Origin of the sequence: Janthinobacterium aestuarii (assembly GCF_051380835.1) — a bacterium.
Lineage (GTDB): Bacteria > Pseudomonadota > Gammaproteobacteria > Burkholderiales > Burkholderiaceae_D > Janthinobacterium > Janthinobacterium aestuarii.
Genome location: NZ_JBNYXU010000007.1, coordinates 56,617 through 110,949, shown reverse-complemented (window position 1 = coordinate 110,949; position 54,333 = coordinate 56,617). Strand labels below are relative to the sequence as shown.

Below are 54,333 nucleotides of genomic sequence, written 5' to 3'. Positions count from 1 at the left end.
CGCCATCGCGCGCAGCACGATCTCGCACTCGTTGACACCGAGTCCCACGGCTTTCACCTGGCCGCTGGCGCGCAGTTCATCGAGGGCGCGAAAACCGCCACCGGTCGTCAGCTGGCGCCAGTATTGCTGATCGTGTTCGCCATGCGTCGCCTTGCCGATATCGTGCACGAACAGAATATCTATCCGGTCGAGCCCCAGCCGCTGCAGGCTGTCCTCGTGGGAACGCAGTACGCCGTCATACGTATAGTCGTAATGGGGACGGAACGGCAGCGGCGCGGCAAAGCCGTCGTCGCCGGGGCGCACGGAGGCGTCGGGCCGCATCAGCCGTCCCACCTTGGTGCTGACCACAAATTCATGGCGGGGCCGCTCGCGCAGCGCCGCACCGAGACGGCGTTCGGACTGGGTATAGCCATAGAACGGCGCCGTGTCGAAGAAACGCACGCCAGCATCCCAGGCGCCATCCAAGGTGGCGCGCGCCTGCGCGTCGCTGACGGGCTGGTACAAGCCGCCTATCGGCGCGCAGCCCATGCCGATGCAGGGCAGCGACAGGCCTCCGCGCGGCAAGGTACGCAATTGTGTGACATCCATGGGCTCGGCCCTCAAGCGGCGCGCAGCGGGAAACAGCCTGGCCCCACCGCGTCGAATTGTTTATAGGTCAGCACGAATTCCTGGTGGCCCAGGTCTTCCGAGCGGCTCAGTTCTCCGTTGGCGACGTTCAGCACGGCGGCGACGATCTCCGCGCCCACTTCTTCCAGGGTGGCTTCGCCCGTGAGGATCTTGCCGGCATTGATATCCATGTCGTCGGCCAGGCGCTCGAAGGTTTGCGGATTGGCGCACACCTTGATGACGGGCGAGATCGCCGAGCCGACCACCGAGCCGCGGCCCGTGGTAAACAAGGTGATGTGGGCGCCGCAGGAAATGAGTTCGACGATTTCCGCGTTGTCCGACACGTTCGGGAAACCGAAGCGCGGTTCGCCGTCCGGCACCACGTCGAGCAGGTACAGGCCGCCTCCGGCCGGCTGGTCGCCCGGTTTCAGAATGCCGACGATGGGCGAGGAACCGCTCTTGGCGTAGGCGCCCAGCGACTTTTCTTCCTGCGTGGTCAGGCCGCCATCGGCGTTCCCCGGCGAGAAGCTGCCGTGGCCCATGATGGTGTAGTAGCGCGCGGCCTTGGCCACGGTTTCGACGATGGCGTTGCCCAGGTCCGGGCTGACGGCGCGCCGCTGCATGTGGTATTCGCAGCCCACCAGTTCGCCCGTCTCTTCGAAGATGCAGGGGCTGCCGGCCGCGATCAGGGTGTCAAACGCGACGCCGACGGCCGGGTTGGCGCTGATGCCGCTGGTGCTGTCGGAGCCGCCGCAGATGGTGGCGACGACCAGTTCATCGATCCCCATCGGCACGCGCTCCTGTTGTGCCAGGTGTTCCAGCGCCCAGCTGATCCACTCGACGCCGCTGCTCACGCTGGGGCGCGTGCCGCTATTTTCCTGGATCGTGATCGTGTGCACGGGGCGGTCGCTGTCGGCCACGGCGCTGGAGAGGCCATATTTGTTGAAGCCTTCGCAGCCCAGGGACACCAGCAGCACGGCGCCCACGTTCGGGTGCGTCAGCAAACGGCGCATCACCTGGTCCGCGTATTCATTGGGGAAGCAGCCCGTAAAGCCGATCAGGTGCACGGGCTGGCCGGGAAAGGCGTTGACCATCAGGCGCGCCACATGGTGCGCGCATTCGACCATATAGGCCACGACCACGATATTGCGGATGCCCTTGCGGCCATCGGCGCGCAGGTAGCCCGACAGGGCGGGTGTCGTTACGGGAGCGTTCATGCTTGGTCGTCCTTGTCCAGGAAATGGTGGCCGTCCTGGCCCAGGGTAAACGTGGGAATGTAATCGCTTGCCAGGTTGTGCGTGTGGATATGCTCGCCGATGGCGACGGGAGCCGTGATGCTGCCGATCAGGGCGCCGTAGCGCAGCACCTTGTCGCCCACGGCCAGCGCGCGGCGCGCCACCTTGTGGCCGATGTGGATATTTTGCGCCAGGGTGACGGGCACGCCGTCGATGGCGACGACGTCGCCGCAGGCCAGGGCTGTCCTGGCGATCAGGCAGTTATCCTCGGGCGACATCAGCAGCAGGCTGCTAGGCTGGGAAGCGAGGCTCATGGCGCACCCTCCCCGGCAAAGACGGCTAGGCGGCCGGCTGGCTCAGTTTTTCCCGCGTGCCGATCGACGACAGCATGGTGCTGCGCGAGGAATCGAGGTGCGAGCGCATGGCCTCGAGCGCCTTCGGCACGTCGTGCTCGGCCAGCGCACGCAGGATGGCCAGGTGTTCCTGCACCGCGTATTTGTTGCGGCCCTTTTCCTCGCCCTTGTCCCACTGGTAGTGATAGTGAAATACGAACGAGACGATATCGTAGAAGCCCTGCGCGAAGCGGTTGTTCAAGAGGCCGATCAAGAAGGTGTGGAACTCGCGGTCCAGCGCCGGAAACGCATTGTGGCGCGTGTCGATCCTGGCCGCCAGCTTCTCGTGCTGTTTGATCAGCCGTGCCAGTTCCGCATACGCCGGATCTCCATGCGGCAGGTGCGCAAACTGCTCCACGGCCGCCATCTCGAACATGCGCCGCATGTCCGCCAGTTCGGTGGCGAACGAGCGGTCGAACGCGCACAGGCGCCAGCCGCCGCGCGGCTTCTTTTCGATCAGGCCGAAACGCGAAAAGCCGATCAGGAATTCGCGCACGCTGACGGTACTGGCGCCCGCCTCGCGCGCCAGCTCCGCTTCCGAGAATTCCGCGCCGGGCGGCATGTCGCGCTGGTACACGCGCTCCATCAGCACTTGCTGGATGCGCTCCGCCCCCGACTGCAATTCGGAGATATCGAAGTAGTCGCCCGGTATGGGTTTGCGCAGCAAGCACCGGTCCGCCGGGCTGGCGATCAGGCGCCGCGTCGACAGATACGCGATCGCGCTGCGGATGGCCGTGCGGCTGCCCTGACAGATCGTGGTCAGGAACTGCTCCGTCGGCAGCATCTCGCCCACTGCGACATTCTCGGCGAGAAATTGCAACAGCAGATTGGTACTGCGCTTGAAGACGGTGGCGGGTTTGGACATGGATGAATGAACGCGCTATGCCAGCGAAAGGGAAAGTGGATGAGTGGGCCATTTTAGTCGATATCGGATTGGATCGGCATGCTAAAAAAGAAACAACTGTGCTGAGCGGGGCGTTCATGGCTGCGCTCCCGGCGCCAGCATGGCGCGCAGGCGAGGCTGCGCCAGGGCGGGACACAGCTGCCGCGCCAGCGCCGCCACGGGCGCCATGCGCCGCGCGATTTTGCCGGCGTGGTGCTGCGCGATGTCGGCCAGGCAGTGCGCGAGGAAGGGATTGCCGAAGCGTTCCCTGACCTGCGCCACATAGGCCAGCGCGGCGTCGCCGTGCCGCGCGCCCATGGCGGCAAACACGGGCAGCACTTCCTCGTGCCACAGGGCTTCCAGCGCGGCGCGCATGGCGCCATCGTCCATCGCCTCGCGCACCGTCATGCCGGCCGGGCTGCCCCGTTCCATCCACAACTGCGCCAGATACGTGTGACCCATATTAAGCAGGAACAGCTTGCGCTGCTCATACTCGCGCAGGCTGTCGGTCACCACCAGCTGCGGATGGCGGCACGGCAGCAGCATGCCTTCCTGTGCCTCGATGGCCCACAGCGCATAGGGTTCGGCCACCGCGCCTATCGGTTCGATCGGTTCGGAAACGATGCGGTCGACGAGGGAATTGATCCACAGGCAGCCCGTTTGCAGATACCCGATGAACGCGGCATCGCAGCGCCACCGCTGCGCCAATGTCACGATCACCTGGCGCAATACATGACCGTTGTCGGCCACCAGTTCGCACGGAAAAATCGAGATGGGCGCGGCGCCGGCCAGGAAGCGGTCATGCAGCAGCACCAGCAGCTTGGCGGGAAAGCTGGCGGGAACGGTCGCGCCATCGAGCATGCCGGCGTGGTCGCCGTCATCGAGCTGGTAGCCCGTGTCGCCCGTATTCGAAACGATCACGCGCGCGGCCACGGCCGCATCGCGCACTTGCCGCCAGTCGCTGCCGGCCTGCCACGCCTGCGTGACGGCATCGGCGCGGCGCTCTTCATCGACTTGCGCGCCGTCCTGCCAGCCGCGGATGCGCACCGGGTAGCCGCCGGCCTGGCGAAACGCGGCCACCCGCGCCGCGCCCTGCGCGCTGCCGGTCGTTTGCACGATGGTGATATGGCCCAGCGCCTCGCCTGCCTTCGCCGCTTCGCTGACGAACAGGTCGGCGTGCGCTTGCAGGAAGCGACTGGTGCCAAATTGCAGTATGGGGTTGAGATCGCTCATCTCAGACCTCGACGATGGCCTTGATGACACCCGCTTCTGGCTGCATCCAGCGATCGAGCACGCCCGTAAATTCATCGAGCGTGGTGCGGTGGGTATTGAGCAGCGCGGTGGGGACTTTCCCCGCCTTCATGGCCGCCACCACTTCCTCGAAATCGTCGACGGTGGCGTTGCGGCTGCCCAGCAGGGTCGTTTCGCGCTTGTGGAATTCCGGGTCGGAAAAGGACAGGCGGTCGCGCACGATGGACACCAGCACATAGGAGCCGCCGTGGGCGACAAAGTCCAGGCCCCGCTCCATGGCGGCGATATTGCCGGTGGCGTCAAACACCACGTCGAAGAATTCGCCGCCGGTGGCGTCCGACAGCTGCTCCTTGTCGCCGTCGCCCAGCTGCACCGTGCGGGTGATACCGAGCGCGTCGCGGCAGAACTGCAAACGGTCGGCGCGGCCGTCGAGCACCGTCACGTCGGCGCCTTTCAAGGATGCGAACAGCATCACGGCCATGCCGATCGGGCCGGCGCCCACCACCAGCACGCGCTTGCCGGCATCGACCGCGCCGCGCTTGACGGCGTGCGCGCCGATGGCGAGAAATTCGATCATGGCCGCGTCGTCGAGCGAGATGCCTTCCGTCTTGAAGACGAAGCGCTCGGGCAGCGCCAGGTATTCCGTCATGCCGCCGTCGCGGTGCACGCCCAGCACTTCGATGCGGGTGCAGCAGTTGGTCTTGCCCTGGCGGCAGGCCACGCAAGTACCGCATGACAGGTAGGGCATCACGTAGACCTGGTCGCCCACGGCCAGGCGCGAGCCGGCTGGCGCGCTGTCGATATGGCCGGACAATTCATGGCCCATCACGCGCGGATAGCTGAGGAAAGGCTGGGTGCCGCGGAAGATATGCATGTCGGTGCCGCAGATGCCGACGCGGCGTATGCGCAGCAGCACTTCACCCTCGCCGGGAACGGGCACGGGGCGCTGTTCCATGCGCAAACTGCCGGGCGTATCGCAAACGATACTTTTCATCATGGTCGTCTCTCTCGCCGCCGGATCTTGCCGTTGGCATATTATATTTAACGTACAAACCAACTGTGAAAAAAATCCGTCTGTGCGGATTGTCTCTCCAGCCTTGTCAATGGCGCGTCTTGCTGCGCCGCACAACGATTATTCCGTCATTCCATGTGGCTCGAACGCGCTAATCATGCTGCAGGCGTCGTTCGGTTTTATAAATATACCGTACAAAAAAATGAAGGTCAACGGATTCTTTTACGGGTTTTTTCGAGGCCTCTGCTACATTCCTGCTTGAGCCTGACGTTACGTCAGGCGCCATCGTGGTGACACGCACTGAAGACAAGGAGAAGACGATGCTGTTGAAAATCGGTGAACTGGCCAGGCTCACGGGCTTGACCATCCGCACCCTGCACCACTACGACAGCATCGGCCTGCTCTCGCCTTCGGCGCGCACGCAAGCTGGCTACCGCCTGTACCAGCACGGCGACATGGACCGGCTGCACCGGATCATGGCGCTGCGCAAGTTCGGGATGTCGCTGGCCGATATCGCCAACGCCCTCGCCGGCCCGGAGCTGCCGCTCTCCTCCATCGTGGCGCGGCAAATCGCCATGCTGGAGCGCCAGATCGCACAGGCTTCCACCCTGCGTGAACGCCTGCGCACCCTGCAAACGCAACTGACGCAGGGGCAGGCGCCGGAACTGGCCGAGTGGCTCACCACTATGGAGTTGATGACCATGTACGACAAATACTTTAGTCACGAAGAACTGCAACAACTGCCGCTGCTGTCCGATGCGGCCGTGGAACAGGAATGGAAAGCACTGGTAATGAGAGTGCGCGCCGTCAAGGACGCGGGCGCGGGCCCCGGCGATGCGCCAGCGCAGGCGCTGGCTACGGAATGGATGGTCAAACTGGTGCGCGACACGGGTGCCCACCCGGGCCTGTTCGCGCGCCTGAACGACATGCATGCGCAGGAGCCATCGATGCAGGCGACGACCAGCATCGACGCGGACCTGATGCAGTTCATCCTCGCCGCCTTCAATGCCTCGCGCATGGCGCTGTACCGGCCCTTTCTCGACGAGCACGAATACGCGCATCTGGTGGCCAACTACGGCAAGCGTTCGGGCGAGTGGCCGGCCCTGATCGCCGCCGTGCGCGCCGCCATCGATGCGCGCACGCCGCCCACCGATCCGGCCGTGCTGCAACTGGCGCGGCAGTGGCTGGAACTGTTCCGCTCCTACGCGGGCACAGACCCGGCCACGCAGCTGAAGTTCCGCCAGGCGCACCAGCAGGAACCGCGCTTGATGGAAGGCAGCTTCGTCGACGCAGCCATGCTGCAATACCTGGGCGCGGCGATGGCTGTCGTGGCGCAGGAGCGCCCCGGCGCATAGGTTCAGGTGTGGCATCTCGTGGGCGCGGCCATGTAGAATCGGCCTTCGCCCACGAGAGGATTAACCGATGCGCCGCTTTCTGTTTGCTTGCCTGACCTTGCCCGCCCTGAATGCCGCCATGGCCGCCGAGCCGCCCGTGCAAGGGGTGTGGCAGGGCACCGTGGGCAAGGCCAATATCGTCGCCTGCTTCAACCAGCCCAGCACTACGCAAGGCGCGGACCGCAGCGGCAATTATTACTATACGCGCTACAAGACGCCGATCATGCTGGCAAAGCCGAACGGCAAGACGCTGTGGCAGGAACTCGACGCCAAGGGCAATACGACGGGCACGTGGTCGCTGAACGCGCCGCAGGGCGAGAAGCTCGTCGGCACCTGGGCGGATCCGAAAAGCGGCAAGACCCTGCCCCTGGCCTTGACCCTGCTGGAAGCGGCGGGCGACCGCGAACATCCGTCCTGCGCCAGCGACGCCTACAATCTGGCGCTGGAAGATTTTCCCGGCACCAAGGTAAGCAAACCCGTCATCTTTGAAGGCAAGCAATACCGCAACCTGCAAGTGGGCGACACCATCACCGTGGAACTGATGGCGCCCGGCGATGGCATCGCGAAAATCAACGCGCAGCTGCGCGGCGTACTGGCGAAGAACAAGAAGGACCTGGAAGACTTCTATGCCACGCGCCGCGAATACCTGGGCCGCAACGGTTTCACGACGGAAGACGAAGTGTATGCGGAGCCGACCTACTGGTCGCCGCGCTGGGTGACGGTGAAGTTCTACCGCTGGGCGGCCGGCTATGGCGCCAGCGGCATCTCCATCAAGTTCCGCACCTGGGACGTGAAAACGGGCCAGGAAACGGACGTGTGGAACTGGTTTGGCGCCAGCGCCAGCGATGGCGACGACAAGGCCGAATTGCCGGACCGCCTGCGCCAGGCCCTGTTCAAGGATGTGAAAATCGACGCCGAATGCAAGGGCACGGATTACGACGGCCGCGGCCGCTTCCACTTGTCATTGAAGCAGGAAGGCGTATCGTTCTGGCAAGACCCGAACGGCAGCGGCTGCGAGAACGACTTCCTGCTGCCCTACAGCAAGGTCGGCCCCTTCCTCACCGTCAAGGGTCGCGCCGCGCTCAGCGACTTGCTGCCGAAGAACTAACCATCACCAATCATCGCGGCCACCATCTCCGCCGTGGCGGCCGCCAGGGTCCAACCCAGGTGGCCGTGGCCCGTGTTGTAGTACACGCCAGATGCTTTGCCCGGCCCCACTTTCGGCAGCATGTCGGGCAGCATGGGACGCAAGCCGGCCCAGGGCACGACCTTGCGCGTATTCACGCCAGGAAAGCACTCTTCGACCCATTGCAGCAGCGGGCGGATGCGGTCGGCGCGGATGTCGTGATTGATACCGTTGAATTCCGCCGTGCCCGCCACCCTGAGCCGGTCTTCGCCGAGGCGGCTGCTGACCAGCTTGGTCGCGTCGTCGAGCAGGCTGACGGACGGTGCGGCCGCGCGGCTGGCGGCGGCGTCGAGCTTCACGGTGATCGAATACCCTTTCACGGGATACACGTTGACATGGTCGCCCAGCATTGCCGCCATGGCGCGGCTGGCCGTGCCCGCGCAGATGACGACGGCATCGAACAGGGTGCTGTCTTCGCCGAGGCTGACCCGCACCTTGCCGTGTTCACGCGCCAGCGCCGTGACTTCCACACCATAACGGCAGGCGACGCCCAGACGCACGCAGGCATCGGCCAGGCCGCTGGTGAATTTGTGGATGTCGCCCGTGGAATCGCTGTCCGTGTAGTAGCCGCCGTAGAAGTCGCCCTGCAAGGCCGGTTCGATGGCGCGCATTTCCTGCGGCGTGACGGCGCGCCGCTGCAAGCCGCCCTGCGCCAGCAAACGCGAAACGCCGCCCGCCCGCTCGAAGCCGGCCTTGTCACGGTAGACGTGCAGGATGCCGGCGCGGCGGTGATCGAAAGCGATGTTTTCCGCTTGCGCCCACGCAAACAAATGTTCGCGCGCGGCGATCGCCATGCGGGCCGTGGCGATGGTGTTGCGCTCGTAAGCCGGCATGGCGGCGAGAAACTCGGCAAACCAGCTCAGCTTGTGCCAGCTGGGCCAGGGATGGAGCAGCAAGGGCGCATCGCGCCGCGCCATCCATTTCAGGGCATTTAGTATCGTTGCCTTGTGGTTCCACACTTCCGCGTGCGAGGCCGACAATTGCCCGCCGTTCGCATACGACGTTTCCATGGCAGCGTAACGGTGGCGTTCGATCAGGGTCACGTGCACGCCCCGCTTGGCCAGCGCATACGCCGTCGTCACGCCCGTGATGCCTGCGCCCAGCACGGCCACGCGCTTCATGCCTCAGGTTCCATTTTCTGCTCCACCTTGTGCACGACCGTGTCGCCCGCCTGCAACACGCGGCCGTCCGGCGCCAACACGTCCATCCTGCGCACGGGCGCGTGCGTATCACGTTGCAGCAAGGTCGAATGCGCCTCGCCCGCTTCGAACAATTGCGCCTCGCTCCACTGCCGCAAACCGACGACGACGGGAAACAGCGCCAGCCCCTTTTGCGTCAGCACGTATTCCTGGTAGGCCGTGCCGTCCGAGGCGGGCGCGACCGTAAAGATGCCCTCTTCCACTAGCGTGTGCAGGCGGTCGGCCAGGATGTTCTTCGCCACGCCCAGGCTTTTCTGGAACTCGCCAAAGCGGCGCATGCCGTCGAAGGCGTCGCGCACGATCAGGAGCGACCAGCGCTCGCCGATCACGTCGAGCGCGCGCGCCACGGGACAGGGGTCGGTTTTCAGGCTCTTGCGCTTGGCCACGGGCATTCTCCAGGATTGAGTGGTTGCATTTTAAAACTTCTCGGCGTAGACTCCAAGTGGTTTTAATTTGAAACCACAAACAAGACCATGCGCGATACAACGACTCCCATCACGACAGCACTTCCCCCCACCCTCGTCTGGCTGTTTGCCACGGCGGCCGGCCTCAGCGTGGCCAATGTGTATTACGCCCAACCTTTACTCGCCACCTTGGCGCACGAGTTCGGCATGACGGAGGCGGCCAGCGGCATGGTCATCACGGCCACGCAGATCGGCTGCGCGCTGGCCCTGCTGCTGCTCGTGCCCTTGGGCGACATGCTGAACCGGCGCCGGCTGACCCTTTTCCAGCTGGGCATGCTGGCCATCACCCTGGTGGCGCTGGGCTGCGCCCGGTCCACGGCAGCCTTGCTGGGCGGCATGCTGATGGTCGGCTTGCTGGGCACGGCCATGACGCAGGGTTTGATCGCCTACGCGGCCAGCGCGGCGGCCAGCCATGAGCGGGGAAGAGTCGTCGGCATGGCGCAGGGCGGCGTGGTGATCGGCTTGCTGCTGGCGCGCACCCTGTCCGGCGTGGTGGCCGATGTGGCGGACTGGCGCGCCGTATATTTTGTTTCGGCCGCCATCGCTTGCGCCCTGTTGCTGCTGCTGTGGCGCATGCTACCGCCGGCCAAGTCGCAAGGCCAGAAGCTCGCGTATGGCGCCCTGCTCGCCTCGATGCTGGACATGCTGCTGCACAACAAGGTGCTGCGCGTACGGGGCATGCTGGCCCTGCTGATGTTTGCTGTCTTCAATATTTTCTGGAGCGCGCTGGTACTGCCCCTGACGGCGCAAGGCTATAGCCATGCGGCCATCGGCGCGTTTGGCCTGGTCGGCGTAATCGGTGCGCTGGGCGCGGCGCGCGCGGGCGCCATGGCGGACAAGGGCCGCGCGCAATGGACGACGGGCGCCGCCCTGCTGCTGCTGCTGGCCGCGTGGCTGCCGCTCGGCTTTGCGGGCGCTGCCCTGTGGCCGTTAATCGTCGGCATCATCGCGCTGGACCTGGCGGGCCAGGCCATCCACGTGACGAACCAAAGCCTGATTTTCAAGCAGGACAGCGACGCGCACAGCCGCCTGGTGGCGTGCTACATGCTGTTTTATGCGGTGGGAAGCGGACTCGGTGCGATTGCCGCCACCAGCGTGTATGCGCTGGCGGGCTGGCATGGGGTATGCACGCTGGGCGCGGCGGTCAGCTTGCTCGCCCTGCTGTTCTGGCGGCTGACCTTGCCTGCTGAAAAAGCTGAGTGATAAACGCTTAATTCAGCATGGCCGTGGCGGAACCATGGCGATAGGTTTTCAAGGCATCGGGCTGGATCTGGATCAGCGAACCGCTGACTTTAATCAGGTGCAAGTCCGTCAGCTGATGCAGCACGCGCGACAGGGTGGCGGGCGCCAGGTTCAGGAACGATGCCAATAAACTTTTCTTCAGGTCCAGCTTGACCTCGTTCGAGCGCTGCTGGTCCGATGCCTGCAGCAAATACTCGACCACGCGCTGGGTCGCGTTCTGCACGGAGCAGCGCTCCACGTTGCGGATGAAACCCATCAGGTGGTGCGACAGGCTGTTCATCATCTGGCGCGCGATGCGGGGCGACTGGTCCAGCAGGCGCAGCAGCGCGTGCGGCGGGATGCGCAGCAGCAGGCAGTGCTCGAGCGCCTCGGCGCAGAACGGATATGGTTCATCGAGGAAAATCATGGCTTCGCCGAAGCTCTGGCCCGGACGGATCAGTTCCAGTACCTTGTCGGTCCCTTCCATGGAAAACACGCTCAGCTTGACGAGGCCGAAGACCACCACGTAGGCGCCTTCCGCCACTTCGCCCTTGCGGAACAGCACTTTGCCTTTTTCCACTTCGACACGCACGACATCCTGGCGCAATTGCTCTAATTGCGAAGGGGAAATATGGCGGAACAGAGCCTGGCTCGACAGCAAGCCATCGACGTTGACCTTATGCATGACACTCTCTTATTAGATTAGCGAATGACTAAGAGTGTAATGCGCAGGCACGGTCAAGGCCATACGTCAAAGGAACTAGGGTTGTCTAGGCCGGAACGCCATGCAGATCAAACAATCGCGGATTCCTTGCCCACTATTTGCGCTTTGTTTGATCTCTATTTGCTTAACTCACGCTCGACGGCGTAGACGGCGATCTGCACGCGGCTGCTGAGCTTAAGCTTTTTGAGAATGTTTTGCACGTGGATTTTCACCGTGCTTTCGGCCACGTCGAGCTGGCGCGCGATTTCCTTGTTGCTCAGTCCTTGCGCCAGGCAGGCCATGGCTTCGCGTTCGCGCGGCGTCAGTTTGTCATAGTCTTCCTGGGGCGCGTTTTGCCCCGCGCGGAACTGCGATACGAGCTTGGCCGTCATGGCGTCGGCGATCACGGATTCGCCGGCGGCGGCGCGGCAAATGGCTTGGCCCAGCTGTTCGGCTTCGATATTTTTCAGCAAATAACCGCGTGCGCCCGCGCGCAGGGCCGCGCCGAGGTCGGCCGCGTTTTCCGACACGGTCAGCATCAGCACCACCATCTGCGGCATGTCCTGCAAGATCAGCTGCAGCGCCTCGACGCCAGTCACGCCGGGCATGTTCAAGTCCATCAGCACCACGTCGGGATGCAGTTCGGCCGCCAGGCGCACGCCGTCCAGCCCGTTCGATGCCTCGCCCACCACCTGGAATTGAGGATTGCGCTGCAGCAGCAGCTTGACGCCACTGCGCAGCAAGGTGTGGTCGTCGACCAGCAGGATTTTGATTGGTGCGTTCACGTGTTTGTTGCCTGATAAAGATGATTCATTTTGTTACGCGGTCTGGCGCCGGGCTGCCGGCAAGGCCAGCGAGATCGTCGTGCCGCCGCCGGGCGTGCTGTCGATGGCAAATTGCGCACCGAGCCGCTCGGCTCTTTCCTGCATGATACGCAAGCCGATCTGCAATTCCGTTTTCTTGTCGCGCAGGTTGGCGGCGAAGCCTTCGCCATCGTCGCGCACCTGCAGCGCAAAATCGCGCCCGTTGTCCACGCGCAGCGCCACGTTGCTCGCTTGCGCGTGCTTGCGGATATTCGACAGCGCTTCCTGCACGATGAACAGGATCTGCAACTGCTGCTCGGGCGCCAGCGGCGCGCCGTTGCCGCTCATTTCCAGCGTGCCGATCACGCCCGTCTGCAGCTCGAACTTGGCCAGCACTTCCGACAGCTTGCTTTCGAGGTCGCTGCCATGCCAGCGCGTGCGGAAATTGACGAGCAATTCGCGCACGTCCTGGTAGCTTTGCTCGACGCCCATGCGCATCAGCGGCAACACTTCGGCCGCTTCGTCGAGCTGGCCCCGGCGCACGGAGTCGTCGAGCATCTGCACTTGCAGGCTGATGAAGTTCAGGCTTTGCGCGATGCTGTCATGCAAGCCTTCGGCCAGCAGGCTGCGTTCGCGCGCGACGGCAAATTCCTTTTCGCGCGCGATCAGGCGCTGGTTTTCAATGGCGATGCCCAGGCTCTGGCCCAGGGTTTCCAGCCAGCCCTGCTGCTGCGCCTGCACGGCTTGGGGGCGCGCAAAGTGCAGCGAAAAACTGCCGACCACCTGCTCTCGCGCAAGGATGGGGAAGACGGCGATGGCAATGAAACCTTCGTCCTGGCAACGGTAGCGCTGCAAGGCTTCGACCTGGCGGAAATCGCGGATCTGGATCACGCCCTGCGCCACGGCCGCGCCGCACAGGCAATCGTTGTTGCGGATGCAGTGTTCCTCTTCCACCATGGCGTCGGAAATGCCTTCGTGCACGATGATATGCACGGTGTCCTGATGCGGATCGAGGATGCGCACGGTGCCGCCTTCGGCCTGCGCGAACTCCATCACGTGGCGCAGGAAGCCACGGCACAGCGCATCGATGGCGTGCTGTCCCGCCAGCAAGGTGGAAATCTCGTGCAGGGTGGCCAGCTGGCGTTCCTGCGCGGCGCTCAGGCCCGATGCGGCTTGCGCCAGGCGGCGCTGGCGCCAGCGCGAGGCTGGATGTTGTTTGCGGGAAGGTTGACTGCGCGGCGCATGCATGAAGAACTCGAATCTGAAAAGTGGGGCGTCCGGCAGGCGCTGCGGCCTGCCGGACAAACAAAGGTTACAAATGAATCTCGGTACCGAGCAGCTTGACGAACTGCGCCAGCCAGGCCGGATGCGCGGGCCAGGCGGGCGCCGTGACGAACTGGCCATCCGTGACGGCGTCCGTGACGGCGATGTCGGCATACGTGCCGCCCGCCAGTTTCACTTCCGGTGCGCAGGCTGGATAGGCGGAAATGCGCTTGCCACGGATGACGTCGGCGGCAGCCAGCAGTTGCGCGCCATGGCAAACGGCCGCGACAGGCTTGCCCGCCCCGGCGAAATGGCGCACGGCGGCGATGACTTTCTCGTTCAGGCGCAGGTATTCCGGTGCACGGCCGCCGGCGATCATCACGGCATCATAATCGGCCGGATCGATCTCGTCGAAGCTGGCGTTCAGGGTGAACAAATGGCCCGGCTTTTCCGTGTAGGTCTGGTCGCCCTCGAAATCGTGGATGGCCGTCTTGATCGTCTCGCCGCTTTTCTTGCCGGGACAGACGGCATGCACGGTATGCCCGAGCATCAGCAGAGCCTGGAACGGCACCATCGTTTCATAATCTTCTGCAAAATCGCCGGTCAAAAACAGAATTTTTTTCGCTGCCATTTGGTTCTCCTATGAAAGATTGATCCCGCAAGACGTATCTTAGCGCGACTTGGCAGCCATACTGGATATTTATCAAACTTTTGCGCCTTGATCGAGGATTTTACAGGCTGAGGCGGAATTATTTACAGCCTCGCAGGTCAAATCAAGCACACCTCGTTGAAAGGCAGGGCCATGGACAGCAGCACACTGATACGTATCTTCGACCATTTAGCCGATGCAGAGCGCGCCCGCAACCGGCTGCTGGCCGAAGGTTTCCCTTCTCACGCCGTGCAGCTGGACGCGGGCGACGACGAGGCTGGCCCCGTGCAGGGCAATTTCACGGTCGGCAATTGCGACACCTTCACCAGCCGGCTGGAACGGGCGATCAATGCCCTGTTCGGCGGCGACAACCATATGTACCGGCGCAACTACGGCAAGACGGCGTTCCGCGGCATGGTCCGCCTGGTGGTGGCCACGCGTCACGCCGATGAACAGCAGCGCGCGCACGCCATCGTGCAAGCGTGTGGCGGCAGCGATATCGAACAGCGCACGGCCCGCTGCGACCAGGACAGGCACGGCGGCATGGCGGCCCTGTCGCGCTAGCCGGCGCGCACAGCAAGGAGAACAAGCATGGACGTCACATGGGGGGTAGTGGCCGACAGCAGCCGGGCCCGGCTGTTTGCGCTGGGACAGCAAAATCAGCTGGGCGAACTGCAAGATTTCGTCAATCCGGCGGGCCGCGAAAACGAGAACGCCTTGAACAGCGATGCCAGCGGACGCTTCGGCAGCGGCATGCGCGCCGGTACGCAAGCGGGCACGCAGGCGCACACGACCGAGCCGCGGGTGACGCCAGTCGAGCATGCGAACGCACAGTTTGCCCGGCATATCGCGCAAGTACTGCAGCAGGGCTTGCAGCAACAGCGCTACAACAAGCTGTGCCTGGTAGCCGCGCCCAAATTCCTGGGGCAGTTGCGTCTAAGCCTCGATACCCAGGTGGAAAAACGGCTCAGTCATGCCCTGGCCAGGGATGTCGCCAGCATGAACGTGCCCCAACTGGAAGCCTATTTGCAGCAAGCGCTGGACAGGAGCGGCGACGACAGCTGAACGGCAGCGGCCCCATCGCCATCCGCAAGCGGGCACAATCTGTGGCAAGATCTGCGTTCTTTCTTTCAAAACCGGAACTTGTCATGATTTTTGAAATTGCCCACATCCAGATCAAATCGGCCACGCACGCTGCCTTCGAAGCGGCCGTGACGAAAGCCGTCCCCTTGTTCCAGCGCGCACGCGGCTGCGAGTCGATGCGCCTGGAGCGCTCGATCGAAAACGGCGATGCCTACCGCCTGGTGGTGGGCTGGACAACCCTGGAAGACCATACCGTGCATTTCCGCGGCAGCGAGGACTTCCAGGCATGGCGCGGCCTGGTCGGTGAATTTTTCGCCGCCCCGCCGCAGGTGGAGCACATGGATACGGTGGTGACGGGTTTCTAGACAGGCAATTAAGCGCCTGACAGAAGCGTAGCGAGCGGCAGCAAGTTGTGGCCGAGAAGCGCAACTGTGCCGGGCACGGGGCCGCCGAGGCAGTGAGCATCGGAGGCCGCAAATTGCGACGCGCAGTAGCTTATGTCAAGCGCTTACACGGCGGGATGGTGGAACACCTGTCGCAGGTAGGCGAGGAAGGTCTCATCCTTGCACAGGGTCTTGCCCGGCGAGTCCGACAGTTTCGCCACGGACTGGCCATTGCAGCGCACCAGTTTCATGACGATGTTAAGCGGCGTCAAGCCAACGTCGTTGGTGAGATTGGTGCCAATGCCAAAGCCCGTCATGATGCGGTCGGCGAAATGCTGGTACAGGGCAAAGGCCTTGTCCAGGTCCAGGCCGTCGGAAAACACGAGGCGCTTGGTATTGGCGTCGATGCGCAGGGCAGCGTAGTGGGCCAGCGCCTTCTCGCCCCACTCGACGGGGTCGCCCGAATCGTGGCGCAAGCCGTCGAACAGCTTGGCGAAATACAGGTCGAAGTCGGCCAAAAACGCATCCATGCCGACCACGTCGGTCAGGGCGATGCCCAGGTCGCCCCGGTATTCCTGTACCCAGTCTTCCAGTGCCGCCTTTTGAAAGTCGCGCAGGCGCACGCCGAACGACTGGAACGATTGCATGTATTCATGCGCCATGGTGCCGATCGGCACGATGCCGAGCTTTTTCGCCAGGTACACATTCGACGTGCCCTTGAAATACTCGGGCACGTCGCGCGCCAGGCGCTGCACCACTTCGTCGTGCCAGGCGCCGGAAAAACGCCGGCGCACGCCGAAATCGGAAAATTCAAATGGATGCTTGCGCCGCGGCAGCTTGCCGAATTCCTTGACGGCGTCCACTTTCAAGCCCAGGCGGTGGCGCCCTTCGCGCATGGCGGCATCGAGGTCGAAGCGGCGGAAATACAGTTCGTTGATGATGTACAGCACGAAAATCTCGAAGCCCATCACATGCACCTGCGGCCCGGCCGCGTGCACGAGCAAGGTGTCGCCGTCCGTGCTCACGTCGATGAACTTGCGCTGGAAACGGAACACCGTCAGGAAGTCGACGAAGTCGCTCTTCATGAAGCGCAAGGTGCGCAGATAAGCCAGCTCGTCGTCCGCAAACGACATCGAGCACAGGTGGTCGAGCTGCTCTTCCAGCTCGCCCTTCAGTTCGGCCAGGGGAAAGGCGGTGGCGTTGCGGCAGACAAATTCGTATTCGGTATGGGTATTCGGATGACCGTGCAGCAATGCTTGCCACATTGTAAATTTATACAGATCGGTTTCCAGCAAACTGCGCACTATCGGGGTCATGTGTGTTTTCTCCAACTTCCTGAAGCCAGAATAGTACGCCACCGCAAGCATTTCAGCAGGGTTCGCTTGCAGGAAAGTATTAATCGCTTGCGTTTGCCAACAACTCGGGCAAGACGTCGGCGGATGTCGCCAGCCGCGCGCCGCGCTCGTGCATGGCTGCAAGGAAGTCGCGCTGCTGTGCTTCAAAGCCCGTGACGGGGCTCATACAGTCCGTCAGCAGCACCAGCCGCGACAGGGCCGTCTTGCCTTGCTGCGCTTCCAGGTAATCGGCGATGTGCTCGGTGCTGGCTTTCACGCAATGGCTGCCCGCTTCGCCGGTGACATAAATCTGCTGCGCCGGCAGCAAGGTGGCGAGGAAATCCAGGTTGAGCTGGGTGGCCGCATCCTGCGCGTCGGGCACTTCCGCCATGACGGCCGAGTAATGCTCGGTCCACGGATTGGAACCCTTGCTCAGCTTGGCGACCACTTGCAGGTGTTCCACTTCCCATGCGTTGTAGGCGGCGCGCACGGCCGCGTGGATATTCTGGCCCAAGCTGCCGATCTCGCAGTGCACGGGCCACACCATCAGCTGATAGCGCCCCGCTTGCTGCAAGGCATCGAGGTAGGCCAGCGCGCGCGGCAAGGCATCGCTGGCGGCGGGCAGGAACAAGCGGTCGCGCACCTGCTGGGCCGTGATCTGCGTGAACGGCGGCACGGCGCCGCCATCGCCCGTGCGCCAGAAGGCGGGGTGGGCAATGTCGTAGCGGTGGTGGACGTCGAGCGTCACGCTGATCTGCGTCAAGCCATTGCCCCCTTCACGGATCAGCTGCGCCACGCGCAGCATGTCGGCGTGGGCGCCGGGCACGGCCAGTGCCGGTGCGGCGCCGGCAGGCAGCCATTCGGCGGGCAGGTCGCAAAAATCGTTTTGCGGATCGATGACGAGCAGATGCAGCTGGCGTTTCATGGCGGTCCTCGTGCGTGGCGGGAACTTGCATGATAGGGCAACATCGCCATCGCGCCAATGCAGAGTCCGCCATGCACCTTGCAAATCGTAATAACTTGCGTGTAGACAAGTGAGATCAGGGGTGGAAAACATAACGGCGCTGGCGCCGCTCGACCAGCTTCAATGCCACCTCGGCCGCTTCGCTGACGGCTTCGGCTTCCGTCGAAAACGGATGGTCGGCCAGCACGCGGTGCTTTTTGACGATATTGTTCCTGTGCATGGGATTGTTCGAGGGGGTGTACAGGGACACATAGGCGCCCCACAGTTTGCAACCGCGTAAGGGTTCCGCCGTGTAATTTATTTCATACGTATCAACGTACTTTATCGGCACGATGTTTGCTCCAAAAATGACATCCCCGGGTAGCCTGTCTCAACGGCCCTACCCGGCGTAGGGTTGGAATACATGCAATCGCGCTTGCTCAGGATACTGACTCACTTATCTGCTTTTTATTACGCGGCACAGGGGAAAACTTGAACGCCTGCCTCACCTTGAGGCACGGCGGCACGCCCACTGAAAGTATAGACGATGCGAAAAAATTATGAGAAGGCAACTCTGTACTGAACGCCGCTGGCACCTGCCCTACTTCGCCGCCTCGGCTGCGGGATGCATGGACCAGACGACGCTGAGGATTTTCCATTGACCATCGCGCTTGACCATCTGCCACGCTTCGACGCCATAGTTGGACAATTTGTCGCCGACGAGGAATTCATAGTCGAAATTGACCCACGCGACATGGCGGTCCTGGGTGATCTTGACGTTGTAGAATTTTTCTTCCGTGCGCAGGGGTTCGCGCTTGATGTAGTTGGCGAAACCGACGTAGCCGGCCGCCGCGACGCCGTCGAAGTGGACGTCCGTCGTGTCGCGCATTTTCTGGATGAAAGCGTCATCGGCCGGCGAGGCGAACAGGATGTTCGTGTGCAGCATCAGCGACGACAGCAGCTTGACATCCTTGGCGATCAGCGCCGCCTGGAAGTCGGCGACGACTTTTTCAATGGCGCGGATATCCTCGGGCGTGGAGGCATGGCGGCCCACGTGGGGCGGCGCAACGGGCGCAGTCTGCGCCAGCGCAATGCCAGCTGAAAACAAGGAAGATCCGAACAGTACTGCGCTTGCCAACTTGTGCATGAGGGACTTTCATGGCGAACGGCTCGCCGGCCTGGCACGGGGCGTGCCGCCGGCAAGCTTATGTCAACCATAACAGATTGGCAATCCCTCTTTGGAACTAGATGGCGGCAAACTCAGGCAGCCAGGGCTTCGATCGAGGCGCGGCCCTTGGCGATCGCGCTGGTGACGGCATCCTCGCCCATGGCCACGCCTTCGGCTTGCACAAATTCGATGTCCGTGATGCCGATGAAGCCCAGCGCCGTGCGCAGATAGGTGCTCAAGTAGTCATACGCGGCGCCCGGACCTTCGCTGTAGACGCCGCCGCTGGCCGTGAAAATATAGGCTTTCTTGCCCGTGGCCAGGCCAACGGGGCCATTGGCAGTGTATTGGAAAGTGCGGCCCGCGCGCGCCACATGGTCGATCCACGCCTTCAAGGTCGAGGGCACGGAAAAGTTGTACATGGGCGCGGCCAGCACCAGCACGTCGGCGGCCAGCAATTCATCGACCAGGGTATCGGACAATTGCACGGCCACGGCCGCCTGCGCGCTGCGCTGCTCGGCTGGCGTGAAGAACGCGCCCATCACCTCTTCCGTCAGGTGCGGCACCGGTTGCGCGGCCAGGTCGCGCACGACGATGGTGTCGCCTTGCGCGGCCAGTTTGGCGACGAACTCGCCCGACAATTGACGCGACAGGGAACCGCTGTTGCGCACGCTGCTATTGATGTGTAGTACGTTTGCCATGATGCACTCCTTCAAGAACGATAGATGGGGGTGCGGCGTTTGCTGCACTTGCACACATCATAGTTCGGGTCTACTATCGATGAAACAGGGTAAATATAAATGATTAGCATCGAATTTTTAGATATGGATCCAGCATGAGAGAACCGGGCCAGCCTTCGCTCGACCAGTTGCGCGTCTTCGTCGCCGTCATCGACGCGGGCGGTTTCGCCCACGCGGCACGCCAGCTGCACCGCACGCAATCGGTGATCAGCTACACCATCGCCAACCTGGAAGAACAGCTGAACGTGGTGCTGCTCGATCGCGGCAAGCGCAAGCCCACCCTGACGGACGCAGGCAAGGCCCTGCTGGCCGATGCGCGCACCGTGGCGCTGAAGGTCGATGGCATGCGCGCGCGGGCCAAGGCGCTGGCCGGCGGGCTGGAGGCGGAAGTGTCGGTGGTGGTCGACGTGATGTTTCCCACCTGCGTGCTGGTGCGCGTGCTCGAAGCGTTCCAGGCGCAGTTCCCCACCGTCGCCCTGCGCCTGCGCATCGAAGCGATGGGCGCCGTGGCGCAGCTGGTGATGGATGGCAGCTGCCACATCGGCCTCGGCGGCTGGATGACGGCCACGGCCAGCGTCTTCGAGCGTATGGCCGTCGGCCACGTGCGCCTGATTCCCGTGGCCGCGCCCAGCCACGCGCTGGCGCAGCTGGGCGGGCCGATCGCGTCCAGCGTGGCGCGCGAACACGTGCAGCTGGTGCTCAGCGACCGCAGCGCGCTGACGGAGGGCCAGGATTTCGGCGTGCTGGGATTGCGCAACTGGCGCCTGGGCGACCTCGGTTCCAAGCACGCGCTGCTGCGCGCGGGACTTGGCTGGGGCAATATGCCCGAAGCGATGGTGCGCGAGGACCTGGCCGAAGGCCGTTTGGTGCACCTGCCGCTGGCCGTCGACAATGGCGAGAATTATCCGATTTATTTGATACAGCGCGCCGACACGCCGCCGGGGCAGGCGGGCAAGTGGCTTACTGAACGTTTTGCGGAACAATTGCCGTTGCTGGTGCAGGGGTTTTAGATGCGCGCGGGGACAGGTATCATGCCTCAGCAAACCCCAAACAAGTGCTGGGGTCAGTCCCTGCGGGATCGCAACCCGTCCCATTGGGACTGGTTGCCCCGACGGGTCTGACCCCGAATTCAGATACAACCTTGAAGAGACTCACCATGGCCGGCATCGACGACTTCGTCAACAAACAAAAACCAGGCGCGCGTTTCGTCATCACGGCGCAGATGTTGCGCATGACGCCGCAGCAGTTCGATTCGCTGGCGCAGGAATGGATGGAAGACGGCGGCCCCGGCTTCGACGTGGCGGGCATACCGCACCGCGTCGTCGTCGATGGGCAGTTTTATATCGGCAGGATCACCGTGCAGCGGCACGGCGACCCCGCCTGAGGCTTACTCGACGCCCAGCACATGCAGGCGCCGGCGCAGACGCGCCACTTCTTCCGACAGGTCGACCACCAGCGCGGCCAGTTCGGCGTTCGCGTCGAACACGGATTCGATTTCATGCAGGCGGCGCGCACGCACCAGGTCCAGACTCGTGAAGCGCCAGGCCGTCAGTTGTCCCGCCGGCGGACCGTCCTGCAGCAGCACACCCGTCTGCACGTGCTGCACCACCCAGTCCGGCTCCACGGCGCAGGCGCGCGCCAGTTCTTCCAGGCTCAGGGCACGGTCTTCCAGCAGTTCGCCAATTACCTTGTTTGTCATGATCTAGCCTCCCAGCTTCTGGCGTGGATTGAAAGCCATCTCGCGCGCCATGGTTGCATACAGTTCGCGCGCCTTGTCGTCGTTCGCCGGCGGCAGCACCACTTCCAGCAGCAGATACAGATCGCCCGGCTGGGCGGCGGGAATGCCGCGCCCCTTCAGGCGCAGCTTGCGTCCCGTCTGCGAATTGGGCGGCACGGTGACGGTCACCGTGCCCGATGGCGTGGGCACGTCGATGTCGCCGCCCAACGCCGCTTCCCATGGCGTGACGGGCACCGTCTCGAAGACGTCGCGCCCTTCCACCTTGTAGCGCGCATCGGGCCGGAAGCGGATTTCCAGGTATAAATCGCCGGCGGGCGCGCCGCCGCTGCCGGGATTGCCCTGCCCCTTCATGCGCAGCTGCTGCCCTTCCGTGACGCCTTTCGGTATCGTCACTTCCAGGGTGCGCTCGCGCGTCACCACGTGGCCTTGCGCATCCGCTTCGGGCACGCGCATGACGATGTGGCGCTTGGCGCCCTGGTAGCTGTCCTGCAGGTCGATGGTGATGGCGGCGTGGCTGTCCTCGCCCTGCATCTGGAAGGTGCTGTTGGCGCGGCGCCGTCCGCCCACGTGGGCGAACAGGTCGGCAAAGAAATCGCTGTCGTCGGCGCCCGACGACTCGTAGCCCGCCCCCCAGTCCGGCGGCGGCCGGAATGGCTGGCCTTGCGCGCCCGGGTTGCGGCCCAGTTCATCGTAGGCGGCGCGCTTTTCCGCGTCGCCCAGCACGCCATAGGCCTCGTTCAGGGCCTTGGTGCGCTTGTCGGCGTCCGGCTCCTTGCTGACATCGGGATGGTATTTGCGCACCAACTTGCGGTACGCTTTCTTGATATCGGCCTCGGACGCCGTCTTCTCGACGCCAAGTTCCTTGTAGTAGTCCTTGTATTCCACCGTGCCTGCTCCCCATGGTTGAAGTGCCTATGGGAAGAGTACACGAATTGGTCAAAGGACAGCGTGCGCACAATACAGCGCCGCCCGGCGGCGGGATCAGCGCACGCGGCGCACCGAAGAAATGCGGCGGTCGAGGCCACCGTGCAGGCGGCCGTAGCTGCCTGGTCCCATCACCACGCAGCGGCCGCGGAAGTTGGCATCGACGCAGAATTCCCAGCGGCCGTAATTGACCACGACCGATTCGGCGCGGTCATTGAAGCCATAGCGGCTCAAGTCGTGCACTTCGCGGTCCAGGCGCACGGGGCGTCCGCGCATGCCTGCATCGGGGAACAGCAGCACGGCGCCATTCGCGTCGGGACGGTGGCCGCCGCCGTGGCCATGACCGGGATAACCGGGATACGGGCGATCCGGCTCCGGACGCGGCGGGCGTGGCGGATACGGTCGGTGATCGCCGCCGCCATGACCCGGGCGGCCCACTTCGCGCACGGAGGAAACGGCGTCGTTCATGCCCGGCATGCTGCCGTAGCGGCCAGGTCCGAAAGTACGGCAGTTGCCACGGTAATTGGCGTCCTTGCACACTTCCCACGTGCCCGAGCGCACGATGATGCTCGAGGTCTTGTCGTTAAAGCCCATGCGCGACAGGTCGCCCGTGTCGTAACGCAGGGTCACGGGGCGGCCACGGAAACCGGCGTCCTCGAACAAGGTGATTTCGCCCGCAGATGCGGCAAGGGGGGCGAGCAAGGTGGCGGCGCACAACAGCGCGGGCCGGAAAGATAAAACCATGACAACTCCAATACTGATGACATTTTCGCCAGTGTAGACCAGGCGGCAGGCGGCGAGTGTAACAAAGGGCAAGCAAATGTCAGCGCACGGCAGCGAATGTAAAAACCGCCTGGCGGGATCAACCCGGCAGGCGGCCTGTCTGCATGGTGGCAGAAAAAATCAGCGTACGCGGCGCAGCGAGGAAATCTGGTTTTCCATGGCGTTCAGGCGGCCGTATTCGCCCGGCCCGATCACTTCGCAGCGGCCATGGAAGTTCGAATCGCTGCACACTTCCCACTGGCCCTCGTTGACGACGATGGACGAGGCGCGGTCGTTGAAGTTGTAGCGCACCAGGTCGTCCGCATTGCGGTCCAGCGCCAGCGGTTCGCCGCGCATGCCCGCTTCGGGGAACAGCAGCACGGCGCCGCGCTGCTGGTACTGCGGCTGCTGGTATTGCGGATACTGCGGCTGATCGTACTGCGGCCGCTGGTACTGGTTATCGTACTGCTGCTGGCGGCGCGCTTCGCGCTCGTCGACCATGCGCGCCGACGAGACGCGCCCATCGAGGCCGCGTCCCAGGTCATCGTGGCGGCCAGGGCCGAAGATGCGGCACACGCCGTTGTAGTTCGAATCGCTGCACAGCTGCCAGTAACCGTTATAGATGACGATGCTGCTGGTGCGGTCGTTGAAACCGATACTGACAAAATCGTCCGTGTCGCGGTTCAGGCGCGCCGAGCCGCCATTCTGGCCTGCGCCTGAATACACTTCCAGGGTGCCGCCACGGCCATAGCCGCCGCCATGGCCGCGGTCGGGATCGCGTCCGGGACGTCCCGGATTGTAGCCATCGCCGCGCCCCGACTCGCGCACCGAACTGATGGCGTCGTTCATGCCCGGCATCGAGCGGTATTCGCCCGGCCCCAGGGTGCGGCAATTGCCGCGGAAACCGGCATCCGTACACACGTCCCAGGTACCCGAGCGCACCAGGATACTCGACACCTTGTCGTTGAAGCCCATGCGCGACAGATCATCCGTCGTCTCGCGCAGGTTCACTGCGCGGCCACGCAGATCAACGTCTTCGAACAAGGTGATATCGCCCGCATGGGCGGCCGCATGGGCCCCCAGCGAGAGCAGCAAGGCGGCCGCGCATGCCAGCGTGTGTTTGAAAGGGCCCGTCATGATTAACTCCATTCTTCATTCTTTGGTGATGATTTGCCTAGCAAAACGCCAGGATGCCATTGTAACAAGTGCCAGCCCGCGGGGAAGGTCCGATCCGCGTTCAGTACAGGCGGCGCAGCGAGGAAATGCGCTTGTCGAGCGCCGTGTCCAGCACTTCATACTTGCCCGGCCCCATGCGCTCGCAGCTGCCGTTGAACTGCGAGTTCGTGCAAACTTCCCAGGTGCCTTCGTTGATGGCGATGGATTCGGCCTGGTCGTTGAAGTTCAGGAGCACCAGGTCGCTGACGTCGCGGTTCACCTGCAGCCCCCGCCCCTTGAGGAACGCGCGGCCATACAGCACCACCAGGCCCTCGTCATTTTGCGGGCGGTTTTCCTCGCGCGGATCGACCAGGCGCGCCGACGACACGCGCCCGCTCAGGCTGCCCAGGTCATCGTGGCTGCCAGGCCCGAATACGCGGCAGCTGCCATGGTAGTGGGAATCGCTGCACAACTGCCAGTAGCCGTACTCGACGCGCGCGCTGCTGGCGCGGTCGTTGAAGCCGATGTCGACCAGGTCGTCTCGGTCCGAATTCACGCCGGCCGACGCGCCGCGCTGGCCGCCGTCGGCGTACAGCTCCAGCGCCGCGCGGCGTCCACTACCGCCGCCGCTGCCCTGCCCGCTGCCGATTTCGCGCACGGATGAAATTTTATCGTTCATGCCCGGCATCGAGCGGTAGTCGCCCTGTTCCAGCGTCTTGCAATCGCCCTTGAAATCGCCATGCGTGCACACTTCCCAGCTGCCCGAATCGACCTGGATGCTCGAGACGGTGTCATTGAAATTGACGCGCGACAGGTCGTCCGTCGTATCGCGCAAGACCACTACGCGCCCCTTGAAATTGTCATCGGTGTACAGGCGTATCTCGCCGGCCTGCGCCGCGAGGTGGACAAACAGCGAACTGGCGCACAGCAGAGCAAAGGCGAACGGGCGATTCATGGGAAGGTCTCCGGTGGCGGCAAAGGCAAGTGATCGACATGACAACTGATGTCAGTGTAGCCATCCGTAGAAAAAACGGTGTAACAAAGTATGGGAAAAGCACAAGAAATTGTTACCAAAAGCAATAACAGGACCTGCGCGAACCGGTTATTGCAATTTGAGGTACTAGCTGACCCGCATCAGCGCACTTCGCGCACAGACGAGATGCGGTTGCTCATGCGCTCCAGGCTCGCGTACTCGCCCGGTTCCAGGGTGCGGCAGCGGCCACGGAAGCCCACGTCCTCGCACACTTCCCAATAGCCGGAGCGCACGCGCACGCTTTGCACCGTGTCGTTGAAGTCGCGCTCGCGCAGGTCGGCTGAAGCGTTGCGCACGCTCAAGCTGCGGCCGGCGAAATCGTCGCGCGTGTAGAAGGTCAGTTCGCCGCCCAGCGAGCGCCCTGGCAAATGGCCGTGCTCCCGGTCGCGTTCCCAGCGGCCGTCCCGGTCTCGCCCACGGTCACGATCGCGGCCCGGATGCCCATCCCAGCCACCGCGCACTTCGCGCAGCGAGGTGATTTTGTTGGCGCGGTCGTCGAGCGACGGATACTCGCCCGCCTCGAGCAGGAAGCAATCGCCACGGAAATCGGCTTCCTCGCACGCTTCCCAGCGGCCCGAACGCACGCGGATGCTTTGCGTCGTGTCGTTGAAACGGACATCTTCAAGGTCGGCGACGGCATCGCGCACGGTCTGCGAGCGGCCGTGATAATCGTCGCGCGAATACAGGGTCAGTTCGCCGGCGCCGGCCAGTTCGGCCGTCATGGCGGCGCCCAGCAACAGGGCGCAGTTCAAGGATTTCTTCAACATGGTCTTACTCCATAGTCAGGGTACTGCGGTTGACTATTTGGTCATTTTGCCAAATAGAGCGCGCAGTCTATCCGCGACTGGCCCACTTAGCTGTAACAAATGATTACCGTGCCCGAGTGCCCGGGGCGCCACGGCGGACAAGCACGGCGAATGCCGGTAGAATCTTGTGTTTAGTCAAGCTTGCCGCCCATGCCACACACTACCTCGTTCACCCTGCCCGCCATCCGCACTGAAGTCTCGTCGCTGTGGAAGCTGGCCTGGCCCATCCTGATCGGCCAGCTGGCCACCGTCGGCATGGGCGCGGCCGACGTGGCGATGACAGGGCATACGAACCCCGAGGAACTGGCCGCCGTGTCGCTGGGTGCGGCCATCTGGTCCATCGTGCTCGTCACGGTGAGCGGCATCATGATGGCGATCAATACCCTGGTGGCGCATGAAATCGGCGCCGCGCGCCACGACCGGGTGCCGCACATCGTGCGCCAGTCGCTGTGGAAGGCGCTGCTCGTGGGGCTGGTCGCCTGTCTGCTGACGAACATGGCGGCGCTCGTGTTCGACCATCTGATGCTGGAACCCGCAGTGGCATCGAAGGCAAAGCTGTTCGTGCACATCATCAGCTGCGCGCTGCCGCCGTTCGCCGCCTACCGCGCGCTGTACGGCTACAGCACCAGCATCAACCAGACCAAGCCCGTGATGGTGATCGCGCTGGCCGCGCTGGCGCTTAATATTTTCGTCAACTACCTGCTGATCTACGGCCACTGGGGCATGCCGAAGCTCGGTGGCGTGGGCTGCGCCGTGGCCACTACCTGCTGCGTGTGGATGATGCTGCTGGCCATGCTGGCCTGGATCAGGATCGCGCCCGCCTACCGCGCCACGTATCCGTTCACGCACTGGGAATGGCCCGAGCTGTCGTCCATCGGCCCCATGCTGCGCCTGGGCCTGCCCATCGGCGTCACCTACTTTGCCGAAGTGAGCGCCTTTGGCGTCATCAGCCTGCTGGTGGCGCGCTTCGGCGTGATCCAGGTGTCGGCGCACCAGATTGCCCTGAATTTCTCGTCCGTCGTCTTCATGGTGCCGCTCACGTTCGGCATCGCGCTGGTCACGCGCGTGGGCCATGCCGTGGGCGAAGCCAATTTGCGCAAGGCGCGCTTCATTTCATGGGTGGGCGTGGCCATGTCGCTGACGGCGGCCATCGTCTCGGCCGCCGTCATCACCATCTTCCGCCACCAGATCGCGCAAGCCTACACGTCCGACCCGCAGGTGCAGGCGCTGTGCGCGCAGCTGCTGCTGTTCGCCGCCCTGTTCCAGCTGTCCGACGCGACGCAGGTGGCCACGTCCTGCGCCATCCGCGGCTACAAGGTGACGCGCCAGCCGATGCTGATCCAGCTGCTGGCCTTCTGGGGCTTCTCGCTGCCGATCGGCTATGTGCTGGGCCTCGCGCCGCAGGGCTTCATCTGGTCGCCGGCCGAGCCGATGGCCGCCGCCGGTTTCTGGATCGGCCTCGTCACGGGCTTGACGGTGGCCGCCGTGCTGCTGACCTGGTATCTGAACCGGCTGTCGCTGCAGCGCCTGCGCGCCGCCTGAACTTCTTAAAAGGAATCCGCCATGCCCCAGCCGCGCCCCTTCAAGCAGGTCGATGTCTTCAGCAGCGTGCCGTTTCTCGGCAATCCGCTGGCCGTCGTGCTCGAAGCCGATGGCCTCGATGACGCGCAGATGCAGGCCATCGCGCGCTGGACGGGCCTGTCGGAAACCACCTTCGTGCTGGCGCCGCGCGACCCCGCTGCCGACTACCGCGTGCGGATTTTTTCGCCCGAGATGGAATTCCCGTTCGCTGGCCACCCGACCCTGGGCACGGCGCACGCCCTGCTCGATGCGGGCATGCAGCCCAAGGGCCCGCGCATCGTGCAGGAATGCGGCGTCGGCCTGGTGCACATCGAACGGCAGGCGGGCGGCGTGCTGGCGTTCCAGGCGCCGCCGTGCACGGCGCGCGCGCTCGACCCGGCGCTGCTGCCGCTGCTGCAAACCGCGCTGGCCGGCGCGCCAGCCGCTGCCGGCACCGTCGTCGACATGGGCATACGCTGGCTGTGCGTGCCGCTGGCAAGCGCCGCCGCCTGCCTGGCCGTGCGCGCCGACATCGCATCGCTGACGGCCTTGCTGGCCGCAGCCGGAGCGGACGGTCTGGCGCTGTACGGCCCGCACGCTGCGAGCGGGCCAGCCGATTACGAAGTGCGCGCGCTGCTCAGCGAGCATGGCGCACTGGTGGAAGACCCCGTCACGGGCAGCGCCAACGCCTGCATCGCGCACCTGCTGGCAGGCGGCGACTACACTGTCCGCCAGGGTACCCGCCTGCAGCGCGACGGCCGCGTAGCAGTCAGCTTCCGCGATGGCCAAGCCTGGATAGGCGGCGCCTGCCTGACCATCGTCACGGGGTCGATATTGGCCTGAACCGCGAAAAGCGCCATGGAATGGGTGGTGCCTGGATATTTTTCACGAAGGAAATACGGCCAGCACGTCCATATTCCGTGGCCAGGGCTATCGCATAAAGAGGCACGCTCTGGTATCGTCTTACGCTTAGGCAACGCTCAAGTTCGCCTATGCATGCAGTGCCCTTCATCCTTCCAACTACCGAGACATCCATGCGTTTTATTCTTTGTTTTCTGGCCGCGATGGCCAGCGTTCCCGCATCGGCTGAAAAGCTGACCCTGGAACGCATCCACGCCGATCCGGCGCTGGCCGGCCCCGGCGTGCGCAACCTGAAGGTCTCGCCCGATGGCGAGCGAGTCACGTTCCTGCGCGGCCGCGCGGACAACCAGTTCCAGCTCGACCTGTGGGAATTCAAGCTGAAGGACAAGAGCACGCACCGCCTGGTCGACTCGAAGGCGCTGGTGCCGAATGAAACGATTTCACCCGAAGAGCAGGCGCGCCGCGAACGCGAGCGCACGGCCAGCCTGAACGGCATTCTCAGCTACAGCTGGTCGCCCGATGGCAAGCAGCTGCTGGTGCCGCTGGCCGGCAATCTGTACCTGGTCGACGCGGCCCATCCGGACAAGGCGCGCCTGGTCGCCAAGGGCAATGTGCTCGATCCGAAAATCTCGCCGAAAGGCCGCTACGTCTCGTTCGTGCGCGACCAGAACATCTATGTGATCGACCTGAAGTCGGGCCAGGAACGCCAGCTGACCACCGATGGCAAGGGCGCCATTCACAACGGCGAAGCCGAATTCGTGGCGCAGGAAGAAATGGGCCAGCGCACCGGCTACTACTGGGCCCCGGACGATTCCGCCATCGCCTACAAACGCTATGACGAAGCGCCGGTGCCCGTCGTGCGCCGCTTTGAAATCTTCGCCGACCGCACGGACGTCGTCGAGCAGCGCTACCCTGCCGCCGGCGACCCGAACGTGCTGGTGCAGCTGCTGATCGTCTCGCCGGAAACGGGCGTGCAGCGCCAGGTGGATCTGGGTACGAACCCGGACATCTACCTGGTGCGCGCCGACTGGAGCGCGGACAGCAAGTCGCTCGTGTACCAGCGCCAGTCGCGCGACCAGAAGACCCTCGATCTGGTCGCCGTCGATGCAAGCACGCTGGCGCAGCGCACCCTGCTGACGGAAACCTCGACAACCTGGGTCAGCATCCATGACGACCTGCGCTTCCTGTCGAACGGCACCTTCCTGTGGTCGTCCGAGCGCACGGGCCGCAATCACCTGTATTTGTACGACATGAGCGGCAAGCTGCTGCATCCGGTCACTTCCGGCGAGTGGGGCATCGACAGCGTGCTGGCCGTGAACCAGAAAACCGGCAAGGTGTTCGTCGCGTCGAACCGCGACGCCGTGATCGACAAGCAGACCTACGCGCTGGCGCTCGACGGCAGCACGGCCGACAAGCCGCAGCGCGTGACGAAAGCCGATGGCTGGCACGACACGACGTTCTCGCGCAATGGCGAAGTCTTCGTCGACACGTATTCGGACCCGGCCACGCCGCCGCAGGTGAGCATCCGCCGTCCTGACGGGGCCATGGTGGGCTGGCTGGAAGAAAACGCGCTGAACGCGAGCCACCCGTACGCCAAATACAAGGCGGACCACCTGCCGACGGAGTACGGCACCCTGAAGGCCAACGGTGGCCAGACGCTCTACTATTCGATCGTCAAGCCGTCGAACTTCGACGCAAGCAAACGCTATCCCGTCTACCTGTCGACGTATGGCGGCCCGCACTCGCAGCACGTGGCTCGCCGCTGGGGCAACAATTTCGACCAGTACATGGCGCAGCAGGGCTTTGTCGTCTTCCGCCTCGATAACCGCGGTTCGTCGCGCCGCGAGCGCGCGTTCACGGACGCCATCTATCACAACCTGGGCGCGGCCGAAGTGGCCGACCAACTGGTGGGCATCGACTGGCTGGGCAAGCAAAGCTTCGTCGATGCCAAACGCATCGGCGTGTTCGGCTGGAGCTACGGCGGCTTCATGACCCTGCGTTTGCTCTCGGCAGCGTCCGACAAGATCGCCATGGGCGTCTCGGTGGCACCCGTCACCGACTGGTCGCTGTACGACACCCACTACACGGAGCAATTCCTCGGCATGCCGAAGGAAAACGTCGATGGCTACAAGGCCAGCACCGTGTTCGCCCACCTCGACGGCCTGAAGTCGCCGCTGCTGCTGGTGCACGGCATGGCCGACGACAACGTGCTGTTCTCGAACAGCACGCGCCTGATCGACGCGCTCGTGAACCGCGGCGTGCAGTTCGACCTGATGACGTACCCGGGCGCCAAGCACGGCATCTCGTCGCGCGCGGGCCAGCGCCACGTATACAAGAAGATCGAGATGTTCTTCAAGCAGAACCTGGGCGTGGCGAAGTAAAGCGCGCCCACACATGAAAACCGCCGCCTGTCTCGCGACAGGCGGCGGTTTTTTTATGCGTGCGTCAGATTACGGTTTGCGCGTAACGGTCTCGACCGCATCCTTGACGTCGCCAACTTTCTTTTGCACTTTGCCTTCGACCTGGTTTGCCAGGCCCTTCGCTTGCTGTTCTTCGCTGCCGACGACTTTGCCAGCGGCTTCCTGGATTTTACCGCCGACTTCCTTCAGTTTACCTTCGACTTGATCTTTGTTCATGATGGATCCTCACTGTAGTTGGTACATCTGTTGTCCGGCGCCAGAAGGGCCGGTACTGCGGCTCACACGCCGTTGCAAACTGCTTGCTGCGTGTCGATGTGTCCATACTACGCTTGAGGTTGCAAAAACTATGTACGGTCCCTAACACATGCCAAAAATCAGCTAATGACGCGAAATCAGCCCGCTTTGCGCCATACCGTCGCCAGCCACGGCTGCTGTTCGCGCGGCAAGCCGGGCGGACGGTAGTACTGCTCCACCAGGCTGAATCCGGCCGCCTGCACATACGCGGCCCATGTATCTTCGTCGTGGTAGCTGCCGTAGCGTGCGCCGTTCCAGCCTTCCTGGTTGTGCCCGCGCGGATTCGAGCTGAACAGCACGCCGCCTTCCTTCAGGCACGCGTGCAAAGCGCGCAGCACGCCGGGCAGAACGGCGCTGGGCACGTGGAACAGCACGGCATTCGCGAACACGCCGTCGAAGTGCGCGGCAGGCAAGTCGAGGTCGACGAAATCCTGCTGCCACACGGTGCAGCCGCTGTAGGCGCGCGCCATCTCGACGAAGCGGGCACTGCCATCGACACCGGTGGCGTGGTGGCCCATGGCCGTGAACGCCTTCAGATCGCGGCCCGGGCCGCAACCGAGGTCGAGAATCTCCACAGGCGCCGGGCGGCCGATGGCGTTCAGCAGCGCACTGATGTTCTGGCTGACGTCGTGGTCGCGCGTGCCTTCGAAAAACTGCTCGGCGCTGGCGTCGTAATGGGCCAGGGTGCGCCCGGTGATGGCGTGGATGGGGTCTTGCTGATCTGGCGGTGGGGTCGGCTTCATGGCGGTCCTGTCGATATGTTCCGCCATTTTACGGTGCCGGCGCGCTGTGCGCCGGCACCGTCACCATTTGCTACCAGACGCGCACGCGCTGCTCCGGCGCCAGGTACAGCTGCTGCCCCGGCTTGACGTCGAAGGCCGGGTACCAGGCGTCGAGGTTGCGCACGGTGGCGGCGCGGTATTGCGCCGGCGCATGGCCATCCGTGAGGATTTGCTGGCGCGCCGCCGCCTCGCGCGCCTTGCTGCGCCAGCTGACGCCGTAGCCGGTGAAGAAATCGCGGTCCGCGCCCGGCTGCATCGGCTTGCCCTGCTGCGACAGGGTGAACGCGTCATGCGCGGCCGCCACGCCGGCCAGGTCGGCCAGGTTTTCGCTCAGGGTCAGCTGGCCATTCACGGCCAGGTCGGGGAACGGCTTGTAGGCCGCGAACTGCGCCACCAATTGCTTCGAGGCCGACTGGAAATGCGCCAGGTCGGCTGGCGTCCACCAATCGCGCAGCTTGCCCTGGGCGTCGAACTGGGCGCCCTGATCGTCAAAACTGTGGCTGATCTCGTGGCCGATGGTGGCGCCGATGCCGCCATAGTTGGCCGCATCGGACGCCTGCGGGTCGAAGAACGGCGGCTGCAGGATGGCGGCCGGGAAGTTCAGCGCATTTTGCAGCGGCAGATTGACGGCGTTGACCAGCTGCGCCGGCATGGCCCAGGCCTTGCGGTCGGGCGACTGGCCCAGCTTGGCCAGCTCCTGCAGGTAATGGAACTGCTCCGCCCGCTGCACATTGCCCAGCGCATCGCCGCGTACCACGCGCAAGCCCGCATAATTTTCCCAGCGTTCCGGATAGCCGACGCCCACGTACAGGGTCTTGAGTTTTTCCTGCGCCTGCGCCTTGGTGGCCGGCGCCATCCAGTCCAGCTTGTCGATGCGGCGCGAGAAGGCGGCGACGATATTCGTCACCATGTCCTGCACCCGCGCTTTCGATTCAGGTGGGAAATAGCGTTCCACGTACAGCTTGCCGACGGCGTCGCTGAGGGCCGCGTTCGTCGCGGCCAGCGCACGCTTGCTGCGCGGCGACTGCCGCGGCGTGCCGCTCAGGGCGCTGCCATAGAAGGCAAAGCGCTGGTCGGCGGCCGCCTTCGGCAAGGTCGTGCTGAAATGGTTGATCGCGTGGAAGGCCAGAAAATCCTTCCACGTGGCCAGCGGCACGCTCGCCACCAGCGCCGCGCTGCCCGTCATGGCCGTCGGATGCCAGACGATGAAATCCGTCTGCTTGCCCAGGCCGGCTGCCTGGAAGAAGGCTTTCCAGTCCAGCCCAGGCGCCTTGCTGGCGAAGTCGGCGGCGCGCCACGCGTTATTGCCCTTGGCAACATCGGCCGAATCCTCGCGGCTGGCGTGGCTGGCGGCAATTTGCTGCTCCAGCGCAAACACGCGCGCGGCGCGGGCCGACGCATCGCTGTAGCCGGCCTGCTTGAGCATGGTGGCGATATGCGCCTGGTAGCCCGTGCGCAAGCCCTGCATGCGGGCGCTGTCGCTCTGGTAAAACGCGCGGTCGGGCAAGCCCAGCCCGCCCTGCAGCAGATAGGCCACATTGCGCGTGGTGTCGTTCAAGTCTTGCGCCACCCACAGGCCGAACAGGTTTTCCGTATAAAAATTGGTGGCGTTGAGCGGGTCGACATCGGCGCGCAGGCTTTCGCCCAGCGCGCGGGCCAATCCTGCCTGGTCGCGTATGCCATCGATCTTCTTCAGCAGCGGCTTGATCGGCGCCCAGCCTTTCGCCTCGATAGCCGCTTCATCGATCCAGGAACGGTAAAAATCGCTGACCTGGCGCGCCGAGGCATCGGCCTGTGGCGCCGCCGCCAGGCCTTCGACGAGAGCGATGATGCGCTCGTTGGTGGCGTTGGCGAGGATGGCGAACGAACCCCAGCTGCTGCGGTCGGCGGGAATCTCCGTGCTGCGCAGCCAGTCGCCATTCACGTAGTCATAGAAATCATCGCCGGGCAAGACAGCCGTGGGCGCCGCCATCGCGGCGGCGGGACTGGCGGCCGCCTCCTGTGCATGCGCGTGGACGGCGCCCCCGGCCAGCGCGATGCCGGACAGGGCCAGCACCATGGCGCGCTTGCGCCAGGGAGCAGGGAAAGAGGAAGCGGCAGCAGTGACAACGCGCATGGTAATCCTTTCAGGCAAAGTAACGACAGTAGTGTGCAAAATCATAACGCGTTTTGAAGCGCCGCAACACACTCCCCTGCCACCACGACGCCAGCAGGCATGCGGCTTGACGGGCGACTCCGGCAGCAGCCAAGCAATCATCTAAATTATTGGCTATGTCACCATTAGATGTGGGAATGCGCCCAGCGTTGCCTTCAATAACGTTTCAGGGGAGCGGATACGCCCGGCGTCGAGTATCCAGCGCCATCCCAGATAGTTCGGCAGGTAGCGCGTCGCCACGCCGTGAAACGGGCCCAGCCATTGCCGCAAGCGGCTGTGATAGGCGTTGACGTTCTGCACGTGGGCGGCACCCTGTACACGGATGCCTGCGCGCAAGTTGACGGCCTGATGGCTGATACAAGCTTCCCGAGCAAAAGCCCGGTAGGCGGTATGGCCGTCGGTGACCAGCAGCACGTCCCTGTCGATGACAGGCAACAAACAGTGATGCAACTGCGCCTTCGTCAACGCCCCTTTGCCCGTGACGAAATCGAGGGTCTGGCCCGTGCGGTCGCGTGCCACCAGGATGCAGACCTGTTCATTCGATATGCCGCGCTTGTGGGCATGGCCGCCACGGCGGCGCGCCGGACGCTTCATCTGCCGCGCTCCCTTTTCCGATTCCAGCAGATATAACTCGTCGGCCTCGGCGATGCCGTGCAGGCCATGCGGCCGGTCCGTTTTTGCCAGCGATAAAAACCGGTGGCGCCAGCGAAACGTGGTGTTGCGGTGCACTCCTAACTGACTGGCCGCCTTGCGCACGGAATCCGATGCCAGCAGGCAATCGGCGTAGTCGAGCCATAAGGTCTTGTGACGCAGGCGCGCCAGCGGCGTGCCCGTCAAGGCATTAAAGGTGCGGCCGCAGGGCACGCAGCGGTAGCGCTGCAGGCCGTGCGCATGGCCGTGCCGGTGCAGGTGCGCCGAGTGGCAGGCGGGACAGGCCAATCGCGGCTGCGCCACACTTTCCAGCAGCGCGACGGTCGCGTCGTGTGGCGCGTTGCCATGCAGCAGGGCAATGCCTGCCTGCCGCTGGCGTTGGCTCAACTGCGAAAGTTGCGCGATAAATCTCTTCCATTCGGCTGGCCGCATGATCTGCTCCCTGCGTGATTGATATGCAGAGTCAGACAGCACGGCCAAGGAAAAATTCCGGCATTCCCCTACTTGCCGATGACAGAGCCAAATTATTTTCACTTTTTTTCAAAAATACCCTCAAGTTCCCCTTGGACCTGCCGTTAATCTGGACAAGCGGTAATCCATTCACTAGTTACGGGTGTGCTCATGACCTCCAACGACGTTCTCTCGATGTATGAAAATATTGCAGGAATGACCAATAAAATGGTCGTGGCCGCACGTTCGAGCGACTGGGATGGCCTTGATACCCTGGAAAACCAGTGCGCCAGCGCCGCCAGCGCAACCATGACGGGCAAGGTGCCTGCCCTGGCCGGTGCCTCGCGTCTGCGCAAGATCGACTTGCTCAAGCAAATCCTGGCCAACGACCGCGAAATCCGCGCCATCACGGAACCATGGATGACGCAGCTGCCGAACGCCATGCAGGGTTCGCGCGCGCGCATGTAAATGCAAGTCAAGGTCTTCGCGCCAGAAACGACAAAAGCACCCGAGGGTGCTTTTTTTACGTCTGCCGCCATGCCAGGGAGCGCACCATCTGCGGCGCCCGGGAAGCAAGGAGGGGAATTGGGAAGGCGAGCCCCAGGTATCTCCTGGCGTCGCCTCGCTGCCGGTTGCATCCGGCGTTCGCGAGCACATCGTCGGCATCGCGAACCGCTTCCAGACCCAGGCGTTTATGCAACGCTACACCTGTTTGCCGCGCCACACTATCGTTGGTGACTGCGCCAGGCTGGGGCTGTTTTGTCGTAGAGCAAGTCCACTGAATTCATCATAGCACCATCTTCGAAAAACAGGCAACGTGATTGGCCGGCGTTTCCATGTATTTTTTCAATATCTTTTTTTACATCAAATTTCGACACCGTCTTGCCATGTCTTTAACGCGAGAACGGCTCCGGTTCCGGCTCGGCCGCCCCATCTTCCACGGCTTCCGTCAGCACGGGCACATCCTTTTTCCTGCGGCTAAACGGCTTGCGCAGCAAGACCCAGTATTTCGACGGCGCGCGCGGCCCCGCCGCCTGCCTGCGCTTGCGCACGACATACACGATGACGGCCGTCAGCAGCAGAAAGAGCAAGGTGCCAATGCCGAGCCACAACAGGCCGTTGCCGCCCGCCTTTTTGTCCTTGTCAGCGGCGGGCGCCGCGTGCAGGGGCTTGGGCTTGGCATGAGGTACCTCCGCCACGGCCGGCGCGGCGGCAGGCGCAACAGCGGCGGTGGCCGGCAGTGCCAGCGCCTTTTGCAAGGCGCCGATCTTGCCCTCCAATTCGCCGAGCTTTGCATTGAGAGCCGTGTTTTTCTCATCCAGTGCCACGCACGCTTGCGCCTGCTCCATATTGGCTTGCGGCGCGCAAGCGGCCACGGGCGCCGTGGCGCGGCGCGGCGGACGCAATACAGGAGCAGCCGGTGCGGGCGCGGCGGGCGACGGCACGAACACGCGCGGCGGGCGCACGAGACCCTCGGCCCGCGCGCGGGCCGCCAGCACGGCGGCGTCGGGCGACGGCGCGACGGGTACAGGACGTAGTAACGGCAACGGCGCTGGCACGGGCGCCTGAACGGCAGGCCGAACTGGCGCACTCACGGGGGCAGCAGCGGGCGGCGCCGGCGTCAGCCACAAGGTGCCCAGGCGGACGACGGCGCCGCTGCCATTGCCCAGCAATAAATACAGATGCACATGGCCCGCCTGGATCGCTTGCCGGGTACTCACGCGCACATAGTGGCGTCCGCCGCGCTCCAGCGGGCTGATCGTCAATGTCTGCAGGGCCGGGTCCATGCCGATGCCGCCACCACGGTACACATCGGGCGAGGCCAGGCGCACGGCCACGCCGTTGGTCTCTTCGGGCGCCAGGGCCGTCAGTTCGATCTCAGCCAGCAGGGGCTGGCCCACATGCGACAGCACGGCCATCTCGCCCAGTTCGGCCGCGCCCGCCACAGGAGGCAAGGCCAGGCTGGCGGCGGCGCACGCGATCAAAGGCCAACGGGGAAGGATGCTGCTCTGCATGGACTGATCGCTTTGATAACAGGATAAATAATCGGGACTCGCCTGTCTTTAACGGCAGGAAATCGCAAAAATATAGATCGCCCAGGGTAAAAATGATGCAATACAGCATCATCCTGTGTCTTTTTGACGCCTGGAGTACACTCGATCCACCTCTATCGATGAAAGGGATGTCATGAGTAGCAGAATCGAACGCGACAGTTTCGGCCCGATCGACGTACCCGCCGACCGGCTGTGGGGAGCGCAAACGCAGCGCTCGCTCGAGCACTTCCATATCTCCACGGAAAAGATGCCGCCTGAACTGATCGCCGCCCTGGCCACCGTCAAGCGCGCGGCCGCCCACGTCAACCTGGACCTGGGATTATTGGATGGCAAGAAAGCCGTTGCCATCACGCAGGCGGCCGACGAAGTACTGGCCGGCAAGCACGGCGCGGAATTCCCGTTGGCCGTCTGGCAGACGGGGTCTGGCACGCAAAGCAATATGAACATGAACGAAGTGCTGGCCAACCGCGGTTCCGAGCTGATCGGCGGCTTGCGCGGCGCCGAGCGCCTGCTGCACCCGAACGACGACGTCAACCTGGGCCAGTCCTCGAACGACATCTTCCCGACCGCCATCCACGTGGCCGCCGCCCTGGCCGTCGCCAACACGGTCTTGCCGCCGCTGCGCCAGCTGCGCGCCACCCTGGATGCGAAGGCGACGGAATTTGCCGACATCGTCAAGATCGGCCGCACCCATTTGCAAGATGCAACGCCGCTGACCCTGGGCCAGGAATTTTCCGGCTACGTGGCGCAGCTGGACTTCGCCGAACACATCCTCACGGCATCGCTGCCGCCGCTGCTGCAGCTGGCCGCCGGCGGCACGGCCGTCGGCACGGGCTTGAATGCCCACGTGGAATTTGCCGGCCGCATCGCGCAAGAACTGGCGCGCCTGACGGGCCAGCCGTTCGAGACGGCCAGCAACAAGTTTGCCGCGCTGGCCGCCCACGACGCCCTCGTCGCCGCCCACGGCGCGCTGAAAACCCTGGCCACGGCCCTGATGAAAATCGCCAACGACGTGCGCTGGATGGCGTCCGGCCCCCGCTCCGGCCTCGGTGAAATCACGATCCCCGAAAACGAGCCGGGCAGCTCCATCATGCCGGGCAAGGTCAATCCTACCCAGTGCGAAGCGCTGACCATGCTGTGCTGCCAGGTGTTCGGCAACGACGTGGCCATCACAGTAGGAGGCGCCTCGGGCAATTTCGAGCTGAACGTCTTCAAACCCTTGATTGCACACAACTTCCTGCAAAGCGCGCGCCTGCTGGGCGACGGCATGCGCAGTTTCGACGAGCATTGCGCGCACGGCATCGCGCCGAACCGCGAGCGCATCGCCGAACTGATGGAGCGCTCCTTGATGCTGGTCACGGCGCTGGCGCCGCACATCGGCTACGACAAGGCGGCGCAGATCGCCAAGCAGGCCCAGCATGAAGGCACGACCCTGAAGGAAGCGGCGCTGGCCCTGGGCTTTGTAACGGAGGAACAATTCAGTGCGTGGATCGTGCCCCTGGAGATGACGCGGCCCAACAAAAGCTGACTTCCACCCTGCATTGCTGGCGGCTTCAGGTAAACTACGAGTTAGTTGAGGTCGTCATCAAGTGTTTAAAACACATCATTGCAATAAGGGATACAATGCAAAAAGTAAGCTTTGATTTAACATCCGAGTTCGTCGAGCTGAACCAGCTATTGAAGCTGGTCGGCTTGTGCGACAGTGGTGGCGCAGGCAAGGTCATGGTCGATAGCGGCGTGGTGAAGGTCGATGGCAAGAAGGAATTGCGCAAGACCGCCAAGATCCGCGCCGGCCAGGTCGTCAGCGTGGGCGATATCCGTATCACGGTCGTCGCTCCAGTCTGACCCCGGCATGGGGCGCGAAAGCGGCCCCATGCGTCCAGCCAGTACCCCGCCAGCCGGCTGCCTGCATCAAGCTGCAAACACGTCGTTATTGCCAGATAAATATCGATTGCAGAAGGGGAGCGCCATGGACCATCCCGAACAAGGTACGCGCAGCCAGGAACGCCTGATCGGCGACTTGCGCCAGGTCATAGAAAACGCGGAAGAATTGCTGCGTAACACAGACAAATACACCAGCAGCCTGTACCAGAGCGCGCGCGCCAGGTTGGAACTGGCCCTCGTCGCGGCCACTGCCGAGCTGGCCCGTTTTGAAGAAGAGCAAGTGACGCGCATGATGGACGCCACCCTGGCCGCGAATGCCCTGTACCGCGATCAGACGGGCGAAGCGCGCCTGCTGCGGGCCTTCGAATAAACCGTTACGCCGTCAACACCGCATGCGCCAGCCACTGGCGCAAGTGTGCGGCCAGGTCGAATGCCGGGTCCAGCGCGAATGCCGCATCGAGCGCGGCGCCAAACGTCTGTCCCTGCCGCAAGGCCAGCAAGGCCGCATGTGCCGCCGCATCGAGTACCAGCACCTGCGCCTTCCAGCGCGACCGGCATACGAGTGCCCAGCTGGCCACCTGCATATCCTGCGGAAACATCCCCTGCCTTTCCCCTTCCTGATGCGCCTGCCACAGGGCCGCCACTTGCCAGTTCGATGCCAGCAAGGCGCAAGCGGGATGCAAGGCAAAACAGCGCGTTTCCAATTGATCGGGATGCAAGGCGGCCAGCAACTCGGGCGCCAGCCGCTGCGCATCGGCCGCGTAGTGGGCCAGGTGCAAGGCCCATTCCAGGCGCGCCATGTCCGGCAGATAGGGCAACTGCGCCACGGGCGGGAACGCGGCGAGAAAGTCGGCAAAACACTCGCCAAACTGATTCAAATCGGCGCTATCGGATGGCATCTGCCGGCCATACGCGCGCGCCAGTCCGGCAAAGAATGCCTCGCCCACCAGCGCCAGCACGACGGGATAGACGTGGCCCAGGGTGCGGCGCCAGGTGGCGTCCAAGCCGCCGCGATACAAGGAGAAACGCTGCGGCACCGATTCTCCCGCGAACGATGGCAGGGCTGCCGCGGTATCGAGCAGGGCCGTGGCAAACACTTGCTGGCCGGCGGCCAGCGCGTCAAGCGACGCGGGCGGTGGCGAGGACGGTAGCGCCGCCCTCTGCCAGGGCGTTTGCGGCGCATGGCGCGCCAGCATGGCCTGCGCCTTGTCCGCCTCGCCCAGCAAGACATCGAGCGCGGGCAAGTCCGTATCCCATTCGACGAGGGTGGGAATGGCGCCAAAGCGCAGCAAGGCGGCCGCATACAAGTCCCAGACGGGCTCGGCCACGGCGGCGCCATGGTGGTCGACCACAGCGTGCGGCGTCAGCAGATGGCCGCCCAGGTGCAGTTCGCCCACGCTGCCCGGCGCGATGGATTGCATCGCAAGCATGGCGTCCTCGCCGTGGTTGCACTGGTTCACATACAGGTTATTGATATCGAGCAGCAATCCACAGCCGCTGCGGCGCGCCAGCTCCGCCAGGAATTGCGCCTCGCTCATGGCATCGTCGGCAAAACGCAGGTAAGTGGAGACATTCTCCAGCAAGATCGGCCTTTTCAGCACATCCTGCACCCGCCCCACTCTAGCGCACAGCAAATCGAGGGCGGCGCCATTCAAGGCCAGCGGCAACAGATCGTTGAATTGCTGCTGCGCTACGGCGCCCCAGCACAGGTGTTCCGACACGAGGGCCGGCTCGATGCGCTCGACCACGGCGCGCACGCGCTGCAGGTGCGCTTCCAAAAAGCCGTGCGCGGAGCCCAGGCCCAGGCCCACGCCATGCAGGCTGATCGGGTAATCCTCGCGCAGGGTCTGCAGCACGTGCCAGTCCCAGCCAGACGGCTGCAGATAGTTTTCAGTGTGCACTTCCAGCCAGCCCACCCTGGGCCGGCGCGCCAGAAAATCGCGGTAATGCGCGGCGCGCAGGCCGACGCCGGCAAGTGCCTGGATCGGCGACGGCATGGGCAGGCGGCGGACGCTTACGGCTGCGTGGCCGGTTTTGCAGCCTTGCCGGCCTTGATGGGCTTGACGGAGCCGCCCGCCTGTTCGCACGTGCCCTTGGCAACATAGGCCCATTCGGTAGGCAGGTTGTCCGCCTCGGCCTGACCCGCGCAGGAATGCGCGCCATCGGACGAAGCGCAATCGTTCTGCCCCGCCTTGGCCACGCCATAGCATTTTTCCTTGTCGCCGGGGGCGGGACCGTCGTGCGCGGCCGCGTTGATGGTGGCGCCGGCACAGATGCCCGCGAGGGCAGCGGCGATGAGAGCTTGACGTTTATTCATGGGAATTCCTCTTGCTGGGTCAAAGTAATCGGTAAGTGGGCACGCCCCGGGCTGCACCTTGAGCAACACGAGGTGATGGACGCCATTCTACTGAATCGGCCGTGCCATGGCGAACCATGTTCAATCAGTCAAGCTGGCAGTGATGGGAAGGAAGGCGGAAGGAAGACAGACAAAAACGCCCACGCGCCACCGTCGATGACGGTGGTGTGGGCGTAAATATAGCGGGCGCCAAGCGGGCGCCGCAGGACTGCGCTCAGGCAGTCGTATTGATGCGGTTGCCGAGGTGAGCCGGCAGGCTAGGCGCCGCCTGTACCGGTGGCAGCGCTGCCAGCAAGGCAGTGGCAGTCGAGCTTTGGATATCCTGGGCTTTTTTCAGGACAGTCAAGCCGACGGCTTGCCGCGTGCCTGTCTCCGCCATCGTGGTTGACAGTTGAGCAATGCTTCCGACGTCCATACGTTTCTCCAATGAGGTTCTACCCTTGTTAACGGATGCCGCCGGCAAACCTTTAGCTTATTTTTCCAGCTTATTTTCCAACTGCAGCAGCAACCAGGCCAGCACGTGCTCGCGCGCATTCAAGTCCAGCCATTGCACGCCTTCGCGCAAGTCGGCCGGCGCCGGACTGTCGGAGGCGACGGCGATCACATGCGGGTCATGCGGATACAGGGGCGCCTGCCCCACTTCCGGGCGGAACACTTCCAGCTTGGGAATAGGATCCGTCTTGAATCCCTCCACCAAGGTCAGGTCAGCCGATCCCATGCGGGCCAGTTGCTGCGCCAGGCTCGGCTCGGGCGCGCCGCGCAGCTCGTGCACGATGGCAAAACGGTACGGCGACGCCACCAGCACTTCCGCCGCCCCCGCCATGCGCAGACGGGCGCTGTCCTTTTGCGGCGGCTCCAGCGCCAGGTCATGGTGGCTGTGCTTGACCAGGTTGACGCGCAAGCCACGCGCCGCCAGTTCCTTCACCACAAATTCCAGCAGGGTCGTCTTGCCGCTACCGGAACGGCCGATCACACCGAGTACCGGGTGGGCGGGCATCGCATCGTGCATGGTCACTCCTTGTTTGAGAAGGAATGATTATACGCAGCCCCACGGGCGCGACCGCCGGCGCAGGCGCCGCGCATTGCCCGGCGCATCGCCCAGGTCAAGCGAGCACAGGTTTTCCGCCATTCACGGCACCGGCGGGCGCCGTCTTGCCGCCCTGCCGCCGGCGCCTGCCCGCCGGCTTCGGCGCTGTCGCGCCCGCCGTTTTGCCCGCTGTTTTATTATTTGCCGCCTGCGCATTTCTGGCCGTGCGCGCCAATTGCCGGTGGGCGGCGATCGCGCCCGCCTCGGCATCGGACTGGAACGGTACGGCGGCAGCGGCGGCCACTTCGCCATCAGGCTGGCAAGCGGGCGCCAGCGGCGTAAAATCCTGCGCCCGCACATCCGCTTCCCATGCGGCGCGCTGCGCCAGCACCACGGCGGGCACGGCAGGCGCCGCGCGCGCTTGCGCCAGGGTCAGCACGGCGCCCAGGCCGCTGGCGGCCGCCACGCGCGCGCCCATCTGGGGCAAAGCGCCATCGGCGCTGCGGCAAAAGCGCTGCAAGATGGTTTTGATGATCGACGTGTGGTCGACCACCTCATGGCTGACGCTGCCCGGTGCGATCAGCGGCGACACGAGCAGCATGGGCACGCGCACGCCGTACTGACGAAACGCGGGATCGTCATCGATGGCGGGGCCAGGCGGCACATGGTCGAAAAAGCCGCCGTGCTCGTCATAGCTGAGGATGAGCAAGGTGCGCGCCCACGCCGGCCCGCGCGACAAGGCCTGGTAGACCTGCGCCACGAGTGCCTGGCCGGCGCGGATATCGCCCGGCGGGTGATCGTCACTGTCAAAAAAATGTGGATCGATCCAGCTGACCGAGGGCAAGGTGCCCGCCAGCGCATCGCCGATGAAACCATAGCGGCGCGCGCTGGAACCAAACGGTTCGTACAGCTCGGACGAACGGTAATGGTCGTCCGTCAGCGCCAGGCTCCAGGGCTTCCAGGCGGAATAAAATTTCCAGCTGACCTGGGCGCGGTCCAGGTGGCGCACGAAGGATTTGTTCGTATACAGGGGCACGCGCTTGCTATCCTTGCTGCCGGCCGCCTTGCCGCTGATGGCATACAGGCGGTTGGGCCAGGTGGCGCCAGGCACCGAGCTGTAGCAGCGGTCGCAGACACAGAACTGCTGCGCCAGGAAGTCGTACATGGGCAAGTCGGATGCATTGTAATAACCCATTACCAAGTCGATGTCGGGGTCGCCCGGATGCGTTTGCGCATAGTCGTCGACAAAGCCGCCATTATTATTTTGCAATTGCTGCGCCACCGACATGCCCGTATGCGACGGGTCTTGCTGCGGGCCGAAGGCCGTGCGCCGCAAATGGTGCACGGGGTAGCTCACGCCCGCATGCACGTTGGCATGGCTGGCCTGCAAGCCGTCGATGTCGGTGCGCCCGCCTTCCAGGCTCAGGTAGCCGAGCATGTGATCGAACGATCGGTTTTCCATCATCAGCACGACGATATGGTCGATGCGCGCCAGGTTTCCCAAGCCATGCGCATCAAAAGCACCCTCACCAGCTGCGGCAGCAATCATCGGAACTCCCCGGCCGCGCACACGGTCGCAGCGACCCTGGTTCGACCAGGCCAAGCCAGTATGGTTCAGCTACTGTTACCCGGCCTTGATGCACAACAACTCAGTATGGCACGCGGTAGCGGTAGCCCTTGAAACTGAAGATGGCCGCCTTCGGCTGCAATTTTTCCAGCACGAGGCCGGGCGCCAGCTCCTCGCCTTCGTGGCGCAGGACCTTGTCGATCAGCAGCAGGCGGTCGGCCGGATTCTTCGAATAGATATAACCGCCGATGGCGACGGGGGGAATTTGCCGCTGTATCGGCTCGGGCAAGTCGCGCATGCCGGGCACGGTCTCTTCGGCCGCGGCCGCCGGCGCAGGTACGGGCACGGCCGGCGCCGGAACGGGGACTGGCGCCTCCGGCTTCGGTTCCGCCACGGGCTTGGCATAGTGCACGGGCGCGGCGGTGGCTGCTGGCGGCACTGGAACGGGCACGACCACTGGCGCGGGCACGGGCGCTGCTGGCGGGACGACTGCCGGCATCGGCGCGGGCACGGCCTGGGCCAGCACGGCAGGTGCAACCGCAGGTGCCGTGGCCGCCGCCTGCCAAGGCTGCCACAGCAGCAGCGCGGCAGCCACGGCCACCGCCACGCCACCCAGCGCCAGCCAGACGGGCGCGCGACTTGCGGCGCCCGATGCTGCGCCATCGTGCAACTGCACTTGCGGTGCGTGGATAGACGGCAACTCGCCCAGTTGGCGTTCGGCTTGCGATTTTTTCAGTGCTTCAAGTATGTAGGACATCTTATTTCCCCGCCACCATCGCCGTCGCAGCGGGCCCTGCCACGGCAGGAGCTGCACTGCTCAGGCGCGGCTCCGCGTTGTCACCGAGCTGCATCAGGCGTATATACGTTTTCGGGCCCGCCAGGCCATCGGCCCGCAGGTTCTGGCTTTGCTGGAATGCGCGCAGCCGGCCTTGCATCTCGGCATCGAGCGGCAGATTGGCGGCCGGCGCCGGCAAGCCCCGCTGTTGCGCCAGGCGCTGCGCCAGCCAGTCCACGTCGGCGCCACGGGCGCCCAGCGGCACTTCGTCGCGCCAGCTGCGCGGGGCGCGCCAGAAGGTCGTGAAACTCCCATCGCTGCGCTGCGTCAGCTGGGCCAGCGGCAGGCTTTGCTGCTTGCCATCGAGCATCAAGGTGGCGCTCTCGTCCTGCACGCGCGTCAGCAGCGCCAGCTGTTCCCTGCCATCCGCATCGCGCAAGGCCAGCATGGCGGGACGGTCCAGCACGCGCAACTCGGCGATACCACCCCGGCTGTGCAGGCAGCGCAAGCCTGCGCGGGTGCCCGCCTGGCAAGCATCGCCGGCCGGCAACTGCTCGCCCCACAGGCTGGCCAGCTGGCGCAGCACGGCGTTGCGATCCGGCACGCCGGCAGGCGCGGACACGGGTGTAGATGCGGCGGCAGCCGCCACGGCGGAGGCGGAGGCCGGTACTGAGGCGACCACGGCAGGCGCAGCGGGCACGGCGGACGGGCGCGGCATGAAATGCCAGGCCAGCGCGGCCGTGACCATGGCGCCGGCCAGCACGCCGCCCGCCACCTGCGGCCAGCGCAAGCCCCTTGCGGCAGCCGGCTTGCCCTCTTCCGCAAACACTTCCTCGGCGGCGCGGCGCAATATCTGGCGCGTCACTTGCGGCTGGTTTTCCACATAGGCGCCCAGCAGCGCGCGGTCGCACAGCAGGTTGATGCGGCGCGGCACGCCGTGGCTCATGGCGTGAATGTGCGCCATCAGTCGCGGCGCGAACGGCGTCTGCGCCGCGCAGCCGGCCACGGCCAGCCGGTGGCGGATGTAGCTTGCCGTCTCGTCCGCCGTCAGCGAACCGAGGTGATAGCGGGCGATCACGCGCTGCGCCAGCTGCTCGAGTTCAGGCCGGGCCAGCATGGCGCGCAATTCCGGCTGGCCGATGAGGATAATCTGCAGCAACTTGCGCTCGCTCGTCTCCAGGTTCGTCAGCAAACGCAATTGTTCCAGCACGGCGGCGGACAGGTTTTGCGCTTCATCGATGATCAGCACATTGTTCTTGCCCTGCGCATGGCTGGCCAGCAGGTGCGCATTGATGGCGTCGACATAGCCTTTCACGCTGGCCACGCCAGGCGCCAGGGCGATGCGGAATTCCTCGCAGATCGACAGCAGCAATTCCTCGACGGACAATTTCGGATTGAAGATATACGCGAGCTGGCAGTTTTCCGGAATCTGCTCCATGAAGCAGCGGCATACGGTGGTCTTGCCGGCGCCGATTTCGCCCGTCAGCAGCACGAAGCCGCCGCCGCTGCCCACGCCATACAGCAAATGCGCCAGCGCTTCGCGGTGGCGTTCGCTCATGAACAGGTAGCGCGGATCGGGGGCGATCGAAAACGGCGATTGCTTGAGCTGGAAATAATGCGTGTACATGGAGACCCTGCGGATGAAACGATCAAAATGCGCGGCGGCAAGCCGATACCCTCATCGGGTGCGGGCGGGCGGCAACGGCTTGTATTTGGCGCAATAGATTTTCGCCTTGCTACGGAAGTAGACGATTTTACTGCCAGGCACGGAACCACGGACAGGAAAGGTGGAATTGTCGAGTTTATTGAAGCGCAGGCCCGAGACGCCGCGAATGGCCGGCTCCAGCTTTTCCGGCGTCGAGTCCGCCACCACGCCCATGAAGACGAGGGGACTGGTGTCGTCGCTGACGATCACGTCGGTAATCGGCGCACCCCACAAGGTGGCGTCCGTGCGGAACCAGTAGGCGCCCCCTTCATGCTTGTAGGCGGGACCGAAGGCCGTCAGCAAATACGCATAAAAGGCCTTGTTGTCGATCTGGTCGATGCACAGCACGGCATTGCCCACCACTTGCCCGAACGTGGACGGCGGCGGCTTTTGCTGCGCCAGCGCGCCGGACACGGGCACGCCGCAGGCCAGCAGGGCGAACGCCGCCAGCAGGGCCGGCGCACGCCACGGGCGCATCAATGAACGGCGCACGCGCATGATCAGCGCTTGCGCTCTTCTTTCTTGACCTTCTTGGCTTCCTTCTTTTCCTTCATGGTCTTGGCCGGTTCCTTCTTGGCTTCTTTCTTGCTGTCCTGTGCCTTGCTCATCATCTACTCCATGCCTGGGCGGAAATGCCTGGGCCATTATGACACTCCCCCATGAAAATGCCACGTCATTTCCCCCGTGCAATTGACAGACGGCGCCCGGCAAGCACGGGCAGCGCATGCGCTTATTTGCAAAAAGACGTTTGCATTTTTATTTTATTGTGTTTTAATACACGTAATTTATAAATAGATATCATTTCGGTGCGGCGTGACCAGCACGGAAACAAGCATACAAACTGGGGACAGGACATGGCCGGCATACGGCACGACCATGTGTAATCAACTTAGAACAGCCCTCGGCGGAAACAGGCAATATGATGAGAACAATGATTTTGCTGGGCGCGGCCCTGTCGCTCTGGGCCGCTGGCAACACGCATGCGGCAGGCACGCCGCCGCTTCAGATGGCCGCCTACCAGACGGCGCCCGCCACCCTGGCCACGCGGCTGGCCCATTTCCATTCGCCGGACGCCAGCCGGCGCGTCCCTGGCTCGCATGAACCGGGCCCGCATTCGCTGCTGCTGGTCACCATCATGCTGCTGAGCCTGCGCATGCGCGTGCGCGCCAGCAGCGAAAAATTCAGCACCTGACGTGAAAACGGCCGCGCAAGGCGGCCGTTCCAGTCACACGTCAGCGCACGATCAGTGCAGGCACAGACGGCGGCGCGTCTTTTCGATCAGCGCCGCATCGTAGGGATACAGGTTCTCGATAAAGAACAATTCCGTTTCCGCTTCATCTTCCAGGCACATTTCGATCATGACCGGGCCATCGCTTTCGCGGCCCAGGAAATCCTTCGGCCAGCGGTTCTTGCGGTGCGTGCGCATCATTTCCATGCCCAGCGCAGCCAGCGGCGCCGACACACCGGCGGCCAGCGCCTCTTGCTGCCAGTCGTCCCAGTACTCGCTCTTTGCTGCCTTGTCGTTCATCATGCTCTTCCAACTCAGGTATAAAAGGCGGACTTTACTCTTCATGGCGTCCCTTGCCAAGCATGCATAGAAGCAATACCGCGCGCCCAACAACAGACCAGTTGCAAAAAATTGGCATTAAACAAGGCCAATTTCAATACCATTCGGCATCCACAAAAATCCCTTTAATAACAACAACTTGCAATCAATCCCTCGGGCATGACGCGATGCCGCGCAACGCAATTATCAATACCACTTAAATACCTGTTGACAAGCCATCGGGGCGACAATATAGTGCCTTCAGCTTTTTCGCCGCCCGACAAATAAAAGAACCGAGACAGGCGCATTCAACCAAACGCGGGACTGCACAACATGATCGAATACATAATCGGCGTCGACGGCGGGGGCAGCGGTACCCGCGTACGCCTGGCGCGCCTCGACGGCCAGGAGCTGGCACAGGGACAAAGCGGCCCCTCCGGGCTGGGGCTGGGCATCGAACGGGCTTGGACCTCCGTGGCGCATGCCGTCACCGTGGCCTTCCGCACGGCCGGCCTGGAACAGCCGTCATTGCAGCGCATGGCCATCGGCCTGGGCCTGGCCGGCGTGCACAACAAGCAGTGGGCCGCCAGCTTCGTCGAACACAATCCCGGCTATGCCTTTGTGGCACTGGAATCGGATGCCCTGACCACCCTGCTGGGCGCGCATGCGGGCCAGCCGGGCGCCATCGTTGCCATCGGCACCGGCAGCGTGGGCGAAGTGCTGCACGCGGACGGCAGCCGCCATGAAGTGGGCGGCTGGGGCTTCCCCTCCGGCGACGAGGCGGGCGGCGCCTGGATCGGCATGCGCGCCATCAACCACGCGCAGCAAGTGGTCGACGGCCGCGTGCCCGGCAGCGCCTTCGCCACGGCCGTCATCGACGCCTGCGGCGGCCAGCGCGACGCCATGCAAGTGTGGCTGGCCGCTGCCAGCCAGACCAATTTCGCGCAACTGGCACGGCTGGTGCTCGAACACGCGGCCAGCAATGCCGTGGCGCACACCATCCTGGTCGATGCGGGCCGGCAGATCGCGCTGATCGCCAGGGCGCTCGACCCGCCCGGCGCCTTGCCCGTGGCCCTGTGCGGCGGCCTGGCGGCGCCCTTGTCGGGCTACCTGCCGGCGGAACTGTTGAAACTGGTCGTGCCGGCACAGGGCGACTCGGCCGCAGGCGGTCTGCGCCTGATACGCAAGCACTTGCAGGAGCAATGACCATGCTGGCCAAACTGTCCACCTTCAAACCCAATCCGGCCAGCGACACGCCGCTCTACATGCAGCTGGCGAACATGCTGTCGGACGGCATCGCCAGCGGCGACTGGCGCGCCAACCAGGCCTTGCCTTCCGAGCGCGTGCTGTCGGACATCCTGGAAATTTCGCGCGTCACGGCGCGCAAGGCCATCGACATGCTGTGCGACCGGGGCATGCTGACGCGCAAGCGCGGCTCGGGCACCTACATCACGCCCAAGCTGGAACAGCCGCTGTCGCGCCTGACGAGCTTTTCGGAAGAATTGCGCCAGCGGGGATTTACGGCCGGCTCGCGCTGGCTGCAGCGCGACATCGGCTCGGCCGCACCGCTGGAACTGCTGTCGCTTGGACTGTCGCCGCACATGCCGGTGGCGCGTTTGCGCCGCCTGCGCACGGCAGACGAAGTGGTGATGGCGATCGAGACGACCACCATTCCCGCGCTGTACATGCCGGACCCGCAGCAGGTGACCGATTCGCTGTATGGCTACCTGGAGTCGCGCGGCACCATCCCGATGCGCGCGCTGCAGCATATCCGCGCCGTCAACGCCACGGCGGAACAGGCCAAGCTGGCCAATATCAAGACGGGTGAAGCCATGCTGCACATCACCCGTGTCAGTTATCTCGACAACGGCGCAGCGGTGGAACTGACCCACTCGTATTGCCGCAGTGATTATTATGAATTCGTAGCGGAGTCGCGCAGATGAGCAGCACTATCAAAGGCAATATCCTTACCCCAGGCGGCTGGATCCACGGCGCCATCGCCTTCGGCGAGCGGGTCGACAGCATCGAGGGCAATTCCCTCCACCCGTCGGGCAACAGCGACGACTATATTTTGCCCGGCTTTATCGACCTGCACGTGCATGGCGGCGCCGGCAAGGACATCATGGAAGGCGGCGAAGCCGTCTACACCATCGCGGCCATCCACGCGCGCCACGGCACCACCAGCCTGCTGGCCACCACCATGACGGCGCCACCGGAAGACATCGACATGGCCTTGACGGCCATCGGCATCGCCGCCAACCACCGCCGCCCGAACACGGCGCGCGTGCTGGGCGCCCACCTGGAAGGCCCGTACATCAATTCCGGCAAGCTCGGGGCGCAGCCCAACTTCGCGCGCGCCGCCACGCTGGCTGAAATCGAACGCCTGCAAACGCTGGCCAAGCTGCGCGTCATCACCGTGGCGCCGGAAATCGCCGGCCACCTGGACCTGGTGCGCGCGCTGGCCGACGCCGGCGTGCGCGTGCAGATCGGCCACACGCTCGGTTCGTACGAAGACGGCGTGGCCGCGCTGGAGCACGGCGCCATGGGCTTCACGCATCTGTTCAACGCCATGAGCGGCCTGCACCACCGCGAGCCGGGCATGGTCGGCGCCGCCCTGGCGCACGCCGAATACGCGGAACTGATCCCCGACCTGCTGCACGTGCATCCGGGCGCCATCAAGGTGGCACTGCGCGCCATCCCGCGCCTGTACTGCGTCACCGATTCGACCGCCGCCACCGGCATGCCGGACGGCGAATACATGCTGGGCCGCCACGCCGTGCAGAAATGCATGGGCGGCGTGCGCCTGCCCGACGGCACCTTGGCGGGCAGCACCCTGACCCTGGACCAGGCGCTGCGCAACCTGGTGGGACTGGGACTGGACCTGGCCGACGCGTCCAAGCGCGTGTCGACCAACGCCGCCGATTACCTGGGCCTGGAAGAACGCGGCCGGCTGGCCCCCGGTACTTACGCCGATCTGGTGGTACTCGATCGCGATCTCAAACTCAAAGCTGTGTATATAGAAGGAGAAATCTGTGACCTCAATGATGCTTAAAGAAGCCATTTCCGCCGCCGAATGCGTCGCCCTGCAACTGGCCAGCGACACGGAACGCTACGCGGAACTGGGCCGCAAATTGAGGAGCACTTCGTTCTCGACCGCGCTGACCATCGCGCGCGGCAGCTCCGACCATGCCTGCAACTACGTCGCCTACCTGATCATGGCGCGCCTGGGCCGCGTCGTCGCATCGCTGCCGATGTCGCTGGTCACCCTGAACAAATCGCCGCTGGTGACGCGCGACACCTTGGCCATCTCGATCTCGCAATCGGGCCAGAGCCCTGACGTGGTCGAACCGATCCGCTACTTCCGCGACGGCGGCGCCACCACCGTGGCCCTCGTCAACGACATCGATTCGCCGCTGGCGCACGCCGCCGAGTGGGCCATGCCCCTGCGCGCCGGCAAGGAACAAAGCGTCGCCGCCACCAAGAGTTTTATTACCAGCCTGGTCGCCGGTGCCCGCATGGTGGCCCAGTGGCAGAACGATCCCGAGCTGCTGGGCGGCCTGGAAGCGCTGCCGGAGGCGCTGCTCGAAGCGACCCGCGTCGACTGGTCGCCGGCGATCGACGTGCTGGCCCCGGCCCGCAACATCATGGTCGTCGGACGCGGCATCAGCTTCCCCGTGGCGCTGGAGTCGGCCCTGAAGTTCAAGGAAACGTCGGCCCTGCAGGCGGAAGCGTTCAGCGGCGCCGAAATCAAGCACGGCCCGATGGCCCTGATCGAAGACGGCTACCCGCTGCTGATTTTCGCCACGCGCGGCCCGACCCAGGCCGGCCTGCTGCAGCTGGCCACAGAGATGCGCGGCCGCGGCGCCAAGGTCTTGCTGGCGGCGCCCGCCGATGTGGCCGAGCGCGACCTGACCCTGCCCGTGGCCGCCACGCCGGACCTCGATCCGATCGTCGCCATCCAGTCCTTCTACGTGATGGCGGCAAAACTGTCGGCCGCGCGCGGCATGGACCCGGATGCGCCGCGTCACTTGAGCAAAGTAACAAAAACAAACTAAGCACTACCCGACAGCTGCGCCCCCGGCACGGGGCGCGGCTGCCGTCAGAAGCACCCGAATATAAGCGACGGCAAGGGCATGTACCCGCGCCGCGGACTCATGGACATTGGAGCGCCACGCTCCAGGATAAAAATGACGATCAAGAGACTGTTGGCGATTGTTGCCTGCGCGGGCCTGCTCGCGCCGCAGGCATGGGCTGCCGAGAAAATCGAATTCTGGACCTTCAGCATGAAGCCCAAGTTCACGCCGTATTTCCATGCGGTGGTGGCGCGCTATGAGGCGCAGAATCCCGGCGTCAAGATCGAATGGATCGACTTCCCTTGGGACGTCATCCAGACCAAACTGGTCACGCGCATCGTGGCCGGCACGCCGCCCGCGCTGGTCAGCCTGAACGTGCCCTGGGCCGACGAATTTGCGCGCGACGGCTTGCTCACACCCGTCGATGGCCTGATCGGGGAAGCGCGCGCCAGCTACATTCCCAGCGCCCTGGCCGACTTGCGTTTCAAGGGCCGCACCTACGGTTTTCCCATGTACAGCAATGTCGCGGTGATCGCCTTCAATACCGCCATTTTCAAGCAGGCCGGCCTCACGCGCGGCCCCGCCAGCCTCGATGAACAGCTGGCGTACGCGCGCCAGATCGCGCAACGCACGGGCAAGGCCGGCATCGCCCCCGCCCTGTCCAAGATCGACGGCCTGTTCATGCAACAGGGCCTGGCCGTGATCACCGACAACCGCGCCGTCTTCAATTCGCCGCAGCACGTGGCGCTGGTGCAGAAACTGGCCGACACCTACAAGGTCGGTGGCTTATTGAAAGAAAGCCTGTTCGCCGAAGACAATTTCCCGGCCGTGATCGACGCCTACAAGGGCGGCCGCCTGGGCATGCTGCTGGCGCCGCCGACGGCCATGCAGCGCATCCGCGGCGACGCGAAAGACATCTACGCCATCACCGACGTGGCGCCCGCGCCGCTGGGTCCCACCGGCATCGCCGACGGCGGCTGGCTCGTGCACTTCGCCATACCGAAAGGCGTGCCGGCGCGCCTGTTACCGTCGGTCGGCAAGTTCGCGCGCTTCCTGACGAACGACGAGAACCAGCTGGCTTTCGCGCGCCAGGCCAGCGTCTTTCCCACCACCGTGAAAGCGGCGGCCGATCCGTTTTTTCTGTCCACGCCGAAGAACGCGGGCGCGGCTGAAAAGGCGGTAGCCGCCGGCGCCCTGTCGATGGGCCACTCGCGCACCCTGTACGTGGCCGGCATCGACGACTACGACGAGCTGCGCCGCTCGCTCGTGAAAGCCGTCGAAGCAGGCGTGACGGGCAAGCAGGACGTGAAGCAGGCGCTGGACCAGGCCGTCGCCATCTGGAACCGCAAGCTGGCCACCCTGCCGCGCCACTGAGGAAACCATGAAACTCGCCCACCGCCACACTCTGCAAGCCTGGCTGTTCCTGACTCCCGCCCTGCTGCTGCTGGCCGCCTTTTCCTTCTGGCCTGTCGGCTATGGCTCCGTGCTGGCGTTTACCGACTACAGCCTGATACGCGAGACGCGCTTCGTCGGCCTCGACAACTTCCGCTACATCTTCAACAACGAGATGTTCGTCTCGGGCCTGAAAAACTCGCTGATGTTTTTGCTGATGGTGCCCTTCGTGCAGGTGGGTGCCATCGTGCTTGCCGTGCTGGTAAACAACCGCCTGCCCGGCATCCGTTTGTTTCGCGCCGCCTTCTACGTGCCCGTGGTGACCACCGTTTCCGTGGTCGGCATCATGTGGGGCTTCATGTTCCATGAACAGGGCGCGCTCAACTACGTGATGATGACGTTACAGCTGGTGAACGCGCCCGTGGGCTGGCTGTCGAACGACAGCCTAGCCCTG

The 54,333-nt window shown here is 64.1% G+C and carries 59 protein-coding genes (2 of these 59 cut by a window edge); 22 read left to right on the top strand and 37 right to left on the bottom strand.

What is annotated here, in order from left to right:
- The 6 genes from ACQ4WO_RS19055 to ACQ4WO_RS19030 form a co-directional block, all read right to left on the bottom strand.
- On the bottom strand, positions 1 to 588 hold the 5' portion of the coding sequence (locus tag ACQ4WO_RS19055; RefSeq protein WP_436482784.1) for an aldo/keto reductase. Its footprint begins 432 nt before the window's first position; 588 of the gene's 1,020 nt are visible here — the first part of the coding sequence; the start codon lies at positions 586 to 588; its stop codon lies off the left edge, out of view.
- 11 nt (positions 589 to 599) lie between these two features.
- Positions 600 to 1,823, bottom strand: a complete 1,224-nt coding sequence (locus ACQ4WO_RS19050; protein WP_128140302.1) for a UxaA family hydrolase — start codon at positions 1,821 to 1,823, stop codon at positions 600 to 602.
- Positions 1,820 to 2,155 carry a UxaA family hydrolase gene (locus tag ACQ4WO_RS19045; RefSeq protein ID WP_070303651.1) on the bottom strand — a complete coding sequence of 112 codons (336 nt, stop codon included), beginning with the start codon at positions 2,153 to 2,155 and terminating at the stop codon, positions 1,820 to 1,822. Before ACQ4WO_RS19045 ends, ACQ4WO_RS19050 begins: the two co-directional genes overlap by 4 nt.
- Positions 2,156 to 2,180: 25 nt before the next feature.
- A complete protein-coding gene (locus ACQ4WO_RS19040; protein WP_436482783.1) occupies positions 2,181 to 3,098 on the bottom strand; it encodes a GntR family transcriptional regulator in 918 nt (305 codons plus the stop codon).
- Between the two features lie 114 nt (positions 3,099 to 3,212).
- A complete protein-coding gene (locus ACQ4WO_RS19035) occupies positions 3,213 to 4,349 on the bottom strand; it encodes a mannitol dehydrogenase family protein (protein ID WP_436482782.1) in 1,137 nt (378 codons plus the stop codon).
- Between the two features lies 1 nt (position 4,350).
- Positions 4,351 to 5,361 carry a zinc-binding alcohol dehydrogenase family protein gene (locus ACQ4WO_RS19030; RefSeq protein ID WP_072454541.1) on the bottom strand — a complete coding sequence of 337 codons (1,011 nt, stop codon included), beginning with the start codon at positions 5,359 to 5,361 and terminating at the stop codon, positions 4,351 to 4,353.
- A gap of 338 nt (positions 5,362 to 5,699) precedes the next feature.
- On the opposite strand from ACQ4WO_RS19030, the gene ACQ4WO_RS19025 reads away from it, so the two are divergent.
- The gene (locus ACQ4WO_RS19025; protein ID WP_436482781.1) at positions 5,700 to 6,734 is read left to right on the top strand and encodes a MerR family transcriptional regulator; all 1,035 of its coding nucleotides are present in this window, start codon (positions 5,700 to 5,702) and stop codon (positions 6,732 to 6,734) included.
- Positions 6,735 to 6,801: 67 nt separating this feature from the next.
- Complete coding sequence (locus ACQ4WO_RS19020) at positions 6,802 to 7,881, top strand: hypothetical protein (RefSeq protein WP_436482780.1); 1,080 nt, start codon at positions 6,802 to 6,804, stop codon at positions 7,879 to 7,881.
- Here the strand turns inward: ACQ4WO_RS19020 and ACQ4WO_RS19015 are convergent.
- Positions 7,878 to 9,080, bottom strand: a complete 1,203-nt coding sequence (locus tag ACQ4WO_RS19015; protein WP_436482779.1) for a D-amino acid dehydrogenase — start codon at positions 9,078 to 9,080, stop codon at positions 7,878 to 7,880. The two genes, ACQ4WO_RS19020 and ACQ4WO_RS19015, sit on opposite strands and share 4 nt — an antisense overlap.
- A complete protein-coding gene (locus ACQ4WO_RS19010; protein WP_319992461.1) occupies positions 9,077 to 9,544 on the bottom strand; it encodes a winged helix-turn-helix transcriptional regulator in 468 nt (155 codons plus the stop codon). Before ACQ4WO_RS19010 ends, ACQ4WO_RS19015 begins: the two co-directional genes overlap by 4 nt.
- An 87-nt stretch (positions 9,545 to 9,631) precedes the next feature.
- On the opposite strand from ACQ4WO_RS19010, the gene ACQ4WO_RS19005 reads away from it, so the two are divergent.
- Complete coding sequence (locus tag ACQ4WO_RS19005) at positions 9,632 to 10,825, top strand: MFS transporter (protein ID WP_436482778.1); 1,194 nt, start codon at positions 9,632 to 9,634, stop codon at positions 10,823 to 10,825.
- Positions 10,826 to 10,832: 7 nt separating this feature from the next.
- On the opposite strand, the gene ACQ4WO_RS19000 is transcribed toward ACQ4WO_RS19005, so the two are convergent.
- The 4 genes from ACQ4WO_RS19000 to ACQ4WO_RS18985 all read right to left on the bottom strand — a co-directional run bounded on the left by ACQ4WO_RS19000 (position 10,833) and on the right by ACQ4WO_RS18985 (position 14,243).
- Positions 10,833 to 11,528 carry a Crp/Fnr family transcriptional regulator gene (locus tag ACQ4WO_RS19000; protein WP_034759676.1) on the bottom strand — a complete coding sequence of 232 codons (696 nt, stop codon included), beginning with the start codon at positions 11,526 to 11,528 and terminating at the stop codon, positions 10,833 to 10,835.
- 155 nt (positions 11,529 to 11,683) lie between these two features.
- Complete coding sequence (locus tag ACQ4WO_RS18995; protein WP_436482777.1) at positions 11,684 to 12,331, bottom strand: response regulator; 648 nt, start codon at positions 12,329 to 12,331, stop codon at positions 11,684 to 11,686.
- 33 nt (positions 12,332 to 12,364) lie between these two features.
- A complete protein-coding gene (locus ACQ4WO_RS18990) occupies positions 12,365 to 13,597 on the bottom strand; it encodes a GAF domain-containing sensor histidine kinase (protein ID WP_436482775.1) in 1,233 nt (410 codons plus the stop codon).
- Between the two features lie 64 nt (positions 13,598 to 13,661).
- The gene (locus tag ACQ4WO_RS18985) at positions 13,662 to 14,243 is read right to left on the bottom strand and encodes a DJ-1/PfpI family protein (protein ID WP_131689091.1); all 582 of its coding nucleotides are present in this window, start codon (positions 14,241 to 14,243) and stop codon (positions 13,662 to 13,664) included.
- Positions 14,244 to 14,414: 171 nt separating this feature from the next.
- On the opposite strand from ACQ4WO_RS18985, the gene ACQ4WO_RS18980 reads away from it, so the two are divergent.
- From ACQ4WO_RS18980 to ACQ4WO_RS18970, 3 genes are all read left to right on the top strand, one after another.
- Positions 14,415 to 14,825, top strand: a complete 411-nt coding sequence (locus ACQ4WO_RS18980) for a hypothetical protein (RefSeq protein ID WP_436482774.1) — start codon at positions 14,415 to 14,417, stop codon at positions 14,823 to 14,825.
- 27 nt (positions 14,826 to 14,852) lie between these two features.
- The gene (locus tag ACQ4WO_RS18975; RefSeq protein ID WP_436482773.1) at positions 14,853 to 15,326 is read left to right on the top strand and encodes a host attachment protein; all 474 of its coding nucleotides are present in this window, start codon (positions 14,853 to 14,855) and stop codon (positions 15,324 to 15,326) included.
- An 83-nt stretch (positions 15,327 to 15,409) separates the two neighbouring features.
- Positions 15,410 to 15,709, top strand: coding sequence for an antibiotic biosynthesis monooxygenase family protein (locus tag ACQ4WO_RS18970; RefSeq protein WP_035825510.1), 300 nt, complete (start codon positions 15,410 to 15,412; stop codon positions 15,707 to 15,709).
- 143 nt (positions 15,710 to 15,852) lie between these two features.
- On the opposite strand, the gene pncB is transcribed toward ACQ4WO_RS18970, so the two are convergent.
- The 5 genes from pncB to ACQ4WO_RS18945 form a co-directional block, all read right to left on the bottom strand.
- On the bottom strand, positions 15,853 to 17,043 hold the full coding sequence (pncB, locus tag ACQ4WO_RS18965; RefSeq protein WP_436482772.1) for a nicotinate phosphoribosyltransferase: 1,191 nt from the start codon (positions 17,041 to 17,043) through the stop codon (positions 15,853 to 15,855).
- A gap of 79 nt (positions 17,044 to 17,122) precedes the next feature.
- A complete protein-coding gene (locus tag ACQ4WO_RS18960) occupies positions 17,123 to 17,986 on the bottom strand; it encodes a cysteine hydrolase family protein (protein WP_436482771.1) in 864 nt (287 codons plus the stop codon).
- Between the two features lie 115 nt (positions 17,987 to 18,101).
- On the bottom strand, positions 18,102 to 18,245 hold the full coding sequence (locus tag ACQ4WO_RS18955; RefSeq protein ID WP_254798474.1) for a hypothetical protein: 144 nt from the start codon (positions 18,243 to 18,245) through the stop codon (positions 18,102 to 18,104).
- 360 nt (positions 18,246 to 18,605) lie between these two features.
- Complete coding sequence (locus tag ACQ4WO_RS18950) at positions 18,606 to 19,112, bottom strand: Cif family virulence factor (RefSeq protein WP_436482770.1); 507 nt, start codon at positions 19,110 to 19,112, stop codon at positions 18,606 to 18,608.
- Positions 19,113 to 19,264: 152 nt separating this feature from the next.
- The gene (locus tag ACQ4WO_RS18945; RefSeq protein ID WP_436482769.1) at positions 19,265 to 19,870 is read right to left on the bottom strand and encodes an FMN-dependent NADH-azoreductase; all 606 of its coding nucleotides are present in this window, start codon (positions 19,868 to 19,870) and stop codon (positions 19,265 to 19,267) included.
- 134 nt (positions 19,871 to 20,004) lie between these two features.
- Here ACQ4WO_RS18945 and ACQ4WO_RS18940 point away from each other — a divergent pair, with 134 nt between their 5' ends.
- Both ACQ4WO_RS18940 and ACQ4WO_RS18935 read left to right on the top strand, forming a co-directional pair.
- Positions 20,005 to 20,919: a LysR family transcriptional regulator gene (locus ACQ4WO_RS18940; RefSeq protein WP_436482768.1), complete on the top strand. Its 915-nt coding sequence runs from the start codon at positions 20,005 to 20,007 to the stop codon at positions 20,917 to 20,919.
- Between the two features lie 146 nt (positions 20,920 to 21,065).
- Positions 21,066 to 21,293, top strand: coding sequence for a hypothetical protein (locus ACQ4WO_RS18935; protein ID WP_034759733.1), 228 nt, complete (start codon positions 21,066 to 21,068; stop codon positions 21,291 to 21,293).
- A 3-nt stretch (positions 21,294 to 21,296) separates the two neighbouring features.
- Here ACQ4WO_RS18935 and ACQ4WO_RS18930 read toward each other — a convergent pair whose 3' ends face one another.
- The 6 genes from ACQ4WO_RS18930 to ACQ4WO_RS18905 form a co-directional block, all read right to left on the bottom strand.
- The gene (locus tag ACQ4WO_RS18930) at positions 21,297 to 21,608 is read right to left on the bottom strand and encodes a chaperone modulator CbpM (protein WP_034759737.1); all 312 of its coding nucleotides are present in this window, start codon (positions 21,606 to 21,608) and stop codon (positions 21,297 to 21,299) included.
- Between the two features lie 3 nt (positions 21,609 to 21,611).
- On the bottom strand, positions 21,612 to 22,532 hold the full coding sequence (locus tag ACQ4WO_RS18925) for a DnaJ C-terminal domain-containing protein (protein ID WP_072454394.1): 921 nt from the start codon (positions 22,530 to 22,532) through the stop codon (positions 21,612 to 21,614).
- Between the two features lie 96 nt (positions 22,533 to 22,628).
- Entirely contained in the window at positions 22,629 to 23,315 is a 687-nt protein-coding gene (locus ACQ4WO_RS18920; protein ID WP_128140320.1) for a beta/gamma crystallin-related protein, read from the bottom strand.
- Between the two features lie 159 nt (positions 23,316 to 23,474).
- A complete protein-coding gene (locus ACQ4WO_RS18915) occupies positions 23,475 to 24,470 on the bottom strand; it encodes a beta/gamma crystallin family protein (RefSeq protein ID WP_436482767.1) in 996 nt (331 codons plus the stop codon).
- A 100-nt stretch (positions 24,471 to 24,570) separates the two neighbouring features.
- Positions 24,571 to 25,443, bottom strand: a complete 873-nt coding sequence (locus ACQ4WO_RS18910; protein WP_436482766.1) for a beta/gamma crystallin-related protein — start codon at positions 25,441 to 25,443, stop codon at positions 24,571 to 24,573.
- A gap of 179 nt (positions 25,444 to 25,622) precedes the next feature.
- Positions 25,623 to 26,288, bottom strand: coding sequence for a beta/gamma-crystallin (locus tag ACQ4WO_RS18905; protein WP_436482765.1), 666 nt, complete (start codon positions 26,286 to 26,288; stop codon positions 25,623 to 25,625).
- Between the two features lie 189 nt (positions 26,289 to 26,477).
- Here ACQ4WO_RS18905 and ACQ4WO_RS18900 point away from each other — a divergent pair, with 189 nt between their 5' ends.
- The 3 genes from ACQ4WO_RS18900 (at position 26,478) to ACQ4WO_RS18890 (ending at position 31,129) form a co-directional block, all read left to right on the top strand.
- A complete protein-coding gene (locus tag ACQ4WO_RS18900; protein ID WP_436482764.1) occupies positions 26,478 to 27,869 on the top strand; it encodes an MATE family efflux transporter in 1,392 nt (463 codons plus the stop codon).
- Between the two features lie 21 nt (positions 27,870 to 27,890).
- Positions 27,891 to 28,730, top strand: coding sequence for a PhzF family protein (locus ACQ4WO_RS18895; protein ID WP_436482763.1), 840 nt, complete (start codon positions 27,891 to 27,893; stop codon positions 28,728 to 28,730).
- A 191-nt stretch (positions 28,731 to 28,921) separates the two neighbouring features.
- On the top strand, positions 28,922 to 31,129 hold the full coding sequence (locus ACQ4WO_RS18890; RefSeq protein WP_436482762.1) for a S9 family peptidase: 2,208 nt from the start codon (positions 28,922 to 28,924) through the stop codon (positions 31,127 to 31,129).
- Between the two features lie 69 nt (positions 31,130 to 31,198).
- Here the strand turns inward: ACQ4WO_RS18890 and ACQ4WO_RS18885 are convergent, their stop codons facing one another.
- From ACQ4WO_RS18885 to ACQ4WO_RS18870, 4 genes are all read right to left on the bottom strand, one after another.
- Positions 31,199 to 31,384, bottom strand: coding sequence for a CsbD family protein (locus ACQ4WO_RS18885; protein WP_034759763.1), 186 nt, complete (start codon positions 31,382 to 31,384; stop codon positions 31,199 to 31,201).
- 176 nt (positions 31,385 to 31,560) lie between these two features.
- Positions 31,561 to 32,205 carry a class I SAM-dependent methyltransferase gene (locus tag ACQ4WO_RS18880; RefSeq protein ID WP_436482761.1) on the bottom strand — a complete coding sequence of 215 codons (645 nt, stop codon included), beginning with the start codon at positions 32,203 to 32,205 and terminating at the stop codon, positions 31,561 to 31,563.
- Between the two features lie 70 nt (positions 32,206 to 32,275).
- Positions 32,276 to 34,360, bottom strand: coding sequence for a M13 family metallopeptidase (locus ACQ4WO_RS18875; RefSeq protein ID WP_436482760.1), 2,085 nt, complete (start codon positions 34,358 to 34,360; stop codon positions 32,276 to 32,278).
- 153 nt (positions 34,361 to 34,513) lie between these two features.
- Positions 34,514 to 35,482, bottom strand: coding sequence for an IS1595 family transposase (locus tag ACQ4WO_RS18870; RefSeq protein WP_436482759.1), 969 nt, complete (start codon positions 35,480 to 35,482; stop codon positions 34,514 to 34,516).
- 189 nt (positions 35,483 to 35,671) lie between these two features.
- On the opposite strand from ACQ4WO_RS18870, the gene ACQ4WO_RS18865 reads away from it, so the two are divergent.
- Positions 35,672 to 35,968 carry a flagellar protein FliT gene (locus ACQ4WO_RS18865; RefSeq protein WP_058051172.1) on the top strand — a complete coding sequence of 99 codons (297 nt, stop codon included), beginning with the start codon at positions 35,672 to 35,674 and terminating at the stop codon, positions 35,966 to 35,968.
- A 425-nt stretch (positions 35,969 to 36,393) separates the two neighbouring features.
- Here ACQ4WO_RS18865 and ACQ4WO_RS18860 read toward each other — a convergent pair whose 3' ends face one another.
- Positions 36,394 to 37,515, bottom strand: coding sequence for a type IV pilus assembly protein FimV (locus ACQ4WO_RS18860; RefSeq protein ID WP_436482757.1), 1,122 nt, complete (start codon positions 37,513 to 37,515; stop codon positions 36,394 to 36,396).
- Positions 37,516 to 37,687: 172 nt separating this feature from the next.
- Here ACQ4WO_RS18860 and fumC point away from each other — a divergent pair, with 172 nt between their 5' ends.
- The 3 genes from fumC to ACQ4WO_RS18845 all read left to right on the top strand — a co-directional run bounded on the left by fumC (position 37,688) and on the right by ACQ4WO_RS18845 (position 39,808).
- Positions 37,688 to 39,082 (top strand): class II fumarate hydratase, encoded by a 1,395-nt coding sequence (fumC, locus tag ACQ4WO_RS18855; RefSeq protein WP_436482756.1) that lies wholly within the window; start codon positions 37,688 to 37,690, stop codon positions 39,080 to 39,082.
- 95 nt (positions 39,083 to 39,177) lie between these two features.
- Complete coding sequence (locus ACQ4WO_RS18850; RefSeq protein WP_035825476.1) at positions 39,178 to 39,399, top strand: RNA-binding S4 domain-containing protein; 222 nt, start codon at positions 39,178 to 39,180, stop codon at positions 39,397 to 39,399.
- Between the two features lie 124 nt (positions 39,400 to 39,523).
- Entirely contained in the window at positions 39,524 to 39,808 is a 285-nt protein-coding gene (locus ACQ4WO_RS18845) for a hypothetical protein (RefSeq protein ID WP_034759786.1), read from the top strand.
- Between the two features lie 4 nt (positions 39,809 to 39,812).
- Here the strand turns inward: ACQ4WO_RS18845 and bufB are convergent, their stop codons facing one another.
- The 8 genes from bufB to ACQ4WO_RS18805 all read right to left on the bottom strand — a co-directional run bounded on the left by bufB (position 39,813) and on the right by ACQ4WO_RS18805 (position 47,366).
- Entirely contained in the window at positions 39,813 to 41,435 is a 1,623-nt protein-coding gene (gene bufB, locus ACQ4WO_RS18840; RefSeq protein ID WP_436482755.1) for an MNIO family bufferin maturase, read from the bottom strand.
- Between the two features lie 17 nt (positions 41,436 to 41,452).
- Positions 41,453 to 41,755: a BufA1 family periplasmic bufferin-type metallophore gene (locus ACQ4WO_RS18835; RefSeq protein WP_128140330.1), complete on the bottom strand. Its 303-nt coding sequence runs from the start codon at positions 41,753 to 41,755 to the stop codon at positions 41,453 to 41,455.
- Positions 41,756 to 42,008: 253 nt separating this feature from the next.
- On the bottom strand, positions 42,009 to 42,209 hold the full coding sequence (locus ACQ4WO_RS18830) for a YjfB family protein (RefSeq protein ID WP_086141004.1): 201 nt from the start codon (positions 42,207 to 42,209) through the stop codon (positions 42,009 to 42,011).
- Between the two features lie 57 nt (positions 42,210 to 42,266).
- A complete protein-coding gene (mobB, locus tag ACQ4WO_RS18825; RefSeq protein ID WP_128140331.1) occupies positions 42,267 to 42,803 on the bottom strand; it encodes a molybdopterin-guanine dinucleotide biosynthesis protein B in 537 nt (178 codons plus the stop codon).
- Positions 42,804 to 42,897: 94 nt separating this feature from the next.
- Positions 42,898 to 44,370 carry an alkaline phosphatase family protein gene (locus ACQ4WO_RS18820; protein ID WP_436482753.1) on the bottom strand — a complete coding sequence of 491 codons (1,473 nt, stop codon included), beginning with the start codon at positions 44,368 to 44,370 and terminating at the stop codon, positions 42,898 to 42,900.
- A gap of 100 nt (positions 44,371 to 44,470) precedes the next feature.
- A complete protein-coding gene (locus tag ACQ4WO_RS18815) occupies positions 44,471 to 45,145 on the bottom strand; it encodes a general secretion pathway protein GspB (RefSeq protein ID WP_436482752.1) in 675 nt (224 codons plus the stop codon).
- A 1-nt stretch (position 45,146) separates the two neighbouring features.
- On the bottom strand, positions 45,147 to 46,790 hold the full coding sequence (locus ACQ4WO_RS18810) for an ExeA family protein (RefSeq protein WP_436482751.1): 1,644 nt from the start codon (positions 46,788 to 46,790) through the stop codon (positions 45,147 to 45,149).
- A gap of 51 nt (positions 46,791 to 46,841) precedes the next feature.
- Positions 46,842 to 47,366, bottom strand: coding sequence for a hypothetical protein (locus ACQ4WO_RS18805; protein ID WP_436482750.1), 525 nt, complete (start codon positions 47,364 to 47,366; stop codon positions 46,842 to 46,844).
- Between the two features lie 421 nt (positions 47,367 to 47,787).
- Between ACQ4WO_RS18805 and ACQ4WO_RS18800 the strand changes: the two genes are divergently transcribed.
- Positions 47,788 to 48,060 carry a hypothetical protein gene (locus ACQ4WO_RS18800; RefSeq protein ID WP_139090268.1) on the top strand — a complete coding sequence of 91 codons (273 nt, stop codon included), beginning with the start codon at positions 47,788 to 47,790 and terminating at the stop codon, positions 48,058 to 48,060.
- A 51-nt stretch (positions 48,061 to 48,111) separates the two neighbouring features.
- On the opposite strand, the gene ACQ4WO_RS18795 is transcribed toward ACQ4WO_RS18800, so the two are convergent.
- Entirely contained in the window at positions 48,112 to 48,399 is a 288-nt protein-coding gene (locus ACQ4WO_RS18795; RefSeq protein ID WP_034759823.1) for a hypothetical protein, read from the bottom strand.
- Positions 48,400 to 48,747: 348 nt separating this feature from the next.
- Between ACQ4WO_RS18795 and ACQ4WO_RS18790 the strand changes: the two genes are divergently transcribed.
- The 6 genes from ACQ4WO_RS18790 to ACQ4WO_RS18765 all read left to right on the top strand — a co-directional run.
- Complete coding sequence (locus tag ACQ4WO_RS18790) at positions 48,748 to 49,620, top strand: glucosamine kinase nucleotide-binding domain-containing protein (protein WP_436482749.1); 873 nt, start codon at positions 48,748 to 48,750, stop codon at positions 49,618 to 49,620.
- Between the two features lie 2 nt (positions 49,621 to 49,622).
- Complete coding sequence (locus ACQ4WO_RS18785; RefSeq protein ID WP_046685618.1) at positions 49,623 to 50,357, top strand: GntR family transcriptional regulator; 735 nt, start codon at positions 49,623 to 49,625, stop codon at positions 50,355 to 50,357.
- Positions 50,354 to 51,466, top strand: coding sequence for an N-acetylglucosamine-6-phosphate deacetylase (nagA, locus tag ACQ4WO_RS18780; RefSeq protein WP_139090264.1), 1,113 nt, complete (start codon positions 50,354 to 50,356; stop codon positions 51,464 to 51,466). The genes ACQ4WO_RS18785 and nagA overlap by 4 nt, the downstream gene beginning before the upstream one ends.
- Positions 51,456 to 52,469 carry an SIS domain-containing protein gene (locus tag ACQ4WO_RS18775; protein ID WP_034759831.1) on the top strand — a complete coding sequence of 338 codons (1,014 nt, stop codon included), beginning with the start codon at positions 51,456 to 51,458 and terminating at the stop codon, positions 52,467 to 52,469. The genes nagA and ACQ4WO_RS18775 overlap by 11 nt, the downstream gene beginning before the upstream one ends.
- A 132-nt stretch (positions 52,470 to 52,601) precedes the next feature.
- A complete protein-coding gene (locus ACQ4WO_RS18770; protein ID WP_436482747.1) occupies positions 52,602 to 53,861 on the top strand; it encodes an ABC transporter substrate-binding protein in 1,260 nt (419 codons plus the stop codon).
- A 7-nt stretch (positions 53,862 to 53,868) separates the two neighbouring features.
- On the top strand, positions 53,869 to 54,333 hold the 5' portion of the coding sequence (locus ACQ4WO_RS18765; RefSeq protein WP_436482745.1) for a carbohydrate ABC transporter permease. The gene runs 405 nt beyond the window's last position; the window shows 465 of its 870 coding nt (coding positions 1-465); its start codon is at positions 53,869 to 53,871; its stop codon lies beyond the right edge, outside the window.

Bases quoted from the DNA above. Each gene is read 5' to 3' on its own strand.
- ACQ4WO_RS19050 (WP_128140302.1), bottom strand. From the start codon at position 1,823: ATGAACGCTCCCGTAACGACACCCGCCCTGTCGGGCTACCTGCGCGCC.
- ACQ4WO_RS19045 (WP_070303651.1), bottom strand. From the start codon at position 2,155: ATGAGCCTCGCTTCCCAGCCTAGCAGCCTGCTGCTGATGTCGCCCGAG.
- ACQ4WO_RS19040 (WP_436482783.1), bottom strand. From the start codon at position 3,098: ATGTCCAAACCCGCCACCGTCTTCAAGCGCAGTACCAATCTGCTGTTG.
- ACQ4WO_RS19035 (WP_436482782.1), bottom strand. From the start codon at position 4,349: ATGAGCGATCTCAACCCCATACTGCAATTTGGCACCAGTCGCTTCCTG.
- ACQ4WO_RS19030 (WP_072454541.1), bottom strand. From the start codon at position 5,361: ATGAAAAGTATCGTTTGCGATACGCCCGGCAGTTTGCGCATGGAACAG.
- ACQ4WO_RS19025 (WP_436482781.1), top strand. From the start codon at position 5,700: ATGCTGTTGAAAATCGGTGAACTGGCCAGGCTCACGGGCTTGACCATC.
- ACQ4WO_RS19020 (WP_436482780.1), top strand. From the start codon at position 6,802: ATGCGCCGCTTTCTGTTTGCTTGCCTGACCTTGCCCGCCCTGAATGCC.
- ACQ4WO_RS19015 (WP_436482779.1), bottom strand. From the start codon at position 9,080: ATGAAGCGCGTGGCCGTGCTGGGCGCAGGCATCACGGGCGTGACGACG.
- ACQ4WO_RS19005 (WP_436482778.1), top strand. From the start codon at position 9,632: ATGCGCGATACAACGACTCCCATCACGACAGCACTTCCCCCCACCCTC.
- ACQ4WO_RS19000 (WP_034759676.1), bottom strand. From the start codon at position 11,528: ATGCATAAGGTCAACGTCGATGGCTTGCTGTCGAGCCAGGCTCTGTTC.
- ACQ4WO_RS18990 (WP_436482775.1), bottom strand. From the start codon at position 13,597: ATGCATGCGCCGCGCAGTCAACCTTCCCGCAAACAACATCCAGCCTCG.
- ACQ4WO_RS18985 (WP_131689091.1), bottom strand. From the start codon at position 14,243: ATGGCAGCGAAAAAAATTCTGTTTTTGACCGGCGATTTTGCAGAAGAT.
- ACQ4WO_RS18980 (WP_436482774.1), top strand. From the start codon at position 14,415: ATGGACAGCAGCACACTGATACGTATCTTCGACCATTTAGCCGATGCA.
- ACQ4WO_RS18975 (WP_436482773.1), top strand. From the start codon at position 14,853: ATGGACGTCACATGGGGGGTAGTGGCCGACAGCAGCCGGGCCCGGCTG.
- ACQ4WO_RS18970 (WP_035825510.1), top strand. From the start codon at position 15,410: ATGATTTTTGAAATTGCCCACATCCAGATCAAATCGGCCACGCACGCT.
- pncB (WP_436482772.1), bottom strand. From the start codon at position 17,043: ATGACCCCGATAGTGCGCAGTTTGCTGGAAACCGATCTGTATAAATTT.
- ACQ4WO_RS18960 (WP_436482771.1), bottom strand. From the start codon at position 17,986: ATGAAACGCCAGCTGCATCTGCTCGTCATCGATCCGCAAAACGATTTT.
- ACQ4WO_RS18955 (WP_254798474.1), bottom strand. From the start codon at position 18,245: ATGCACAGGAACAATATCGTCAAAAAGCACCGCGTGCTGGCCGACCAT.
- ACQ4WO_RS18945 (WP_436482769.1), bottom strand. From the start codon at position 19,870: ATGGCAAACGTACTACACATCAATAGCAGCGTGCGCAACAGCGGTTCC.
- ACQ4WO_RS18940 (WP_436482768.1), top strand. From the start codon at position 20,005: ATGAGAGAACCGGGCCAGCCTTCGCTCGACCAGTTGCGCGTCTTCGTC.
- ACQ4WO_RS18935 (WP_034759733.1), top strand. From the start codon at position 21,066: ATGGCCGGCATCGACGACTTCGTCAACAAACAAAAACCAGGCGCGCGT.
- ACQ4WO_RS18930 (WP_034759737.1), bottom strand. From the start codon at position 21,608: ATGACAAACAAGGTAATTGGCGAACTGCTGGAAGACCGTGCCCTGAGC.
- ACQ4WO_RS18920 (WP_128140320.1), bottom strand. From the start codon at position 23,315: ATGGTTTTATCTTTCCGGCCCGCGCTGTTGTGCGCCGCCACCTTGCTC.
- ACQ4WO_RS18915 (WP_436482767.1), bottom strand. From the start codon at position 24,470: ATGACGGGCCCTTTCAAACACACGCTGGCATGCGCGGCCGCCTTGCTG.
- ACQ4WO_RS18910 (WP_436482766.1), bottom strand. From the start codon at position 25,443: ATGAATCGCCCGTTCGCCTTTGCTCTGCTGTGCGCCAGTTCGCTGTTT.
- ACQ4WO_RS18905 (WP_436482765.1), bottom strand. From the start codon at position 26,288: ATGTTGAAGAAATCCTTGAACTGCGCCCTGTTGCTGGGCGCCGCCATG.
- ACQ4WO_RS18900 (WP_436482764.1), top strand. From the start codon at position 26,478: ATGCCACACACTACCTCGTTCACCCTGCCCGCCATCCGCACTGAAGTC.
- ACQ4WO_RS18895 (WP_436482763.1), top strand. From the start codon at position 27,891: ATGCCCCAGCCGCGCCCCTTCAAGCAGGTCGATGTCTTCAGCAGCGTG.
- ACQ4WO_RS18890 (WP_436482762.1), top strand. From the start codon at position 28,922: ATGCGTTTTATTCTTTGTTTTCTGGCCGCGATGGCCAGCGTTCCCGCA.
- ACQ4WO_RS18885 (WP_034759763.1), bottom strand. From the start codon at position 31,384: ATGAACAAAGATCAAGTCGAAGGTAAACTGAAGGAAGTCGGCGGTAAA.
- ACQ4WO_RS18880 (WP_436482761.1), bottom strand. From the start codon at position 32,205: ATGAAGCCGACCCCACCGCCAGATCAGCAAGACCCCATCCACGCCATC.
- ACQ4WO_RS18875 (WP_436482760.1), bottom strand. From the start codon at position 34,360: ATGCGCGTTGTCACTGCTGCCGCTTCCTCTTTCCCTGCTCCCTGGCGC.
- ACQ4WO_RS18870 (WP_436482759.1), bottom strand. From the start codon at position 35,482: ATGCGGCCAGCCGAATGGAAGAGATTTATCGCGCAACTTTCGCAGTTG.
- ACQ4WO_RS18865 (WP_058051172.1), top strand. From the start codon at position 35,672: ATGACCTCCAACGACGTTCTCTCGATGTATGAAAATATTGCAGGAATG.
- ACQ4WO_RS18860 (WP_436482757.1), bottom strand. From the start codon at position 37,515: ATGCAGAGCAGCATCCTTCCCCGTTGGCCTTTGATCGCGTGCGCCGCC.
- fumC (WP_436482756.1), top strand. From the start codon at position 37,688: ATGAGTAGCAGAATCGAACGCGACAGTTTCGGCCCGATCGACGTACCC.
- ACQ4WO_RS18850 (WP_035825476.1), top strand. From the start codon at position 39,178: ATGCAAAAAGTAAGCTTTGATTTAACATCCGAGTTCGTCGAGCTGAAC.
- ACQ4WO_RS18845 (WP_034759786.1), top strand. From the start codon at position 39,524: ATGGACCATCCCGAACAAGGTACGCGCAGCCAGGAACGCCTGATCGGC.
- bufB (WP_436482755.1), bottom strand. From the start codon at position 41,435: ATGCCGTCGCCGATCCAGGCACTTGCCGGCGTCGGCCTGCGCGCCGCG.
- ACQ4WO_RS18835 (WP_128140330.1), bottom strand. From the start codon at position 41,755: ATGAATAAACGTCAAGCTCTCATCGCCGCTGCCCTCGCGGGCATCTGT.
- ACQ4WO_RS18830 (WP_086141004.1), bottom strand. From the start codon at position 42,209: ATGGACGTCGGAAGCATTGCTCAACTGTCAACCACGATGGCGGAGACA.
- mobB (WP_128140331.1), bottom strand. From the start codon at position 42,803: ATGCACGATGCGATGCCCGCCCACCCGGTACTCGGTGTGATCGGCCGT.
- ACQ4WO_RS18820 (WP_436482753.1), bottom strand. From the start codon at position 44,370: ATGATTGCTGCCGCAGCTGGTGAGGGTGCTTTTGATGCGCATGGCTTG.
- ACQ4WO_RS18815 (WP_436482752.1), bottom strand. From the start codon at position 45,145: ATGTCCTACATACTTGAAGCACTGAAAAAATCGCAAGCCGAACGCCAA.
- ACQ4WO_RS18810 (WP_436482751.1), bottom strand. From the start codon at position 46,790: ATGTACACGCATTATTTCCAGCTCAAGCAATCGCCGTTTTCGATCGCC.
- ACQ4WO_RS18805 (WP_436482750.1), bottom strand. From the start codon at position 47,366: ATGCGCGTGCGCCGTTCATTGATGCGCCCGTGGCGTGCGCCGGCCCTG.
- ACQ4WO_RS18800 (WP_139090268.1), top strand. From the start codon at position 47,788: ATGATGAGAACAATGATTTTGCTGGGCGCGGCCCTGTCGCTCTGGGCC.
- ACQ4WO_RS18795 (WP_034759823.1), bottom strand. From the start codon at position 48,399: ATGATGAACGACAAGGCAGCAAAGAGCGAGTACTGGGACGACTGGCAG.
- ACQ4WO_RS18790 (WP_436482749.1), top strand. From the start codon at position 48,748: ATGATCGAATACATAATCGGCGTCGACGGCGGGGGCAGCGGTACCCGC.
- ACQ4WO_RS18785 (WP_046685618.1), top strand. From the start codon at position 49,623: ATGCTGGCCAAACTGTCCACCTTCAAACCCAATCCGGCCAGCGACACG.
- nagA (WP_139090264.1), top strand. From the start codon at position 50,354: ATGAGCAGCACTATCAAAGGCAATATCCTTACCCCAGGCGGCTGGATC.
- ACQ4WO_RS18775 (WP_034759831.1), top strand. From the start codon at position 51,456: ATGATGCTTAAAGAAGCCATTTCCGCCGCCGAATGCGTCGCCCTGCAA.
- ACQ4WO_RS18770 (WP_436482747.1), top strand. From the start codon at position 52,602: ATGACGATCAAGAGACTGTTGGCGATTGTTGCCTGCGCGGGCCTGCTC.